We start from the raw sequence: 57,671 nt of genomic DNA on the forward strand, positions 1-57,671 counted from the left end.
GTCGGTGCTCAGGTCGCCGCGCAGATCCAGGGCGAACCCCGAGTTGTAGTCGGCTCGGCCCGGTTCGATCCGGTCCAGGACCCACAGCCGCTGCTGGGCGAAGGACAGCGCGGCCGGCGCGTCCCGGTCGAGTATCGGTACCTCGTCGGTGCGTCTCCCCCGGTCGCGCAGGCGACGCTGCACCTCCTCCCGCAACCGGGTGCGGTCCGGGGACGTGCCGTCGGCGCCTCCGTGGGCGTCGTTCATGTGATTCTCCTGCTGTGGTGGTGGCTGTGTCGGCGGCTGCACCGGCCGCCGTGCTCTAGGAGGGAGCGGGTGGGAAGAAGAGGTCGGGAGGCGGGGTGTCGGAGTTGCCGGGCGCGAGCCGCACCACCCCTCCGGGCCGTCAGTCCGCCGGCTCGCCCATGAGCGCGTCCTCGACTTCCTTGGCGTAAGCCCGGACGGTCTGGTGGTCGAACAGGGCCCGGGTGGGCACGGTGACGTCCAGGGCATCCCGGATCCCGGCGGCGACCTGGAGGCTCATCACCGAGTCGCCGCCGGCGTCGAAGAAGTTGTCGTCGCGCCCGACCCGGTCGAGCTTGAGCACCTCCGCCCACACCTCGGCCACCAGCTCCTCGGTGGGCGTTTCCGGCGGCGCGTACCGGTCCTCGGTGATCCGCGTCCAGTCCGGAGTGGGCAGCGCTCGGCGGTCCACCTTGCCGTTGTCGTTGAGCGGCAGAGACTCCACGACGGTCAGGACCGACGGGATCATGTAGGCGGGCAGGGACCGGGCGAGTTCGTCCGCGGCGGCTGCGGTGTCGACGGCGCCGGGCGCGGACTCGGTCAGGTACCCCGCCAGCACCTGCGCCCCCGAGGGCGAGGAGGTCACCGCCGCCGCGCCCCGGGCTGCTCCCCGGACACCCGCCAGCGCGGTCTCGATCTCGCCGAGCTCGATCCGGAAGCCGCGGAGTTTGATCTGACCGTCGGCGCGGCCGACGAAAGCGATCTGTCCGTCGCCCTCCCAGCGGACCAGGTCGCCGGTGCGGTACATGCGGGCGCCGGGAGGGCCGTAGGGGTCGGCGACGAACCGCTCGGCGGTCAGTCCCGGCTTGCGGCCGTAGCCGCGCGCCACGCCGTCCCCGCCGAGGTAGAGTTCGCCGACCGCGCCGACCGGGAGCGGGCGCAGGGCCGTGTCCAGCACGCGGGCGCGGGTTCCGTCCATCGGCCGACCGATCGGACAGCTCCCCGCGTGCACCCGATCCCGCCCGATCGGGGTGCAGGTCGCGAACGTCGTGGTTTCGGTCGGCCCGTAGACGTGCACCACCTCGGTGTCCCCGCACTCCTCCAGCACGCGGGCGAAGGACGACGGGTCGGCGGCCTCGCCGCCGGTCCACACCTGGTGCAGCCCGGCGAAGCAGCCCGGGTCCTGCCGGGCGAAGAGGTTGAACAGGGCGGTGGTCAGGAAGACCGCGCTCACTCCGTGGTCGCGGACGGCGCCGCGGACCGTGTCGGCGGTGATACCGCCCTCGGGGGCCACCACGACGGTGCCGCCGTTGAGCAGCGGTACCCAGACCTCGTAGGTGGCCGCGTCGAAGGCGTGCGGGGAGTGGAACAGGACCCGCCCGTGGGCCGCCCCCGTCCACCGGCCGTCCCGGGTGAGGGCCACGATGTTGCGATGGTCGACCACCACGCCCTTGGGTGTACCTGTGGACCCGGAGGTGAACATGGTGTAGGCGGCCGAGGTCGGAAGCGTCCGCGGGGCGGCGTCGCCCACCGGGCGGGCCGCGTTCCGGCCGGCGGTGACCGCGGTGATCCCGTCGGGGCCGTAACGGTGCACGGCGATCGGAGCCGCCCCGGTGAACAGGTCCAGCGCACCGGGTGCGGCGATCGCGGTGTCCACCCCGCTGTCGGCGGCCAGGGCGGCCACCCGCTCGGCGGGCACGGCGTCATGCAGCGGGACGTAGGCGGCCCCCGCTTTGAGGACTCCCAGCATGGCGGCGACGACGTGCGGCGAGCGCGGCAGTGCCAGGAACACCCGGGAGTCGGGGGTCGTTCCGTGGGCCCGCAGGTGCGCGGCGACCTCTTCGGCGCGCCGGTCCAGTTCGGCGTAGGTCCACTCTGTGTCGGGGCCGATGAGCGCAGTGGCGCCGGGGCGTAGCCGCACCTGTTCGGCGAACAGTTCGTCCACCGTGCGCTCGGGCGGGTCCAGCGCGGCGCCGTCGGTGAAGTCGGCCGTAGCGGAGGCGTCAGCGCCGCGTACCGCGCCAAGGGGGCGCTCGCCGTCGGCCGCTAGGCCGACGAGGAGCGCCGCCAGGTCGTCGAGCAGGGATTCGGCGGTGGCCTCGTTGAAGTGGTCGGGCTCGTAGCCGATGAGCAGGCGGATGCGTTCGGTGGCGTATGCGCTGAGTGCGAGCGGGTAGTTGGTGGCTTCTTCGGCGGCGACGCTGAGGACGTCGATGCCGTGGTCGCGGGCGGTTTGTGTGTCGACGGGGTAGTTCTCGAACACCACGATGCTGTCGAACAGTTGGGTGTCGCCGGAGAGGCCGGCTTCGCGTTGGATGCGGGAGAGGGGGACGTAGTCGTGTTGCCGGGCGGCGGCCTGGTGTTCTTGGAGGTGGTGGAGCCAGGTGGTGACGGGGGTGTGGGGGGTGATGGGGATGCGGACGGGGAGGGTGTTGATGAAGATGCCGATGGTGTTTTCGATGTCGGGTTGGTCGGCGGGGCGTCCGGAGGTGGTGGCGCCGAAGACGATGTCGGTGTCGCCGGAGTGGGCGGAGAGCAGTAGGGCCCAGGCGCCTTGGACGAGGGCGTTGACGGTGAGGCCGTGTTCGCGGGCGAAGCGGTGCACGGTGTCGGAGTGGTGGCGGGGCAGGTGTGTTTCCACGCGGGTTCGGGAGCGGGCGGTGCGGGTGTCCTGGGGTGGGCGGTCGTAGGGGAGTGGGGTGGGGGAGGTGATGTCGGTGAGGGTGTGGCGCCAGTGGTCGAGTCCGGTTCGGTCGTCTTGGTTGTTGATCCAGGCGAGGTGGTCGCGGAACGGGGGGCGGGTGGGGAGGGGTTTGCCGTTGTAGGCGGTGAAGACGTCGGAGAGGACCAGGGGCAGGCTCCAGCCGTCCAGGAGGAGGTGGTGGAAGGTCCAGATCAGGGTGGTGCGGGTGGGGGAGAGGCGGGCGAGTGCGATGCGCATGAGGGGGGCGCGGGTGAGGTCTATGCCGGTCTGCTGGTCGTGGGTGCCCAGGTCGGTCAGGGCCTGGTTCTGGTCGTGGGGGGGAAGGTGGCGCCAGTCGTGGTGGGTGGTGGGGAGGTGGGCGTGGTCGGGGACGGTTTGGACGGGGGTGTCGAGGCCGTCCCAGGCGGGGGTGGCGCGGAGGGCGGGGGTGGTGTCGATGACGTGTTGCCAGGCGCGGGCCAGGCGGTGGGGGTCTTCGACGTTGTCCAGGTGGAGGGTGAGTTGTTCGAGGTAGGCGGGGTCTTCGTCCAGTACGGAGTGGAAGAGCATGCCTTGTTGCATGGGGGTGAGGGGGAGGATGTCGCGGGTGTCGGGGGTGGTGAGGCGGTCGATGGTGTGCTGGTCGAGGTCGACGAGGGGGAAGTCGGAGGGGGTGGCGCCGCCGGCGTCGTCGCTGAGGCAGTGCTGGATGAGGGTGTGCAGGGCGGTGGTGTAGTCCTCGGCGAGGGCGGTCACGGTCGCCCGGTCGTGGGTGCGGTCGGAGAAGATCCAGTCGAAGGCGAGGGTGTCGTCTTCGATGCGGCCGACGATGTCGAGGAGGTGGGTGCGTTCTTCTCGGGGGTCGTGTTCGTGGCCGGTGTTGAGTTGGAGTCCGGTGTGGAGGGTGTCGGTTTCGGTGTCGAAGCGGCCGAGGTAGTTGAAGGAGATGTCGGGGTGGGGGATGTGGTCGAGGTCGGTGGTGGTGGCGAGGTGGCGTAGAGCGCCGTAGCCGAGTCCGCGTGTGGGGACGGAGCGCAGCATCTCCTTGGTGGTTTTGATGCGGGTGTCCCAGTCGCCGGTGGAGGTGAGGGCGATGGGGAACATGGTGGTGAACCAGCCGACGGTGCGGGAGAGGTCGAGGTCGTCGAAGAGGTCTTCGCGGCCGTGTCCTTCCAGGTCGATGAGGAGTTGTTCGGTGTCGGCCCATTCGGTGAGCACGGGGGCGAGGGCGGTCAGGAGGAGGTCGTTGATCTGGGTGCGGTAGGCGTGGGGCGCTTCGCGGAGCAGGGCTCGGGTGGTGTGGGGGGTCAGGCGGGTGGTGACGGTGTGTTGTGAGGAGGCGGGGCCGTTGCCGGGGTGGTCGTGGTCGCGGGGGATGCGGGCCGGGGTGTGGGCGAGGTCGGTCCAGTGGCGGGTTTCGTGGTCGAAGTGTCCGTCGTGTGTGGCCTGGGTGAGGCGGTGGGCCCAGGTGGGGAAGGGGGTGGTGCGTTTGCCGAGGTCGATGGGGTGGCCGGTGGTGGTTTGGCGGTAGGCGGTGGTGAGGTCTTCGAGGAGGATGCGCCAGGAGATGCCGTCGGTGACGAGGTGGTGGGCGACGATGAGCAGGCGGGGGGCGTTCTGGTCGGTGAACAGCACCATGCGCATCATCGGGCCTGATTGCGGGTCCAGTGAGGATTGGGTGCGGTGGGTGTGGTGGGAGAGGGCTTCTTGGGTCTGGTGTGTGTCGAGGCCGGTGAGGTCGACGGTTTCGATGGCGGGGTGGGTGTTTGCGGGGTCGGCGATGTGGAATTCGCCGGTGGCCTCCATTCGGAGGCGGAGCATGTCGTGGTGGTGCAGCAAGGCGGCGGCTGCGGCGGGCAGGGCGCTGGTGTCGGTGTCGTGTTCCAGGTCGAGCAGGACCGACATGTTGAAGTGGTGCGGTGCTATGGGGTGGGTGTGCTGGAACCAGCGCATGATGGGTGTGGGGGTGAGGGGTCCGGTGGTGGGGCCTGTGGGGGTGGGTTGGTCGGTGTGGTTGGTTTGGGCGACGGTGGCGAGTGCTGCGGGTGTGGGGTGGGCGAAGACGTGTTTGGAGGTGATGGTGATGCCGGCGTTGCGGGCGCGGGAGACGAGTTGGATGCTCAGGATCGAGTCGCCGCCCAGTGCGAAGAAGTCGTCGTGTATGCCGATGTTCTCTTCTGCGAGGACGGTGGTGAATGCTTCGGTCAGGATCCGCTCGGTCTCGGAGCGTGGGGCGATGTATCCGTTTCCGGTTTGTGTTGTCCAGTCGGGTGTCGGGAGCGCCCGGTGGTCCACTTTCCCGTTGGGGGTGAGCGGTACGGCGTCCACGGGCAGGACGGCCGCTGGGACCAGGTGCGCCGGCAGTGTCCGGGCGAGCCGGTCCCGCACCTCGACCGGATCGGCGCCGCCCGCCACGTAGCCGACCAGCGCGGCTCCGCCGGGCGCGTCGCGGCGGACCGCGACTGCCGCCTGCCGGACCCCGGGCAGTGCGACCAGTGCCGATTCGACCTCGCCCGGTTCGATCCGCAAGCCGCGGAGTTTGATCTGCTCGTCGGCGCGGCCGACGTATTCCAGTTGCCCGTCGCGGTTCCAGCGGACCAGGTCGCCGGTGCGGTACATGCGGGCGCCGGGAGGTCCGTAGGGGTCGGCGACGAAGCGTTCGGCGGTCAGGCCGGGTCGGCCCGTGTAGCCGCGGGCGAGTCCCGCCCCGCCGATGTGCAGTTCGCCGACCGCGCCGATCGGGGTGCGGCGCAGAAGGCCGTCGAGGACACGAAGCCGCGTCCCCTGGACGGGGCGTCCGATCGGCGGTGCCTGGCCTAGAGCGAGCGGATCACTGAGCGAGGCGGCGATGGTGGTCTCGGTCGGCCCGTAGGCGTTGACCATGCGACGGCCCGGTGCCCACCGGTTGACCAGTTCGGCCGGGCACGCCTCCGCGCCGACCACCAGTGTGCGCAGGTCCGGATAGCTCCCCGCCGGAACGGTGGCCAGGATGGACGGCGGAATGATGGTCAGGCCGACGCGGTAGTGCAGCAGTGTCCAGGCCAGGTCCTCGCCGACCAGCGGCCCCGGCTCGGGCACGACCAGGGCGGCGCCTGCGCCGAAGGCCATCAGGACCTCCATGACCGAGGCGTCGAAGCTGGACGAGGCGAGCTGCAGGACCCGGAAGCGGGGGTCGGTCCCGAAGCGTTCGACCATGGACGCGGCGAACGCGCCGATCCCGTGGTGAGTCACCACGGTGCCCTTGGGCGTGCCGGTGGACCCGGACGTGTAGATGACGTAGGCGGGGTCGTCCGGGCCGGGTGGTGCGGGGGCGGATGCACCCCCGGCGTCCGCGTCCGCGGGAGCGGAGCCGGCGGTCAGCTCGGCGAGGGTGGTGCGCGGCGGCCCGGCGGTTCCGTCGGCCCCGGTGGCCTCGGCCTCCTCGGTGATGAGGAGACGCACCCCGGAGTCGCGCACGATGAACTCCCGGCGCTCGACCGGGTAGTCGGGGTCGACGGGCAGGTAGGCGGCGCCGGCTTTGACGACCGCGAGCAGTGCCGTGACGAGGCCGGGGCCGCGCCGGAGCGAGACCCCGACGGTCGTGCCGCGCCCGGCACCGAGGCTGTGCAGGCGGGCGGCGACCTCTTCGGCGCGCCGGTCCAGTTCGGCGTAGGTCCACTCTGTGTCGGGGCCGATGAGCGCAGTGGCGCCGGGGCGTAGCCGCACCTGTTCGGCGAACAGTTCGACGAAGGTGAGTCTCTCCAGCGCCGGGCCGCCGTCACCCCAGGCGGCGACGCGGTCGCGCTCGTCCGCAGTCTGCGCCGGCAGGGCGCACATCGGCCTCGCGGCATCGGCGACCAGGGACTCGAGGTGGAAGACGAAGTGGGTCAGCAGCCGTTCGGCGGTCTGCTCGTCGAACAGGTCCGGATCGTACCGGAGCTGGGTGGTGAGCCGGTCGCCGTCATAGGCGACGAGGGTCAGCGGGTAGTTGGTGGCTTCTTCGGCGGCGACGCTGAGGACGTCGATGCCGTGGTCGCGGGCGGTTTGTGTGTCGACGGGGTAGTTCTCGAACACCACGATGCTGTCGAACAGTTGGGTGTCGCCGGAGAGGCCGGCTTCGCGTTGGATGCGGGAGAGGGGGACGTAGTCGTGTTGCCGGGCGGCGGCCTGGTGTTCTTGGAGGTGGTGGAGCCAGGTGGTGACGGGGGTGTGGGGGGTGATGGGGATGCGGACGGGGAGGGTGTTGATGAAGATGCCGATGGTGTTTTCGATGTCGGGTTGGTCGGCGGGGCGTCCGGAGGTGGTGGCGCCGAAGACGATGTCGGTGTCGCCGGAGTGGGCGGAGAGCAGTAGGGCCCAGGCGCCTTGGACGAGGGCGTTGACGGTGAGGCCGTGTTCGCGGGCGAAGCGGTGCACGGTGTCGGAGTGGTGGCGGGGCAGGTGTGTTTCCACGCGGGTTCGGGAGCGGGCGGTGCGGGTGTCCTGGGGTGGGCGGTCGTAGGGGAGTGGGGTGGGGGAGGTGATGTCGGTGAGGGTGTGGCGCCAGTGGTCGAGTCCGGTTCGGTCGTCTTGGTTGTTGATCCAGGCGAGGTGGTCGCGGAACGGGGGGCGGGTGGGGAGGGGTTTGCCGTTGTAGGCGGTGAAGACGTCGGAGAGGACCAGGGGCAGGCTCCAGCCGTCCAGGAGGAGGTGGTGGAAGGTCCAGATCAGGGTGGTGCGGGTGGGGGAGAGGCGGGCGAGTGCGATGCGCATGAGGGGGGCGCGGGTGAGGTCTATGCCGGTCTGCTGGTCGTGGGTGCCCAGGTCGGTCAGGGCCTGGTTCTGGTCGTGGGGGGGAAGGTGGCGCCAGTCGTGGTGGGTGGTGGGGAGGTGGGCGTGGTCGGGGACGGTTTGGACGGGGGTGTCGAGGCCGTCCCAGGCGGGGGTGGCGCGGAGGGCGGGGGTGGTGTCGATGACGTGTTGCCAGGCGCGGGCCAGGCGGTGGGGGTCTTCGACGTTGTCCAGGTGGAGGGTGAGTTGTTCGAGGTAGGCGGGGTCTTCGTCCAGTACGGAGTGGAAGAGCATGCCTTGTTGCATGGGGGTGAGGGGGAGGATGTCGCGGGTGTCGGGGGTGGTGAGGCGGTCGATGGTGTGCTGGTCGAGGTCGACGAGGGGGAAGTCGGAGGGGGTGGCGCCGCCGGCGTCGTCGCTGAGGCAGTGCTGGATGAGGGTGTGCAGGGCGGTGGTGTAGTCCTCGGCGAGGGCGGTCACGGTCGCCCGGTCGTGGGTGCGGTCGGAGAAGATCCAGTCGAAGGCGAGGGTGTCGTCTTCGATGCGGCCGACGATGTCGAGGAGGTGGGTGCGTTCTTCTCGGGGGTCGTGTTCGTGGCCGGTGTTGAGTTGGAGTCCGGTGTGGAGGGTGTCGGTTTCGGTGTCGAAGCGGCCGAGGTAGTTGAAGGAGATGTCGGGGTGGGGGATGTGGTCGAGGTCGGTGGTGGTGGCGAGGTGGCGTAGAGCGCCGTAGCCGAGTCCGCGTGTGGGGACGGAGCGCAGCATCTCCTTGGTGGTTTTGATGCGGGTGTCCCAGTCGCCGGTGGAGGTGAGGGCGATGGGGAACATGGTGGTGAACCAGCCGACGGTGCGGGAGAGGTCGAGGTCGTCGAAGAGGTCTTCGCGGCCGTGTCCTTCCAGGTCGATGAGGAGTTGTTCGGTGTCGGCCCATTCGGTGAGCACGGGGGCGAGGGCGGTCAGGAGGAGGTCGTTGATCTGGGTGCGGTAGGCGTGGGGCGCTTCGCGGAGCAGGGCTCGGGTGGTGTGGGGGGTCAGGCGGGTGGTGACGGTGTGTTGTGAGGAGGCGGGGCCGTTGCCGGGGTGGTCGTGGTCGCGGGGGATGCGGGCCGGGGTGTGGGCGAGGTCGGTCCAGTGGCGGGTTTCGTGGTCGAAGTGTCCGTCGTGTGTGGCCTGGGTGAGGCGGTGGGCCCAGGTGGGGAAGGGGGTGGTGCGTTTGCCGAGGTCGATGGGGTGGCCGGTGGTGGTTTGGCGGTAGGCGGTGGTGAGGTCTTCGAGGAGGATGCGCCAGGAGATGCCGTCGGTGACGAGGTGGTGGGCGACGATGAGCAGGCGGGGGGCGTTCTGGTCGGTGAACAGCACCATGCGCATCATCGGGCCTGATTGCGGGTCCAGTGAGGATTGGGTGCGGTGGGTGTGGTGGGAGAGGGCTTCTTGGGTCTGGTGTGTGTCGAGGCCGGTGAGGTCGACGGTTTCGATGGCGGGGTGGGTGTTTGCGGGGTCGGCGATGTGGAATTCGCCGGTGGCCTCCATTCGGAGGCGGAGCATGTCGTGGTGGTGCAGCAAGGCGGCGGCTGCGGCGGGCAGGGCGCTGGTGTCGGTGTCGTGTTCCAGGTCGAGCAGGACCGACATGTTGAAGTGGTGCGGTGCTATGGGGTGGGTGTGCTGGAACCAGCGCATGATGGGTGTGGGGGTGAGGGGTCCGGTGGTGGGGCCTGTGGGGGTGGGTTGGTCGGTGTGGTTGGTTTGGGCGACGGTGGCGAGTGCTGCGGGTGTGGGGTGGGCGAAGACGTGTTTGGAGGTGATGGTGATGCCGGCGTTGCGGGCGCGGGAGACGAGTTGGATGCTCAGGATCGAGTCGCCGCCCAGTGCGAAGAAGTCGTCGTGTATGCCGATGTTCTCTTCTGCGAGGACGGTGGTGAATGCTTCGGTCAGGATCCGCTCGGTCTCGGAGCGTGGGGCGATGTATCCGTTTCCGGTTTGTGTTGTCCAGTCGGGTGTCGGGAGCGCCCGGTGGTCCACTTTCCCGTTGGCGTTCAGCGGCATCGCATCCAACGGCACCAGAACCTGCGGCACCATGTACGCCGGGAGTTCCGCAGCCAGTGCGGCCTGTGCGCCCTCCACCTCCGCATCGGGGATCCGGCCGTCGGGGCCGACGGCGTAGCCCACCAGCCGTCGGCCGCCGGAGTCGGAGCGGTGGACGAGCACAGCGGCCTCGGCCACCTCAGGGCGGCGCAGCAGTGCCGATTCGACCTCGCCCGGTTCGATCCGGAAGCCGCGGAGTTTGATCTGCTCGTCGGCGCGGCCGACGTATTCCAGTTGCCCGTCGCGGTTCCAGCGGACCAGGTCGCCGGTGCGGTACATGCGGGCGCCGGGAGGTCCGTAGGGGTCGGCGACGAAGCGTTCGGCGGTCAGGCCGGGTCGGCCCGTGTAGCCGCGGGCGAGTCCCGCCCCGCCGATGTGCAGTTCGCCGACCGCGCCGATCGGGGTGCGGCGCAGGAGGCCGTCGAGGACACGAAGCCGCGTGCCGTCGAGCGGCCCGCCGATCGGCACCGGCTCGGGGACGGGGGCCGCCCCCTCCACCGGGAATAGGGTGGCGTACGTGGTCGTCTCGGTCGGCCCGTACACGTTGGCGACCAGGGTGTCCGGGCACGCGCGCCGGACCCGGTCGAGGGCTCCGGGGTTGGCGGCCTCGCCGCCGGTGAGCACCTCCCGGAGACCGGTGAAGCAGGCGGGATCCTGTGAGGCGTACAGGGCGAACAGCGAGGCGGTCACGAACGTCGCCGTGGCGCCGTGCCGCTCGACCGCGGCGGCGAACTCCTCGGCGTCCAGGCGCCCGGGAGGCGCGACCGCGACCGCTCCCCCGTTGAGCAGCGGCACCCAGATCTCGTAGGTGGCCGCGTCGAAGGCGTGCGAGGAGTGGAAGAGCACCCGGTCGTGCCGGCCGCCGCTCCACCTCCGGTCGCGCGCCAAGTCGACGATGTCGCCGTGCGTGACGGCCACGCCCTTGGGCATTCCCGTGGACCCGGACGTGAACATCACGTAGGCCAGGCTCTGCGGGGTGATCCGCGCCGGGTGGGCGCCGCCGGTTCCGGTCTCCGCCGCCCGGGTCTCTCCGGCCGGCACGGCTCGGTCCGGTGCCTGCTCGTCCGGGCGCAGGACCGGCAGGCCACAGTGCTTTGGGACGCGCCCGGCCGAGACGGCGTCGGCGATCGCGCACACCGCGCCGGTCTCCTCGGCCAGCCGGCCCACCCGCTCGGCCGGGTCGTCGGCATGGACCGGGACATAGGCGGCGCCCGCGCGCAGCACCGCGAGCATCGCCGTGACCAGATGCGCGCCCCGCTCCAGGACCAGCAGCACCGGCGACTCGGCGCCCGCCCCGTGTGCGCTCAGCCGGTCGGCAAGGGCGGCCGAGGCGGCATCGAGGTCGGCGTAGGTCAGATCCCCGCCCGGCCCGGAGACCGCCACCGCCTCCGGGGTCCGGGCGACCTGCCCGGCGAAAGCCTCCGGGACCGTGGCCGCAGGCGCCCGGCGGTCGCTCTCCTCCCAGGCGGTCAGAGCGCGCCGCTCGGCCTCCGGGCGGATGTCGAGCTGCGCCATCGGCAGTCCGGGGTCCGCCACCAGCAGGTCGGCGATGCGGCGGAGCCCTTCGGCGAGCCCGGCGATCCGCTCGGCGTCGTACAGGTCGGTGCTGTACTCGACGGTGAGCTGGAGCCCTCCGGCCCGCTCGGTGAACTCGAAGACCAGGTCGAACAGGGCCGACGTGCGCGGCAGGTCCACCGGGCGCGCGTCCAGACCGGGCAGGGCCAACTCCCCGGTGTGGGCGTTCTGCAGCACCATCATCGCCTGGAAGAGCGGGGTGCGGCCCGGGTCGCGGTCGACTCCGACCGCGTCCACGACCCGGTCGAAAGGCACTTCGCGGTCGAGGGAGTCCAGGACGGTGCGGCGCACGCCGTCCAGGAACTCCCCGAGGGTGGTGCCGGGGGCGGCCCGCGACCGGATCGGGACGGGGTTGACGAAGAACCCGACCACGTCGTCGACCTGGTGATGATCGCGCCCGGCCGAGGCGACGCCGAGCGTGGTGTCCCTGCTACCCGAGGAGGTGGACAGCAGCAACTGGGTGAGAGCGGTGAGGGCGGTGAACAGAGTGGTCCCGTGCCGCCGCCCGAGGTCCTTGAGAGCCCCGGTCAGTTCCGGGCCCAGGTCCAGCCGGTGCACCGCGCCGGCCGTGGTCCGTGCGGCGGGCCGAGGCCGGTCGGTGGGCACCTCCAGTGGGCGTGCCCCCTCCAGCTCCCGCCGCCAGTACTGCAGGCGGTCGCCTACTTCGGGCCCGATCCAGCGGTCCTGCTCCCACACCGCGAAGTCGGCGTAGTCCACCCGGTCTGCGCCGTATTCCGGCTCCGCCCCGGCGCGCTCGTCCCGGCCGGCCCGGTACAGTTCCGCCAGGTCCCGGGCGATGACGTCGACCGACCAGCCGTCGCAGGCGATATGGTGCGCGCTCAACACCAGAACGTAGTCGTCGTCGCCGAGCCGGATCAGCAGCGCCCGGAACACAGGACCGTTCTGGAGGTCGAAGGGCCGCTCCACCTCGGCGGTGAGCGCCGCCTCCAGCCGCTCCGTGAGCGGCCGTTCCTCGTGTTCCTCACCGCTCAGGTCGCACTCGGTCAGCAGAGCGGGGTGCTCCCACGGGCCGTGGACCAGCTGCACCGGGCCGTCGTCGGTGGCGGCGTAGGTGGTGCGCAGCGATTCGTGCCGGAGTTGCAGGCCGGTGAGGGCCTCGCGCAGCGCCGGGACGGAGAGCCGTCCGGTCAACCGGTAAGCGCTGCCGGTGTAGTACTCGGCGCTTTCGGGATCGTGCTGGTAGAGGAACCACAGCCGACGCTGGGCCGCTGACAGGGGCAGTGGCCGGTTCCGGTCGGCGCGGGGGAGCGGCTGCAGGTCCCCAGCAGTGCCGGTGCCCTCGGCGGCCAGCCGGGCCGGGGTAGGCAGGGTGAACAGAGCCCGCCGGTCCATGTGCGTGCCGAGCCGCGCCCCGATGCGGGACAGAGCGCGGACGGCGAGGATGGAGTCGCCGCCCAAGGCGAAGAAGTCGTCGTGCGCGCCCACACGGTCCAGGCCCAGGGCGGCGGCGAACTCCTCGGCGACCGCCTGCTCGGCGGCGTCCCGCGGAGCGACGTACTCCGGCGCGGGGACGGCTTCGTCTGGCGCGGGGAGCCGGTCGCGGTCGACCTTGCCGTTCGGGGTGGTGGGCACGGCCGCCAGCACCACCACCGCGGAGGGCACCATGTGTGCGGGCAGCTCCTCGGCCAGCGCCGCGCGCACCCGATCGCCGTCCAGGGCGGGCCGCCGCGGGTCTCCGGCCGCGTAGGCCACCAGCCGCCGGATTCCCGGGCGGTCCTCACGCACCATCACCGCGGCGCCGGCGACGCCGGGCAGCCGGGCGATGGCGCTCTCCACCTCCCCGGGCTCGATCCGGAACCCGCGCAGCTTCACCTGGTCGTCGCTGCGGCCGCGGAACTCCAGGGCGTGGTCGGGACGAACGCGCACCAGGTCGCCGGAGCGGTACATCCGGGCCCCGGGCGGGCCGTAGGGGTCGGCGACGAAGCGTTCGGAGGTCAGGCCCAGGCGGCCCCGGTAGCCGCGGGCCAGTCCGGAACCGGAGATGTACAGCTCCCCGACTCCCCCCGGCTGGACCGGTCGGAGCCGCTCGTCCAGTACGCGGACGGCGGTGCCGTCGACGGCTCGGCCGAGCGGCGGCACCGTGTCGCCGGACAGGGGATCGCTCATCGTCGCGCACACGGTCGTCTCGGTCGGGCCGTAGCCGTTGTACATCCGGCGCCCGCGCGACCACAGGTCCACGATCTCGCCGGGGCACGATTCGCCCGCCACCATCACCGCCCGCAGGTCTCCCAGCCCTTCCGGGGACAGCCCCGGCAGCACAGCCGGGGGCAGGGTCACGTGGCTGATCCGGTAGTCGCGCAGGGTGTTCACCAGGGCCTCGCCCAGCAGCCGGTGCCGCGGCAGGACCACCAGGGCGGCGCCGTTGAGCAAGGCCATGCAGACCTCGAATACCGAGGCGTCGAAGCTGGGCGAGGCGAACTGCAGTACCCGCGAGCCGGAGTCGGCCTGCATGCGGGCTCGCTGGGTGGCCGCCAGGTCGGCGATGCCCCGGTGGGTGACCAGGACCCCCTTGGGGCGGCCGGTGGAACCGGAGGTGTAGATGGTGTAAGCGACGTCGTCGAGCCGCGGGCGGGCGCCGGGGAGCGCGGCGGCCCCCGTGACTTCGGTGGCGGGGCGGATGTGGATGTCGTCCGGGAGCATTCCGAGGTGCCGGCCCTCGGTGAGTACCAGGTCGGCCCCGGAGTCGGCGGCTACGAAGGCCAGGCGTTCGGCCGGGTAGGCGGGGTCCAGGGGAAGGTAGGCGGCGCCGACCCGCATCACCGCGAGCATGCACACCACCAGTTCGCGGCCACGTTCGAGGCATACTCCCACCGTGTCCCCGGGGAGTACGCCCCACCCGGACAGGCCGCGCGCCCGCTCTTCGACGAGGCCGGCGAGCTCGGCGTAGGTGAGAGCCTCTCCCTCCGTCACCAGTGCGACGGCATCGGGGCGCTCTGCGGCCTGCTCGGCGAAGAGCTTCGGGAAGGTGTGGTCGGACAGGTCCTGTGGGGAGAGCACGATCTACTCCTGGGATCCGTAAGGGGACGCGAACCGGTGGGGCGGGACGCGGAGAAGGTGGGCGTGTTCGGGCAGGGCGGCGCGGGTGCAGGGGGTCAGGCGCCGGAGCGCGCCGGGAGCGGGGTGCGGCGCAGCGCCCGGCCGTTGTACTGCATCGACGCGATCGATCCGGGCTCTTGCGGGTCGCGCAGGAAGCGGCCGCTGAACGACATTCCGCCCAGGTCGTCCATAGTGACGGAGAACTGCAGGTCAGAGGTGATAATCATCGGACCGGAGAAGCCGTTGGACAGACGGAACTGGAACCCGCCGGAGTCGTCCGGGGCGACGTCGGCCATCAGGTCGCCGTTGACGTAGCGGCCGACGATCCCGTCGGTACCGGCTTCCCGGGCGGGAGCCTGCGCGCGGCCGCGGGGCGTGGGCTGTTGGTAGTGGCCCACGTCCAGGCCCAGCTCGCGCAGACCGGCCACCAAGTCCTCCCAGAATCGCAGGCCGGAGGTGCCGTTGGTGGTCAGGGCCAGGGCGGTGCCCCCCTCGGGGTCGACCCGCAGGTTACAGGTGCCGCCGTCGAGCGTGCCGTCGTGGCCGTACCAGAGGCGGTCGCTGGCCAAATGCAGGGCCCACCCTGCGCCCCAACCGTCGGCCAGGCCGTAGGGGGCGGCGGCGGAAACGGTGCGGCCCATCTCGTGCAGCACCCGCGGGTCGGCGATATCGGTGTCCAGGGCCGCGTCTTCGGGACCCATGAAGGCGCGGCCGAAGCCGACCAGGTCGGTGGCGCTTCCGGCCAGGCCGCCGGCGGGTGCCAGGGCGGGTTCGACGGTGAATTCGACCGGTTCGATCGTCCCGGATGCGGTGTCGACGGCGTGACCGCTTCCGGTCGCGGGGACGGAGCCGGGGTCGCGGGCGTCGTACACGAACGCCAGGTCCAGCCCGGCGGGCAGGGCCAGATGCGACTCCAGGGTCTCCCACCAGTCCTGCCCGGTGACGACCTCCACCAGGTAAGCGGCCAGGGAGTAGGCGCCGTTGGAGTAGGAGAACGCGGTGCCGGGAGCGGCGACCGGCGCCCGCTCCAGCAGGGAGGCGGCCTGGCGGCGCAGCGAGGTGGCGCGGACCGGTCCGTCGTCGTGGTCGGAGACCAGACCGGCGGTGTGGCTGAGAAGCTGGCGGGCGGTCGGCGCGGGGGCCGGGCGGTCGGCGGGGAGTTCCGGGAGATAGGTGTCCACGGGGATGTCCAAGTCGACGTCGCCGTCCTCGACCAGCTGCATGACCAGGGCTGCGGTGAAGATCTTGGAGACTGAGCCGTAGGCGAAGCGGGAGCGGGGGGTGACGGGGCGGCCCGTGCCGGCCCGTTCCACCCCGGCGACGAATTCGTGCAGCTCGCCGCCGTGGTACAGGGAGAACTGGGCTCCGGGAACCAGGGAATTCCGGGCGAGGTCGTCGAACAGTCGTCGAAGCTTTTTGATCATGCCGTCTCCCGTTTGGGTTTCGATGATAACCAGTTCACCTGGGGTGATTGCAGCGGGGTGTAGGCAGCCATACCCGACGACAGATGGTTCACCATACTCGCGGTTCGAGTCAACAGATTCGGGTGGCGCCCGAACATGCGGTTCGGCGGCCTATAGTCCTCTGCGCGCGTTGCCGGGCGCGTGTTCGCTCCCATATTTGCGGCGCTGTTCTTGCAAAGGATTTCGAGGTCGCTTGAACAGAGGGTTCCGACTCTTTTGCGGCGGCCACGGGTGTTGTTCTAGCTAGCTCCGATGCGAAGCAATGAGTAGTGCCATCAATGCGCTTCGCCTCGATCGAATCCGCTATGAGCTGGAACGATGTGTCGTCGATGGGTGGTGATCACCGGGTGCCGGGGGATGCGGATCATGTCGTCCCAAGCCAGCGTTCCGGTGTATTAGTGAAAAACAGATGCATCGAACGCGATCGGGTCAGGGTGTTTTCGTGCGTCTTGTGCGATCGCGTCGCATGAAATTCCCCGCCCCTTTTATCTGATTCCGAAAGAGTCGCCCCGGAAGTCCGTGGAAAGGTTTTCATGAAACTGTGGCCACATCAGGCCAGGTGGCGGTGAAGGCGGTGATCGGAAAACAAAAACTCCGCCCGGGAAGATCACCGGGCGGAGGGGCGTGCGGCACACCCGAGGAATGGGCGTGCCTCGTTCCGTTCCGTTCTGGCCGCGGGCCGGCGGCTACCTGCGGTTGCGCAGGTGGTGAACGACCAGCAGGACGATGCCCAGAACCGTCAGCAGACCGAATGCCACACTGATGAGGGGATGGAAGCCGCCGAGGGAGGTCGTCGCGTTGGCTGCCGCGCCGACGATGATCAGCAGCCACAACAGGGCCCGTACCGCATACCGGCCTTGCGTCGAGGGGGTGTCGTCGCGGCGCGGTTCGGAGCCGCTCTGGGGCTGTGCGAACCGATAGGGGTCGCTCATCTGGTGTCTCCCGGAGATCCGGAGGCAGCGGTCGGAGGGTCCTGCACGGGCGAGAGGTTCCTGCCGCGGACTCGACCGAGACTAGGCTCCGGTGCCGCCGCCGAACGATCCCGCACACTGAACAGATCGGGTAGAGCCAGCTGTACTTCTGCGTCCCGCGCCTGCTGGTGCCGTGGTCGGAACGCCGTCCGTGTGGGAGACGCCACCCGCTTCCGGGCGCGGCGGAGCGAGAATGAGCGGTGCTTCGCTCCGATCCGGGCGCCCGGGTCGACGACGGCATCCGCTGGAGCGGACGCCCGGCGGCACCGGCGGCCCGCTCCCACCCGGCGAGCGTCTCCGGCCCGTGCCTAGTAATCTGGCGCCGATTCGGCTCCGGCCGGGAGTTGGTGAGCATGCCCCCCAAGGAAGACGACGCCAAGGCCTCGAGCGAACTGGTGGTAACCGGGTTCAACAGGGTGTTCCTGAGCCTTGAGCGCCTTGCCGGCGGACTGATCACCGCCTTGATGGCGCTGCTCGCCCTCGCTGTCGTCGGCGTGGTCCTGGTCGCCTGCTTCCTCGCCGTCGGCCTGCCGTTCCTGTCCGCGGCGCTGCGCCTGGTGCGCTTGGTCGCCGACCGGGAGCGGCACCGCCTCAGCCGGTGGGGACCGACCATGCCGGCGCCCGCAGCGGCCGCCGTCCCCACCGGGATCGAGGGGGCGCTCAAGGCCGCCGTCCGCGACGTCCAGGTGTGGCGCGACCTGGTCTGGCTCGCTTGCCACGCCACCCTGGGGCTGCTGACCGGGCTGCTGGGGGTGCTGCTTCCGGTGATCGCTGTCCGGGACATCACGTTCCCGCTGTGGTGGTGGCTGCTGCCGCCGGACGCGGCCGGGGCCTCGATCGGCGTACCCATCGAGGACTGGTACACCGCCCTGGCCGTGGGTCTGCTGGGGGCCGCTTGGGGAGCGCTCACCTTCGGGCTCGAACCGGTCCTGGCGTGGCTCCAGTCGTGGCCGGGCCGCCAGCTGCTCGGGCCGCACTCGCGGACCGTCCTACACGAGCGCATCAACGAGCTCACGGCCACCCGGGCCGCCGCTCTCCAAGCGCACACCGCCGAGCTCCGCCGGATCGAGCGGTCCCTGCACGACGGGGCGCAGAGCCGACTGGTCGCCGTCATCATCCAGATGGGGTCCGCGCGGAGGGTGCTCCAGACCGACCCGGCGCGGGCGGACGCGATGCTGGACTGCACCCAGGCGGCCGCCGAGGACGCGCTAGCCGAACTGCGCGGCCTGGTGCGCGGCATCCTCCCTCCGGCGCTGGAGAACCACGACTTGGAGGGGGCCCTCAGCGCGCTCGCCTCAGGCTGCTCGGTCCCCTGCACAGCGGAGGCGGGCGACCTGGGCGTTCTCGCGTCCTCCATCGAGGCGACCGCCTACCACGCCGTCGCTGAGGCGGTCACCAACGTGACCCGGCACAGCGAGGCCGGGCGCGCCGGCATCCGGGTCACGAGAGAGGGGGACATCTTGCACATCCGCATCCACGACGACGGGCGGGGCGGCGCGGCTGAAGACACCGGAACCGGTTTGGCGGGCATCCGGCGCCGGGTGGAGGCGCACGACGGTAACCTCATCGTGGACAGCCCTGAGGGCGGGCCGACCGACATCCGGGTGGAGTTGCCGTGCAGATCGTGATCGCTGAGGACGACGCCCTGCTCCGGGAAGGGATGGCCGCGCTGCTGCGGGGCGAAGGGTTCGAGATCGTCGCTGCCGTCGGCGAGGTTGGGGAACTGCTCGACGCGGTATCCGAGCACGCCCCTGACATCGCCATCATCGATGTGCGGATGCCGCCCACCTACACCGACGAAGGCATTCAGGCGGCGGTGCGCGCCCGGTGCCTCCGACCGGGGATGCCCGTGCTCGTTCTGTCGGCCTATGTCGAGCAGACGTTCGCCACGGAACTGATGGACAACGGAGCGTCGGGTATCGGGTACATGCTCAAGGAGCGGGTCGGCCGGGTCGATCGGTTCCTGGACACCCTGCGCAGGGTCGCGCAGGGGCAGGCCGCGATTGATCCGGAGGTGGTGGCCCAGCTGTTCGCCCGCAAGCCCGCCGACGACGCCCTCTCCCTGCTCAGCCCACGCGAACGGGACGTGCTCGCCCTCATGGCCGAAGGGCTGGGCAACGGGGCTATCGCCGAGCGGATGACCGTCACGGAAGGGGCGGTGCACAAGCACATCCGCAGCGTCTTCGGCAAATTCGGCCTGGCCTCCGACGACCGCTCGGACCGGCGGGTCGCCGCGGTGCTGCACTACTTGAACGCCACGGGCCGCTGACCCCGACGCGGGCGGTGCGGGCCCGGTGCTTCGGCCTCCCTTCTCGTCCGTCGGCCTTTTGGTTGCGAGTGAACCGGGGACGCGGTGTGAGCGCCCGGCGTGCGACGGTGGCCGAACCGGCCTACGAACGGGCGCACCGATGCGTTTGTCCACCCGCCGCGGCCACGTGCGGGGCCTCGATGCGGCTGCTCCGCTGTCGATGGAGCACGCGCCCGCACCGCACTACCCGCTCTGACCGGTACTGGGTGAGAAGGCATGCTCCTCGGCGGCCATCCGGTCCCACCTGCGCCGACGCAACATCGTCGCGACGATCGCCCAGCCCGGCGACGACACCACAGGCAAACCGTTGGGGACAAAGTGCCCCAAGCTGAAACGACCCAACGGGGGCTGGAACTCCGCCCACGGAACCTGGGCCGTCCAGACCGAGTTGCCCCGACGCCCCTCCGGTACGCGGCGCCAGGCGCGGCGGATCGGGTTCGACACCCAGGAAGCCGCGCGCGACCACCTCGACCACATCAAAACGGTGCTGGGGGTGGCCGAGGGCGACGGGCAGGCCGCCATCAAGGCGGGCGACCTCATCGAACAGGCCATCAGAAAGCGCACCCACCTCCCGGGCACGGACGAAGTACGCCGCCGCATCGGCGGGGGCGCCGACACCCGCGAGACCGTGCCCACGGTGGGCGAGTGGCTCAACGAGTGGTTGGCGGGCAAGAAGAAGCTCGCCGCCTCCACCCGGTTGTCGTATCAGGGCCACATCACCAACTACCTCGCCCCGCACCTGGGCTGGGTGCGCCTCGACAAGCTCGGGACGGGCCATCTGCAGACGATGTTCGAGGCGATCGAGGAGACCAACGACCACATCCGCACCAGCCGCGCGTCAGACGATGCGCAGGTGCGGGCCTCGGTGCACGGGATGCGCACCGTGAGCGTCTCCACCGAGCACCGCATCCGGGCGACCCTGCGCAGCGCCCTCTCGGCGGCCGTGTCCCGCCCGGACCTTCCGCTGCAGGTGAATGTGGCCTCCCACATCGAGCTGGAGTCGGCCCCGGGCCCCAAGCCGGTGGTGTGGAGCGCCGAGCGGGTCGCCCGTTTCCGCAAAACCGGCGAGGTGCCGGCCCCGGTCATGGTCTGGACCCCCGAGCAGACCGGCCGCTTCCTGGAACGCGCCCGCCGCGACCGGCTCTACGCCCTCTTCCACCTCATCGCCCTGAAAGGCCCCCGCCGGGGTGAAGCCGTGGGCTTGGAGTGGGACTCGGTGCGCCTCGACGACGGCGCGATCGGCATCACGACCCAGGTGGTGCAGTTGGGGTGGGACACGGCGGTGTCCACACCCAAGAGCGCAGCCGGGCGGCGCACCATCACCCTCGACGAGGACACCGTGGACGTGCTGAAGCCGTGGCGCAAGCGCCAGCGGCAGGAGCGCCTCAAAGCAGGGGAGGCGTGGGTGGAGTCGGGGCGGGTGTTCACCCATCCCGACGGCACCGGATTGCACCCGGGGTGGGTGAGCGGGTTGTTCTGCCGTATCGCCGCCGAGGCGGGCTTGCCGCCGATCAGCCTGCACGGACTGCGCCACGGCGCCGCCTCGCTGAGCCTGGCGGCGGGGGTGGACGTGAAGGTGGTCTCCTCCGAACTCGGCCACTCCACGACCTCGTTCACTCAGGACACCTATCAGAGCGTGTTCCCCGACGTCGCCAAAGCCGCCGCCGAGGCGACGGCGAAGCTGCTGCCGTTGACGAAGGCTCGATCCGCGGACTGATCTGGGAAGGACGGTAGACCGGCCGTTGGGCGGCCCGGAATCGGGCCGCCCATCTCCTCTGGCAGTGCGCACAGCGCGATGGACAGGACGGTGCTGCACGGGTCACGTGCATCACGGGGCCGTCGCGGGAGGGGCCTGCCGGGCAAGGTCGGTGATGGAGGTTCGGGCGTGGCATCTTGATGAGGCAACGGAGCTCCTGTGGAGCTGGGGAATTGTGTCCCGGTGCTTCCACAGGAGCTCCGTTGTTATATGTCGGGGCTGTCGGGTGCATCTCCGCGATCGTCCTACTCACGTGGCCTGCATGGCCACGTCACGCCAGCAACTTTCATCACCCCCTGGCGCGATCCGGGATCTACTCGAACTGGCCCTGTCCTTCCTCGGGGAAACTATCCTATTTGGAGGTCCAAGTTCTTTTTGTCCAATAAAGTAAGCCTGAAACGACAACGATGCTGCCGACGGCGGCCATTTCAAGGATTCGTGGCCCTCTGTCGAGGAATTTTCGCACAAAGAAAGAGGTGCATGGGTAGACGAATATCATGGCGAGAATGAATGCCCATACCATGCTGTTTTTGCAGGTTTCCATGGTGCCCTCTTTGTTGGCATTTACGGTTGCCCGGCGGATCTCACGACCATGGCAATCATCCGGCACTCACACGCTCCCGGCGCACTCGCAGCCAAGAAATTTCGCGCCGCCATGAACGGGCGGGTGCGGCCCGAACCGGACCGCACCCGCCCGCGATACACGGCCAGGGCACTCGAGACCCAATCAGCCGCCCGACCAAGGTTGTCGATGGTTCAACGAACAACCGATGTCAACCAAGAAAGCTTGGCAAATACATCATCAGAGCAGCCACGACAGACAAACCCAACGCAGCGAAAAGCATGGCAGCACAGACAGCGACAGAGGTTTTAGATCTCTTGTTTTTGTCAAAGGCATTAAAAGTGAGGCCGTAGACAAACCCCGCCAAGAGAAGCGCAAGGCCAATCAATAGAATGATAGTCGCCATTGCATCGCCCATTATTGTTCGGTTTTCTGGAGTTTACTATTATCTTGTTGCATACTGCCAGATTGAATAACCCATGCACATCAGAGCCAGGGCCGCACTCAAACTTGCAGCAATCCAGCCGAGTGGATTCCAACCGTTTTCCAGGGCCAAGAATCCCAAACCAGCCAATACAGGGCTGCCAACCACACAAACTACGTTGAGTCCGCTGGGGTCGGTGTTGTTGATGGTCGCATGCGGCGTAGGAGTACAGGTTGTCTTCTTGCCGGGAGGGGTCTTGTTGGGTGAAGCGGTGGGTGCGTTGGGAGAGGTAGCGGTGGCCGAGGGCTTTGTCGCCGTTGTCGAGTTCGTAGGCGCCGGTGTAGGTGAAGGGGTTGTCTCCGGCCGCTTGGTCGCCGCTGCCGGCCGTGGCCGCCTCGGTTTGGCCGTAGGAGGTGTAGTCGTAGGCCACCTCCGGATCGCTTGACTCGGTTCCGTCCTCGGCGAGGGCGAGGGTCGAGTTCTGGGCGTCGGTGGCGGCGTTGCAGCGCCGCCTGAGGCCGGGAGTGGGTGCCCGGGGGGTTTGTGCTTCCGCCCCGGGCGCCCGCCCTTCGTTCTTGCCCGGAGGTCATGGAGGTCTTCGTTTTCTATCGTGGACCGAAAACCCTCGCTCCTTATGTTTCCATAAGGAAAAATGCAAAAGCAGAAACAATAAGAAGAGTAGTCCCCAAGGCTATCCAAGCGATCGTCTCTGCTTTATCGGGCTTATGGTTTTGGCGAGCCAGGCTACGGATTCTCCAAGCTCCGACCATAGCAAAACCCCCCAATGCAATTGCCACCATACCGGCCGTCATGGTTTCCTCTTTTTTGGAAAACTTTTCATGCAGATTGTTTCAGAATATGCCCTAACAAGCAGTTGCTACCCCATAAACCCCTACTCCCGCCCCGATGACAGCGGCGCCGAATAGAAATGCTGGCATGGCGACTGCGCCTCCCACTCCGATGGCAATTGCCAAAGGCCATGCAGCGCCCGCGTATCCGATATCCGATACGAAAAATCCAGTGACATTTACCGCACATCCAACCCACAGTCCGCTGGGGTCGGTGTTGTTGATGGGGTCGCACTCTGCGTAGGAGTAGAGGTTGTCTTCCTGCCAGGAGGGGTCCTGCTGGGTGAAGCGTTCGGTGAGGTGGGACATGTAGCGGTGGCCCATGGCCTTGTCGCCGTTGTCGAAGGTATAGGAGCCGGTGTAGGTGAAGGGGTTGGCCTGGGCCGCTTGGTCGCCGCCGCTGTTGGTGGTGGTGTCGGTGTTGCCGTAGGGGGTGTAGTCGTAGGCCACCGCGGGATCGCCGGCGTCGGTGCCGTTTTCGGCGAGGGCGAGGGTGGAGTTCTGGTGGTCGGTGGCGGCGTTGTAGCGCTGCCCCTGGTCGTCGATCATGTCGAGCATGCGGCTGTCGGGGTCACACACGTAGTGGGTGCGGCCCCCGTCGTCCTGTTCGATGCTTGTCCAGGCTGGTACCGCAGCGCATCGAGGGCCTTCCGGCCGAACCACGTGTCGAAGGCCCTCGGTGCACCCGGGGATAGTTAACTGCTTTCGCGGCCTGTTTCTCTAATCAGAACCCTATGTATATATTCTATCCGATTCGATGATCCTTCCAGTGCCCGATACCCCGGATTGGATATTCATTACAACTAAGGTTGCTCCTCCGCAATGAGAGCCACAAGCGAGACCACAAAAACGGAGACAAAAAGACATGCTGCAAGCAGTTTTTCAGCTCGTGAAACGTTGCGTCCTTTTCGGGCCAATATAAGGAACCTTATTTGCAGAAGAGCAGCAAGGGCGAGTAGCGTGGACGCCATTACTACGTACATAGCGATCGCCAAAAACCTTGGTTGGTTGGCATGGAAGTTATCCTTGTTTCTCTAGAACAGCGGGTACAGGGCACACCCGATGCTGCTGACTGCTGCGCCCGCTGCAATTGTCCAGCCAAGAGGTCCGGTCACTGCAAGCGCGTAAGCAACAAATCCCACCTTGGCCCAGTAAATGCTAAGCCCTGAGCAGATAGCCGTAGCAACACTTACAAGTCCTGATGGGTCGGTGTTGTTGACGGGGTCGCAGGCGGCGTAGGAGTAGAGGTTGTTTTCTTGCCGGGAGGGGTCTTGTTGGGTGAAGCGGTGGGTGAGTTGGGAGAGGTAGCGGTGGCCGAGGGCTTTGTCGCCGTTGTCGAGTTCGTAGGCGCCGGTGTAGGTGAAGGGGTTGGCCTCGTCGACCGCACCGCCGCCGTTAGCGGTGTCGGTCTCGGTGTCGCCGTAGGGGGTGTAGTCGTAGGCCACCGCAGGGTCCTGCGACTCCGCGCCGTCCTCGGCGAGGGCGAGGGTGGAGTTCTGGTGGTCGGTGGCGGCGTTGTAGCGCTGCCCCTGGTCGTCGAGCATGCCCAGCATCCGCCCATCGGGATCGCGCACGTAGTGGGTGCGGCCCCCGTCGTCCTGTTCGATGCTGGAGATGCCCAGGGCTGTGTTGGTCAGGGTCCGGGTGGCGGCCTCCTCGCCGGTGCCTTGGGTGATGGTGCGGCGCTGGGTGGAGTCGGCGGTGTCGTAGCCGACCTGCAGGTCCGCCTCGGCGTCGCCGGCGTCCTTCTCGGTCATCTGCCCGGTGGGGCTGTAATCGATGTCGGTGTCGCCGGAGGAGGTGAGGTTGCCCGCCTGGTCGTAGCCCAGGTCGGTGTCGCCGGCTTCGGTGACCTGGTCGGCCCGGTTCACCGCGTAGTCGGTGTCGCCGGCGGAGGTGAGGTTGTCGGCCTCGTCGTAGGTGTAGTCGGTCTGCCCGTCGCTGGTCAGCCGCCCGCGCTGGTCGTAGGTGAAGTCGCGGGTGTCGCCGTTGACGGTGCGCGACTGGAGCTTGGTGGTGGCTTCCCCGTCGTCATCGGTGTAGGAGTAGACCGCCTCGGCCAGGGTGTCGCCGCCGGCGTTGGCCATCACCGACTCGGTCAGCAGCCCGGCCTCGTTGTGCTCCAGCTGCTGGGAGCCTCCGTCGGGGAAGGTGACCGTGTCGCGGTTGCCGGCCTCGTCGTAGCCGATGGTGGTCTCACCGCCCTGGTCGTCGGTGACCGTGGTCACCCGGTGGGCGGCGTCGTAGGCGTAGTCGGTCGTGGCGCCGTGTTCACTCAGCGAGGTGAGGTTGCCGGCTTTGTCGTAGCTGTAGGCGTAGAGATCATGGTCGTCGCCGTCGTCGCGGCCGGTGGAGGCCACGTCGCCGCGCTTGTCGTAGGCGTGGGCCAGCGTGGCCCGGGGCGTGTGGGTGGCGGTGACGTCGCCGTTGGCGTTGTACTCGGTGGACTGCAAAATGGTGCCCTCGTGGGTGATCTGGGTGACCCGGTCGAGGGCGTCGTAGGTGTAGTCCAGCGTGGTGCCCGCACCGTCGGTGACGCTGGTGACCCGGGACAGGGCGTCGTAGTCGAGGGTGGTGGTGCCCAGCGGGTCGGGCTGGTCGATCTCGGTGAGGTTGCCGTCGCCGTCGTAGGAGTACTCGGTCGTGGCGCCGTTGCCGTTGGTTTGTGCGGCGAGGGTGCCGTTGTTGTTGTACTCGAAGCTGGCTTCGGGGTTCTCGGCGCCGGGGCGGGTGATTTCGGTGAGGTTGCCGCGGGCGTCGTAGTCCAGCTCCATCTCCTGCTCGGGGGCGGTGATGGAGGTGGGTTTGTGCGGGTTGGCGGAATCGGCGTAGCCCACCTGGTACTGGGCGCCGCTGGGCAACTCGGTGCCGACCATGTTGTTGAGGTCGTCGTAGTCGTAGGTGGTGGAGGCCCCGGCCGGGTCGGTGGCGGCGGCGACGTCGGCGGCGGCGGTCCAGTCGGTGGAGCGGGTGTTGCCTTCGGCGTCGGTGGCCTCTTCTTGGCGGCCCTGGGAGTCGAAGGTGTGGGTGGAGTCGTTGCCGCGCGGGTCGGTGACCGTGGTTTCTTGGTCGCCGTGGTCGTAGGTGGTGATGGCGCGCTCGTCGCCGGTGACCGGCTGGTCCAGCTCGGTCAAGCGCCCGTCGGTGTTGTGGTCGAGGTTCCAGACGTGGCCGCGGGCGTTGGTGATCTCGGCCAGGTGGTGGTTGTCGTCGTAGGCGAAGGAGACGGTCTCGCCGGCCCGGTCGGTGATGGCGGTGAGCAGCCCGTCGGCGTTGTAGGCGTATTCGGCCGCGGTGGCCCCGGTGGGGTCGGTGATCTCGGTGAGGCCGATGCGCAGGTCGTGCCAGTCGAGTTCGGTGACCCGGTCCTGGTCGTCGACCACGGAGGTGATGAGGCCGTCGGAGTCGTAGCCCAGGGTCTGGGTGTTGCCGTTGTGGTCGCTTTGGGAGTACAGCCATCCGTCGGCGGTGAAGGTCCACATCTGGTCGGTGTAGGGGCCTTCGTGGAAGGTGAGGCTGTAGCGGCCGTTGTCGAGTTCCTCCAGGTCGGCGTCCATGTCCTCGGGCGAGGAGAAGTCGCCGCCGCCCTGGTCGGTGAAGGTTTCGCAGAAGCCGGAGGGGCCGCGGAAGACGACGTCGTCGGAGTCGGTGATGAAGTCCAGGCCCACGTCGGTGCCGGTGTTGAGTTTCCACCCGTTGGTGCCGAGGTCTTGGCTGTTGTAGACGCTGGACAGGGACAGGTCGATGCCGGTGCCGGGGATGGTCAGATCGCGGTGGCGCAGGACGGTGTTGCCGTTTTCGAGGTTGACGTCCAGTTCCAGGCGGTCGCTGATCTGGTGGCGCTGCATCGGGTAGTGGTTCTGCACGCCGCGGTTGGTGCCGTCGTCGCAGTTGTCGCCCGGGTCGACGTCGGTGTCCAGGGTCGAGGCCCCGCCCTGTTGTTGGGCTTCGCGTTCGTGCGGGGGTTTCCATTCCTCTTGCGGCGGGGCTCCGCCGGAGGGGTCGCGGTCGACCGTCTCGTCGGGGGTCCAGGAGTCTCCGGCGGGCACTTCGCGGGCGCCGGTGTCGCCGGGGTCGGCGTGGGCGGGAACGGCCACCAGCAGGGGGGTGATCAGCAGGGCGGCCGCGGTGGGCACCAACGGCCGGAACAAGCCGTGGTGGGGGTTCAGCAGGGGCACGATGCTCCTGTCATCGGGGGTGGGAGGTGCACACGGCCCCGGACTCCCAGGATTCACCCAGGAACACTCAGGGTTTTCCCAGGAATGCGGGGCGGGCGGCACATTAGGTACGGGTGGACACGTTCGGCAACCACCCCGGCGCGCCCCCGAGCGGCCCGCGGGTTGACACATCCGGTCTCGGGCCCTACCGGCGGTGCGAGTGGGTGAGGGCGGGCGCGTGCCCGGCGCCGGGGTCCGGGTGATGGGATCGTGAGGTTTTCCGGCGCCCTCCGGCGGCAACACCGCGGCTTTCTCGCGCCCGCCCGCCCTGTGGGTTCCGGGATGCGGAAGGCACGGGGGCGGGTTGACCGCCCGCACTGGCCGCATCCGGCCAATCCCACGGTTCTCAGCGGGGCGTGTCCGTCTCGCCCGTGTCTCTGCTTGCGAGGTCCGTCGCGGCGGCGGACACAGGGAGGGGTCCGGTCGGCACCTGCCTCGAGCGGGGCCGTGGCCGGGGCTCGATGCCGGGTGCGGTGGCGCCGACAGCACTCATGAGCGTGCGGGGAGGTGGGTGCCGGGCTTGAAGGCCGGCAGCGGCCCCGGCACGATACCACCGGCGACAAGGCGTGGACTTCCCGATCGACCCGTCCCGTGCTTCGGCGGTCACCGCCGGCTGGAAGCGGCCACAGGCCGCATGCCCCGGGGTGTGGCCCGCTCCTCCTGGCACCGGTGGGCTCGTCCTGCCAGCTGCGGGGCTTGGTCGCACGGCTGCGATGTGCGCTGGGGCGGCCGTTTCCGCTCGAGCGGGCCTGGTGGCACCCGTTGCCGCGTGGGCCAGGCGGAGGCGCGTCGGCGCGGTGCGCGGGGCGTCCCGGTTGTGATCGCGGCCGCGCCGGGGTGTGGGGGCTGCGTGGGTCCGTGGCGGGCTGGTGCCGGGGCCGTTGGGGTTGTTCTGGGCGCCGCCTGGCGGGCGGGGGCGGTGTGTGGGGCGTGTGGCGGGTTGCCGTCGCGCCCCGGTCGGACTGGCGGTCGAGGCCAGGGTGCGGTAGGGCCTGGTCCGCTAATCCGATGGGGCGCTTCGAGCGGGGTCCCAGCTGGGGAGCCAGCACGGAGCGAGCGCGGAAGACAAACCGGACGAATCGACGGCCATCCGAGAGTCATGCAGGCCGTTGACCTGGTAAAATATGGTGCACCTGGCAGGATTCGAACCTGCGGCCGTCGGATTAGAAGTTGCCTGGTTCGATCCCGACCGCCGCCGAATAATGCCGCTACCTGCCGTTTTATCCACCGGGTCTCCGCCGCCAATGCCGCGATGTGACGCCGTATGCCGCCCGCGTTCGTGGCAGCCGAGCGACGATGGAGCACACGCGCTCGCTCCAAAGTGACAGCCGACGTGGCATTGAGGTGATCTCAGCGATTTCAGTTGAGGCGGCCATGCTCGAAACGGGTGAGTACGAGCGCTGCTTGCGCGATGCCGCCGATCTTGGTCGGGCTTGCGGTGATGTGCTTCAACAGTCGCCAGCGCTGCGTGAGCAGCGCGAACCCGCGTTCGCCCAGGCAACGTAGGCCACGTTCAGGCGGTCGACGGTTGCGTCGTCCACCGCCCGGTCTCGGCCGTCGCTGGGGGTGGTGAACGGAATGAGGACGCCGATGCCGGCTCCCCGATAGCCCGGATCGGCCGGCGTCGGCAGCCCCCCGCGCCGCCGCGGGATAAAGCGCGGGCAGCACGTGGATGCGGGCGGCGGTCACATCGTGTACGCAGCTGGGCTCGACGTCGCTGACGAAGGCGGGGAACCCGTCGGGTTCGCACAGGGCCTGAAGGTTGCCGCCGTGGTGGCCGGCTTTTCCCGAGTACCAGAGGTCGATCCGTTCGCCTTTGACGCTGAGGGTTTTTGCGGTGCAGCGGTCGGTGGCGACGACGGTGCCGTCCGGGATCAGGTGCGTGGCTCCGTCCTCGCGGGCCTGTTGCAGGGCCCGGTCGAGGTCGGGCGCCTGCTCGGCGAGCACGTCGGTGCCCTCGTCGGTGTAGCGGTAGGCGGTGGCGCGGCCGATGGCGAAGTCGGGGGCCGGGTCGCAGGGGAGGGTGCCGTCGCGGAAGTGGCGCAGAACGAGCACGGCCTGGTGGAAGCAGGTCAGGGCGCGGCTGCCGGCGCGGGTGCCGCGCCGGCGGCGCTCGCCTGCCGGCAGCTTCGACAGGAAGTGGACGGCTTCCCTGCCGACATCGAGGATGGCACGATAGGTGACCACGTGGAGCCTTTCACGGTAGTCCGGCAAGATTCGACACCTCGCCTTCTACCTGGGGCTCCACGTCTATGTCCGGGGAACGGACATTCCTACCCGACTGTCGCTTCTGCGTACTTGGTCGCTCTTCCGGAACCAAAATTCGCTGAGATCACCTCATTGTCTCGCAAGCGCGTCAGGACACTAATGGTTCACACACGCGTGTCAAATATCTTCTCCTTCAAATATGTCAAACATGACCAGCTGTTTGACACGAAGCTCTCGAATGATTGCTTCCTCGTCCCTCCGTGCTGCGTTACGATCGAGGAAACTTCGACCTTCGACGTGAGAGGTTGGAGCTTCGCTAGTCTATTTGACGGCAGTTCATCGGGACTTGATGCTTCGCGAGCAAAAATTGTGGCTGCTTGCCAAAACAGATGGCCATGAAGACAGGAGGTGCGTCCGATCCCCGAATCGGCACTCGGTCTTGGATGTTACCGGGGCCATTTGATCTTCCCGGTTTCTGACTCACCGCTGATCCGGTCGGCATCAGCGTCCACGCCCGACCGCTTCGAGTGATGGCGACCCGAGAACACCGAGCACGACCGTTCTTTGGCAGGGCCTTGACGGCGGGGAGAGGCATCCGCACAGCATGCCTCCGGCGGCCACTACCACAGGGACCGCAATCCGCCCTTTCTTGAGGCGCCAACCACGCCTGGTATGGAAAAGGCGTCACGCTCTCCATTCCAACAGTCCAGCAGACGCAACCAGTCCCGCCGGAACCGCTCCAAGAGAATTAGGTATGAAACCTCCATGACTAAGGCAGATTCCACGGATCCCACAGGCGATGCTCGGCATCCCGCGGAGCCCTGGCGGGTGAAGAGCATCGAGTCCATTCGTCTCACAAGTGCCCAGGAGCGCGGAGTGGCCCTATCGGCTGCTGGCTACAACGTGGGCATGCTGCCAGCGGATCTTGTGTACATCGACCTCTACACCGACTCGGGGACCAGCGCAATGTCGGACCGGCAGTGGGCTGCCATGATGCTCGGTGACGAGTCGTATGCGGGCTCGCGGAGCTTTTACCGCTTCGAGGCGGCGGTGCGTGACTACTACGGCTACGAGCACGTGATACCCGCTCATCAGGGGCGGGCAGCGGAGAACATGCTCTCGCGCTGCCTCATCCGACCAGGCCATCACGTCCCGGGAAACATGTACTTCACCACCACGCGCCAGCACCAGGAGCTCAACGGCGGGATCTTCCACGACATCATCATCGACGAGGCCCACGACCCGGACGCGGACTTGCCGTTCAAAGGGAATGTTGACCTCGCCAAGCTGGAGCGGCTCATCGGCAAGGTGGGAGCCGAGCAGATCCCGTACGTTTCGCTGGCCGCGACGGTGAACATGGCCGGGGGTCAGCCCATCAGTATGGCCAACCTCGCGGAGGTCCGGGAGCTCACCCGCCGCCGCGGGATCCCGGTCATGCTTGACGCGGCGAGAGCGGTGGAGAACGCCTGGTTCATCAAGCAGCGTGAGCCGGGATGGAATGGGCGCTCGGTTGCCGACATTCTACAAGCGATGTGCGCGCTGACCGACGGTGCCACGATGTCGGCGAAGAAGGACAGCTTCGCCAATATCGGCGGCTGGCTTGCTGTGCGCGATCCAGCGCTAGCGGAGCAGGCGCGCAACCTGGTCGTTGTCTATGAGGGGCTGCACACCTATGGCGGGATGGCCGGCCGTGACCTGGAGGCGACGGCGCAAGGCATTGAAGAGTCCGTACAGGAGGACAGTATACGCACCCGCGTCCAGCAGGTGGCCTACCTAGCAGGGCGGATCGCTGCGGCGGGTGTGCCGATCGTACGCCCGGTGGGCGGGCATGCCGTGTTCCTCAACGCGACGGCGTTCCTGCCGGGCATACCCCACGAGCAGTTTCCCGCGCAGACGCTGACCTGTGCGCTCTACCTCGATGCCGGGATCAGATCCACTGAGCGCGGAGCGGTGTCGGCCGGGCGTGACCCGGTGACGGGCGAGAACCGGTATCCGCCCCTCGAACTGGTCCGACTCACCATCCCGCGTCGCACTTATACGCAGAGCCATATGGATGTGGTGGCCGAGAGCATCATCCGGCTGTACGGGCAGCGAGAGAAGCTGCGTTCGGGCGTGGCATTCGCCTATGAGCCCGAGACTCTGCGCTTCTTCCAATCCCGGTTTCGGCCGCTGTCGGGCGAACCGCTGTTCGGCTAGGTCACGACGTAACCCCGCAGAACCACCCAGGTGCGTGTTAGAGGACTCGCCCCCTCCCCTCCCGTCAGGAGCTTGCCATGACGCAACCGAAGGACACCACACCGCTGCTGCCCACTCCTCTCATGCAGCTCGCCACGGGATTCTGGAGCTTCAAGACCTTTGCGGGTGCCATCGACATCGGCTTGTTCAATCTGCTGGGCGGAGGACGTGAGCTGACCATGGAAGAGGTGTCGGCCGAACTGGGGATCGCCGACCGGCCCGCCGACCTGCTTCTGGCCGGCTGCGCATCGCTGGGCCTCCTGGACAAGTCCGGCTCCCGGTACCGAAATTCGGAACTCTCGGAGGAGTTCCTGGTCGAGGGGAGGCCCTACTACTTCGGCGGGTTCGTCCGCTACCTGGACCGCCGCGAGTACCCCGCCTGGCAGTCCATTGTCCAGACCCTCCGGACAAACAGTCCCCTCACCTGGACCCCTGGCAAGCAGGAGTCGCTCTTTGACACCGAGGCTCCGGAGACTCTGCAGCTGTTCTGGGACTGCATGTACTCCATCTCCACCTTCACGGCGCGCGCGCTCGCCGCGGTCTATGACTTCACCCGGAACACGCGGCTGCTGGACGTGGGCGGCGGCGCTGGCGCCTTCCCCATCGAATTGTGCCGTCACTTCGACCACTTGAGCGCGTCGGTCTTCGAACTGTCGCACGTGTGTGACCTGGCGCGCCAGCGGATCACCGACGCCAAGATGAGCGACACTGTCGATGCGGTCGTCGGGGACTTCATCCGCGATCCCGAACTGCCCCGCGGCTACGACGCCGTCATCCTGAGCATGATTCTTCATGACTGGGACGAAAACACCGGTCGGACGCTACTGCGCAAATGCCGAGCCGCTCTTCCCTCCGGCGGTGTCGTGTTGATCTGCGAACTCTTACTCAACGACGAGCGTACCGGACCACCGGCTGCAGCCTTGATGGGGATGAACATGCTGGTGGAGACCGAGGGAGGCAAGAACTACTCGGCCGCGGAGTACCGGAACTGGTTGCTGGAAGCCGGCTTCGCCCGCGTGGAAGTCCTGCCCCTCGAGGCGGCCGGCGCCAATGGTGTGGTTGTCGGCCACGTCAGCTGACACGCGTGCATCCAAGCTGTTCCCGGATCGGGGCAGCAACCCCAAGCCGCGAACCAACCCACTTGAGAGGGCCCCATGCGCCTGCGTGAGCGCATCGCTGGATACGACCGTGCCAGGCACGGAGTCCACCTGCTCAGAACTCCCGAAGTCATCGCCGATCCCTCCGTCTACATCGACGCCATCGCCGAGCTTGGCCCCCTGTTCTTCGACGAGGTCGGGGCAATGTGGGTGTGCTCCGGCTATGCCGAGGCAGTTGAGATCCTGCGCGGCCACCGGACATTCTCTTCCGTGCGCGAGCACGACCAGGGCGCGTTTGAGGAGCTGGGCCTGCACGCCTCCGCGAGCCTGAGCACCATGGTGCACGAGCAGATGCTCTTCATGGATCCGCCACAGCACAATGCCGTCCGGTCAGCCCTGGCCGAGCAGTTCACCGGCACCCGTGTAAGGAGCCGCGAGAACGACCTGCGGCAGATGGCCACCCGCGCCCTTGAGGATTTGCCTCGCAATGGCGTCCTCGACCTGGTGGTGGACTTCGCAGCGAAGCTGCCCTGCGCGCTGGTGGCGCAGTTACTGGGCATGCCGGGAAGGGAAGCAGAACTCACCCGGTGGGCTGAAGCCTACGAGCGGCTGCTGGGCAGCCTGTCCGCGCTGCCGGCGGCCCCGGACTCGGAGGTGGACGCGGTCCTGGCCGATGCCCTTGCCGTGTTGCAGAACGAAGCGAGAAGTCGACTGCGCACGCCTGGCGACGACGTGATCAGCTCGCTGACCGCCCCCCTGGTCGGCCGGTCACCAACCGACGATGAGCTGTTTGCTGTTGCGGCGAACTGCATCGTTCTGGTGGGCGGCGGCTACCAAACCCTGACCCACCTAGTCACTTCGGCTCTGCTGGCCGTGCATGACGACCCGGTCCTGGAGAAGCGTCTGCGTGAGGCCCCCGAGCACATCCCATCAGTTGTCGCAGAGGTCATGCGGGTCAACGGGTCGAGCCAGTACGTCGCGCGCAAAGCCACCACCGATGTGACTGTCCAGGGAACTCTGATCACAGCAGGCGAGAGAGTCCTGGTCCACCTGGCCGCTGCCAACCTGGACCCCCGGACCTTCACCGCACCCCGCACTCTGGACCTGGGCCGTCACGGCCCCAAGCACCTGGGCTTCGGCAGCGGACGCCACGCCTGCCCTGGCGCAGGTTACGCCGAACGCCTCGCCGGATTCGCAATTGAAGGCTTTCTGGCCCAGTACCCGTCCTATGCACCGGAACCGGAAGCACTCTCCTGGGGCATGCACGGGAACACCCGCTGCCTTGAACACGCGCGCGTCCGTGTCGATGCCGGAGTGACACCGGAAACTCCCCTCGACATACAAACGGCCGAACCCCACGCCACCGCCGGCGACAGCGTCCCCGCCCTGCCTGAGACCACCATCCCGGCAGGCTGCTGGCATGAGGTGTTCGAGCGGCAAGCCCTGCTGACGCCTGAGGCACTGGCGGTACAGGGGCCGGACGGCGACATCAGCTACCGCGAGCTCGATCAGCGGGCCAACGCTCTGGCCCATCGACTGCGGCGCCAGGGCGCCCAACCTGGCGCCGCAGTCGGCATCGTCATGGAACGTTCCGTGGAATTCGTCCTCTCTGTGCTGGCAGTAGCGAAGACCGGAGCCGCGTTCCTGCTCGCGGACGTATCCTGCCCCCGTGAACGCCTGCGGGCCATGCTCGTCGAGGCCGAGGCACGCATCGTCGTGTCCGACGACAGCCTTCCTTCCTCAGCCTCCCCCGTCCAGGTTGTCCGTTTAGGTGCGAAAGACTTCCGCCCGGATGCCCCGCTCACTGGAGCCTCCTCCGGCGACACGGCCTACGTCGTCTTCACCAGCGGCAGCACCGGTGCCCCGAAGGCCATCGCGATCAGCCACAAGGCCACGGTCAATCTCCACCTGGCGCAGCACCAGATCTTCGCCCTCAAACCCGCCGACCGGGTCCTGCAGTTCCTGTCACCCAACTTCGACGGCTGCATCGCCGACATCACTCTCGCGCTCCTGTCGGGCGCCACTTTGATCGTCGCGCCATCCGACCAGCTCACCGTCGGCCCCCCGCTGGCCCGACTGCTCGCATCACAGCGGATCACGACCGCAATCCTCACCCCGTCGGTCTGGATGACTCTCCCGGACCAGGTCCTGCCCGAACTGCGCATCGCCGCAGCCGCGGGCGAGCGACTGCCAGCTGCATGGGCGCGCAGGTGGACCGCACCAGGGCGGCGCCTGCTCAACCTTTACGGGCCGGCCGAGACGGCCGTCCTGGCAACCTGGCACGAATGCTCCCCGAACGACGACCCCCCGCCCATTGGCCGACCAGTCGCCAACAAACAGGCCTATCTCCTGGACCACCGCCTACGCAGCGTCCCGCCCGGGCAGGAGGGGGAACTCTGCCTCGGAGGCATCGGTGTCGGAAGATACCTGAACCAGCCAGATCTCATGGAAGAACGCTTCATCCGAACCCCCCACACCACCACCGACCCGGGAAGCCTGCTCTACCGCACCGGTGACATCTGTCGGCAGCACTCGGACGGCACACTCGAATACATCGGCCGCCGCGATCGTCAGATCAAGATCCGCGGCCAACGCGTCGAACTCGACGAGGTCGAGCGCGTCCTGGAGGCCGCCCCCGGGGTCACCGCCTGCGCCGTATATGAACAAGACGGCCGTATTGAAGCCCTGACCGTTCCCGCCGGCTCCCAGCTCGACGAGGAACCGATCCGCACCTTCCTGGCCTCCCGCCTGCACAGCGCCATGCTGCCTTCTGTGTTCACTACCGTCACCGAACTCCCGCGCACCGTGAACGGCAAAGCCGACCACCCCCCAACGCCCTCCAACGCGCTCGCTGCTCGCACCTACCCCGCCGGGCCCGCGCTCCCACTCGACGAACGCGCGAGGCGTCACTCCCGCATGACCTGGGAGATCGCCCAGCACTTCTCGCAGGTCCTCAACGTCCCGCTGCGTCGGGTCCAGGCGGATTTCGACTTCTTCTCCGCAGGCGGCGACTCCATCACCATCGCCGCCTTCCAGGTACGCCTGGAATCACTGACAGGCACACCCGTGGACACCGCAACCCTGATCACGGCGCCTACTCCGGAGCAGATTGCCACCCTTCTCCTCGATACCGGGACACCGACATGACCCGCCCAGTACTGCACACGAGGAGGGGCACACGGCCCGAGGCAGTCCTGTTCGTCCACGGAACGATGGACCACAGCGCGACCTTCCAGCGAGTCGCAGCACATATGCCCGGATGGACCGTCGCCGGGTATGACCGGCGCGGATGGGTCACCTCTCGCGCCCTCGCGGACCCGCAGACCCAAATGGCCGACCATGTAACCGATCTCATCTCCGCTACCTCCAGATTTCCAAGGCCCGTCGTGGCAGGGCACAGCTACGGCGCACTCGTGGCACTCACCGCAGCAGCCCAGCATCCTCGATTCATCAGGGCGGTCGTCCTCTTCGAGCCGCCCGTTCGCTGGCTGCCTTGGTGGCCCGACACCGCCCCCTGGGAGCAATTGGTCGAAGACGCATCAGCTCAGGGACCAGCCGCCGCGGCCAGAGCCCTCCAAGAAGCCGTCGTCGGCCACCCCACCACGCGACAGTCAGAGCAGGAACTAGAAGCGGCCGGTACCGCCCTGATCCGGGAGATGTCCGACCCCGCACTCAACCTGCCCACATTCGACCCCACGACGATAACCACACCTGTTATCACCGTTTCGGGAAGCCAGTCGCTGACACATCACCGACAGACCGCGCTCCACCTTGCAAACCTGATCCCTGCCGGCCACCACGCATCCATCGACGGCGCCGACCACATCGCGCACGTCACCCATCCACAGGACCTCGCCGCGCTCATAGAACAGGCAGCTGCCATGGATGAGGGCTGAACCATGCTCAGGCCGTTGCAGACGGGAACTGCGCTAGGCCTGCTACATCACAACGACAGGAAGGGCCGCCATGCTGCCGGTCAACTTGGAGAAGGCTATGTTCGGCGTAATCTCAACGCCGGTCCTACACCTGGCTGACCGCTACGAGGTGTTCACCCACCTGGCCGCGAACGGGCCTACGGCCGCGGCTGACATCGCCGAAGAGCTCCACATAGACCTGGAAACCACGGAGCGGATGCTGCTGGTCCTGACCGCATTCGAGATCGTCCAACGCGCGCCCGGGGGCCGATATAGCCTCCCAGACGCTGTCCACCCCTTCCTTGACCCGCACAGCGACCGCTACATTGGGGGGTTCATCACCCATCTCGTCCAGGAGACGGCGGGCAGGACACCCCTCCTGGATTCCTACCTCCAACACGGCAAGCGCTCGGTGGACGGATCCGACCCCCAGTCGTTCGCCTCTCTGTACCGGGACGATCAGGCCACTGGCCGTTTCCTGAAGGCCATGTGGGACCTCAGTTTCGCCCCGTCCAAAGAACTTGCCGCCCTCGCTGGGCTGGCCGCCACCACTCACTTGATCGACGTGGGTGGTGCCAGCGGGCCGTTCGCAGTCGCCGCGCTCCAGCACGCGCCTGGGCTCCGGGCAACCGTATTCGATCTTCCCGAGGTCGAATCGCAATTCAAGGAGACCCGCTCCGTCCATGAGCTCGGTGACCGACTTACCTTCATCCCAGGCGACTTCTTCACCGATGAATTACCCGAAGGCGATTGCATCGCCTTCGGGTACATCCTCTCTGACTGGCCCGACGATGCGTGTGTACAGCTCCTGAGTAAGGCATACCGGGCGTGCCGCGACCACGGGCGTGTGCTCGTGATGGACAGGCTCTTCGATGAGTCCAGGCAAGGGCCCCTCGCAACCGCGGCGATGAATCTGACCATGCACCTGGAGACCCAGGGTCGCCACCGCACGGCAGACGAATACATCACACTCCTCAAAGAGGCAGGGTTCAGCCAATGCGAAACACGTAGGTCTGACAGTGACAAGCATCTGGTTGCCGGCTACAAGGCTGAGCCAAGGCAGCGTCATCTCTGATGCCGGGGCGGGGCACCGACAGCCAACTTGATTGCGCCTTACCTGCTGCGCCCCGGTTCTGATGTAGGCTTCGTTACTTGTCTCCGACCCGGGCGGGGTCGGCGTTGTGATCATAGCCTGCCGCCTGATGGACCGTCTCGATCTCGGCCGGAGCGCGGTGAGCGAGCTCGCCGTGGAGGCGTCGGTGCTTGTACCAATCGACATACTCCGCCACAGCGAACTCGACGTCGGTGATCGAGGCCCACCCACGGCCGCGCTCGAGAGGATTGTGAATCGATTCGCCCTTGAATAGCGAATTGAACGCCTCGGCCATCGCGTTATCGTAGGAATCACCACGGGAACCGACCGAAGCGACCGCATCGGCCTCCGCCAAACGCCGCAGGCGCGCGCGTCTTCGACGCGTAATAGGTCCTCGGAGCGATCCGCACGCCCGCGTCGTTCAGACCTGCCAGATCGGCTCGACTCCGAGCTTCTTACACTCGACGACGCGATCGCGGTAGGTGTCGATATAGTCGATGACCACCGCGACCGGAACCTCCCGCCGCCGATCGGAGGAGGCTACTTCGTTTTGCGGTCGAGCTCCGCTTGCGCGAAAAGCGCGGCGGATGTCCAGCTGCTGGGCGCTCCGGCGGATCGGCCCCGTCCTCTGGCCCTCGGCCGCAATCGCGTCCAACGCCATGCGCGTCGCCCGCTCACGAAGCTCGTCGCTGTACTTCCTCGGTGCTGCCATGATCTGCATCCTTCCTGGAATCAGAGCCTGCACAGAACCCGGGGCGCAAAGAGGTCCGTGCCCCGACCCGAGTACTCAAGGGCTCTTGAACGCGCCAGGGCGCTTAGTACTCCAGCTGTAGATCGTGATGGTCATGGTTGGGCTACTTGTCGACGTCGATAATGCGCTCTTCGCGCTCGTGCCTGGTGGCGGCGTCGCCACTCTGACCAGCGAAGCCGGTGATCGGCGTGGTGGACACGATCGGCGACCAGGGCCATGAACAACCGCTGGATCTCGTTGCAGGACAGCGGTACCGTCTCCGCAGCGTCGCTGCGGGCGGCGGTGTCCCCATCCGCCCGCAGGACGGCGAGGAAGGCGTGGGCCAGCATCGCCAGGGTCACCCAGCGGATCCAGGAGGTATACCGGCGCACCTGGTGCTCATCCAGACCGGCCAGCCCCTTGGTCTGCTGGAACGTCTCCTCGATGCGCCACCGCGTCCCGGCCACCGCCACCAGCGCGGCAAGCGGGGAGGGCTCGGCCGAATAGCACCGGTAGTAGGCCAGCTCGCCGGTGGCCCGGTTGCGGCGGATCAGCAGGGCGCGATGGCCCGGCGCGGTCTCGGTCGTGGCGACCAGCGCCCAGTCGTAGAAGCGCTGCCCCTCGGCCCCCGCACCGGCCGAGAGCCGCTGCCAAGCCCGCCGGGGCAGGCGATTGGCAAGCTCCCGTACGCGGAACCGGCCCGCCGCGGTGGGCACCGCGGTCGAGCAGGACACGGCCAGGACGTAGCCCATCCGCTGCTCTTCCAGTGCCGCGCGCAGGTGGGGGTTGGCGCCGTAGACCTCGTCACCGGTGGCCCAGCGGGCACGGTGCCCCGAGGCGAGGAACCGCTCGATCATCGTTTCGGCGAGCCGGGGCTTGGTCGCGAAGCTGTGGTCTTCGCCCAGGCCCGCGGCCCGGCAGCGGTCGGGGCCCTCGGTCCAGGAGCGCGGCACATACAGCTCCCGGTCGACTGCGGCGTGTCCCCGCTTGCCGGCGTAGACGAGGTAGACGGCGACCCGGGCGTTCTCGATCCGGCCCGCGGTGCCGGTGGGGGTACCGCCCGCGCCGAAGGCGTAGGGGAGACTGGCGCTGGACGCCCACGGTGGTCGTGCCCTTTTTGAGGTCGCCGGTCTCGTCGACCACCAGCACCGCTTCCTCGTTATCCAGGTGCTCTGCGACGTAGTCGCGCAGGTCGTCGCGGATGCCGTCGGCGTCCCAGCAGGCCCGGCTGAGCAGGTGCTGCATCGCGTCCGGTGTGGGGTCGCCGGCCCATTCCGCGATGGTCCAGCAGTTCTTGCGGGGCAGGTCGGCCGGGAGGCCGCGGACGAGCCGCCCGGCTCGCCGCCGGGGCTCCACGCGGGCGAAGCGGTCTGCGATCCGTGCCATCAGGGCATCGAAGCTCTCTCGCCAGTGGGCGGGGTCTATGCTGTGGCCTGCGGCCACCGTTTCTTCGTTTGTCCACACAACTTGCGGGGATCAACGGTGGCCGTCTGTGTGTTCGCTCCGGATCGTTCCAGCCTGATCACGATCTACAGCTGGAGTATTAGGTGTTGCGGGGTGGGAGGTTGTTGACACTGGCACGGGGGTGACATGAGGAGAGCAGGCCCCCGGCGGCGATGATGAGAAGCGCCAACGACGCATCGAGCCGCCGGGAAGGACCTGCTCTCGTGTCCCACCGTAATGCGCCCCTGTCCGTCGAGGGACGACGCCGCCTCGTCGAGCGCTGCGCGAGCCGCCCGATCGCCCATGTGGCTGCCGAGATGGGCATATCGCGGGCGTGCGCCTCCAAACGGGTCAACCGCTACCGCCGCTACGGTGCCACCGGCCTGCACGAGCGCTCCTCGGTTCCGCATCACTCCCCGCAGGCCGCCTCCGGCGAGGCCGTCGCCGCGATCGAGGCCCGGCGGCGCGAGCACAAACGGTCCGCGGGGCCCGTATCACCGCCGAGCTCGCCGAGTGCGGCATCGTGCTCGACCGGCGCACCGTCACCCGCCACCTGGCCGCCCTCGGACTCGGCAGGCGCCGCTTCATCGACCCCGACGGCGCCTCGAACCGCGCTCCGGGCCGGATCGTCGCGCACTGGCCGGGCCACATGGTCCATCTGGATGTGAAGAAGGTCGGCCGCATCCCCGACGGCGGGGGATGGCGCGTGCACGGCCGCGACTCGGAGGCGGCCCGCACCGCCCAGCGCGCCAAGAACACCGGGGCGGCGGGCGGCTACCTCTACCTTCACTCCGCCGTGGACGGGTTCTCCCGCCTGGCCTGCACCGAGGCGCTGGGTGACGAGAAGGGCACCACCGCGGCCGCCTTCCTCGCCCGGGCGAAGGTCCGCCGCCCACGGCATCACCCACATCCACCGTGTGGTCACCGACAACGGGGCCTGCTACCGCTCGCAGGTGTTCTCCCGCCTCGTCGGCCGGCGCACCAAGCATCGCCGGACCAGGCCGTTCACGCCCCGGCACAACGGCAAGGCCGAGCGTTACCAGCGGATCATGGCCGAGGAGGTCCTCTACGCTCGGCCCTACGGAAGCGAAAGCGAGCGTGCAGCGGCTCTGGCGACCTGGAACATCCACGACAACTACCATCGGCCGCACAGCGCCGCCGGCGGCCGACCTCGGGCCTCACGCCTCCATGCCGCTGTCACCAACGTCCAGGCCTCATACAATTAGGAGGCGAGTGGCTCTTTCCGGGACGTCCCTCAGGAGTGTCGCAAGGTCTTCGCAGCCGGGTCTGTCAAGGTAACGGTGTAACTATTGTTCCTGGTCAGCGGCGTGTCGCGGTCAGTCGGCCCTCGAAGGTCAGATCGAAGGCGTTCAGGGCCTTCTTCCACCGGCCGGTCCATTTGGCCCGCCCGGTGCCCTTGGGATCCAGGCTCATCAGCGCGAGGTAGATGCACTTCAGCGCCGCCGTCTCGCTGGGGAAGTGCCCGCGGGCCTTGACCGCGCGGCGGATGCGGGCGTTGATCGACTCGATCGCGTTGGTCGTGCACACGACCTTGCGGATCTCCACGTCGAAGGCCGGAAACGGTACCACCTCGGCCCAGGCGCTCTCCCACAGCTTGACGACGGCCGGATACTTCTCTCCCCACGTCGCGGCGAACTCGGTGAAGCGCTCCAGAGCCGCCTCCTCGGTCGGGGCCGTATAGACGGGCCGCAAAGTCGCGGCGATCTTCTCCCAGTCGGCGCGGGCGGCATACCGGAAGCTGTTGCGCAGCAGGTGCACGATGCAGGTCTGCAGCACGGTCCGGGGCCAGACGCTCTCCACCGCCTCGCTCATGCCTGTGACGCCGTCGGCCACGAGCATGAGGACATCGGCCGCGCCGCGGTTCTTGAGCTCGGTGAAGACGTGGGCCCGGTACTTGGCGCGCGCCCTCGCCCCCGTCGCCAGCCCACAGCCCGAGGATATCGCGCTCGCCCTCGGCGGTCACACCCAAGACCAGGTAGATGGGTTGGCCACGGACCCGTCGCGGATCTTGACGTTGATCGCGTCGACGAACAGGACCGCATAGACCGGATCCAGGGGCCGGTTCTGCCATTCGGCCATGCGTTCCATGGCCGCGTCGGTGATGGCCGAGACGGTCTGTTTGGAGACCTCGGCGCCGTAGACCTCGCCCAGGTGGGCGCAGATCTCGCCGTGGGCCAGCCCCTTGGCCGACAGGGACAGCACGACGGCTGCTGACGCCGTTCAGACGCCGCTGGCGCTTCTTGACGATCTGCGGGTCGAAGGAGGCCTCGCGGTCGCGCGGCACGTCCGGTTCGACGGGGCCGGCCTCGGTGGTGACGGTTTTGGTGCGGGCGCCGTTGCGGGCGTTGCCGCCTGCGCCGTCCCGGGCCCGTTCGTGCTTGGCATAGCCCAGGTGCTCGTCCATCTCGGCTTCGAGCACGTTTTCCAGGGTGGTCTTGGTCAGCCGCGACAGCAGCCCGTTCTCTCCGACCATGTCCACGCCCTCGGCTTTGGCCTTGGCCATCAGCTCGGCGACCAGTTCCTCGTCCGACCTGTCAGTGTCCCTCGCGACCTGCTTCTTGTCACTCATGGAGTACTCCTACTCCCGTGGAGTTACACCGTTCTGTTTACAGTCCCTCGCAGCCGGCCACGAACGTCTCTACCACCTCCGTAAGGACGCGGAGGCGCACTGCGGCGTCGGAAGCTCGGGGCACTGGCCCCTTCTATGTCGATTGCTGGTAGCGAGGAGTGTGCGCACACCACCGGTGCCATCCGCCGAGCAGCAGCGCGAGGTCGTTGAGGTAGCGGCGTAGCGGTGGTCGGGCTACGTCGTAGAGTTCATCTCGCTGCTCGGTCTCGGTGAAGGCGTGAAGCAACGTCCGATAGAGACGGCGGGTGGAGTCTAGGCCGCCATCGAGAGTGGTGTGGTCGTGGTGCGCGTAGACGGTCGGATAATTCAGGGCGGCGCTGGAGGCAGCCGTCTCCTTTGGGCAGGAGGCGATGTCGTTACAGATGCCGATGAGGCGCACAGCGAGCTGGTTGAGTGCTTGGACGCCCGGATCGGACCAGATGTCACCGGGCAGGCTGGATCCGCGTGTGATAGTGATCAGGATCAAGGGCCACTCACTGATGGTGAGCTGGCGCAGGACGTCGTATTCCTGCGGTGTGGGGTAGGTGCCGGCGGCGAGGAGGGACGCTTCGCAGGCGGCACCCATGCTGTATGTGCGCCAGGCATTCCGAAGCCGGGATTGCTCTTCGGTGTCAGTGATGTCGACGAGACGCAGCCAGAGCTGCTGCAGTGCCCGGCACGATTCGTCATTGTGCACCGAGTTGCCCTCCAAGACCGCCTCCCAGCGCAGCAGCTGCCGTACAGCCGACTCGGCATCACCGCTGAGGGCCGGAGCCTCGATGCGGCTTCCGTCGAACTCGAACAGGTACAGCAAGACGCAGCCGGCCAGAGCCACCTTCGCGGCGTCGCCGTCGGGGTAGAGACCGGCGGCCAGGCGTCCGAAGCCGGCGTCTTGAGCGGACGCGAACTCGGGGAGCGCGGTCTGTCCGGTGGCCCAAGCGCGGACCTGCTGTTCGATCGCCGCTGCCTGTGCGTGCTCCGCGACGGGCAGGTCGGCCGGGCCGGACGCGATGAGTGGGCACGGTAGGCGGACGTTGCGGGTAACGACGGGGGATGGGTCCGGCCGGTTCTCGGCGTTCAAGGAATTCCTCCAGCGCTAACGGGCGAGCGGCACTGTGACCGGTCTGGAACGGCCCTGCCGCTGCTGGGCGTCGACGGGTTCGGTATCTACCGCCCCTCAGACCTGGTTCTGGCAGGCACGGTCATGGGCAGTTGGTTCGGGCGGAGGACGGCTGCGGGAACGCGGGGGTGATGGTGCGTACAGCGACCTCTGTGAAGAGTCCGGTAACGCAGCGGTCGATCTCGGAGATGAGGGCGGTGTCCAGGTCCGCACCGAACAGCGCCTTGAACGCCATGGCTGCGGAAAGGACAGGCAGTTCCTTGTCCATGGCGATGAGCCGACCATCGTGCCATGCGCCCGTCATGGCCTGTCCTGCTCGCCCAGGACGGTGCTGTATCCGTGCAGGCGGTCGTGGCGGAAAGCAGGGGAGATCAGGGCGCCGCTGCCGGCGGTGGACCGCCCCTTCTGAGGTGGCAAGTCCTTCCCCCACTACAGGACGGGCCTCGTCGTACATTCGGCCCTTGGAGTGCGAGGCGGCGTCGGTAGTGAGGACGCGGTGGAGCAGCGCCGGTGAGTTGACCAGGTATACCGGCTTCCGCCCGATGTAGAGGACGACGATGTCACCATGAGTCCGCAGCGAGTGCAGGGTGCTGGCAGGGTCAGGCAGCAGGTGCGGCACGTGGCCGAGTAGGGGGACCCGACCGGGAAGGACTCGTGGTGGCGAGGGGGAATCGGATGTCGCGGTCATGGGAGAGTCCCCATAATGAAGTCCGACGGCACGGTCGCGGTCATGAGGGCAGGAGCCACACGCGCCGCTGCCGGAGTAGGTCCGCCTCCGGCGCCGACGGCCCGAACTCCGCGTCGACCTCCAGCACCGCACGCAGTTCAACAGGGGGAACCTGTCGACTCGCCCCTCTCTGCGGTTCCCTGAAATCGATCCGTAATTACAGGCGGCCATGATCAAGCTCCAGGTCAAGACCTCGGGCGGGTGGCGAAGTCTGGACGGCGCCCGCCACTTGCGCCGGATCCGCTCCTTCATCTCCACCGCCGGGAAACAGGGGTACGCCGCGATGGCCAAGCTCACCGACTTGTTCGCCGGGAATGTCTGGCTCCGCTCAACCACCTGAACAGTTGTGCGGCTTCTGCCTGCGATTCCGAGAGGGAAGTGTTGTGGCGGCCGAGAAGCCTGAGATCACGCGAGGAGGGCGGCTATGCGGCTGATGTAGCCGTCGCGTCCGATGAACCCGCCGGCGCGGCCGGGTGGTACGGCGAGTCCGTCGATGAGCACGCCGAGGTTCCCGGCGACGTCTTCTGCCGCGTTCGTGCGGGCAGTGCGGAGGACGTCGGCGTCGCCGGGACGTAGCGATCCCTGGTTGAGGTGCCAGGCGGCGGAGTCGAGGACGAGGTCGAGCCCGTGAAGGCGTCGAGCCGATTCGAGCGCGCTTCGCCACGGACCGTTCATGGCGGCGATGAGGTGGTCGAACTCCTCGAGAGTGCGTCGTGCGAGGTGGACGCGGGCAACCTCCTCGATCTCGGCGAGGTAGGGGGTGGGATCGCCGGGGTCGACGCGGTGGCTGAGCTGGTCGGCGAGGACGCGCTCATGCAGGGAAACGAGGCGCAGTGTCGAGCGCGCGTCGCCCGTTCCAGGACCGTCGGGTGCGGGGACGGGCGAGGTGCCGGTTCCGTCGAGGAGCTGTTTCCCGGCCTCAAGCAGCAGGAGCCGGGTGTCGCCTCCGGCCGCGTGAAAGGATTTGGCCATGTCCTCGTAGGCGGTGATGCGATTGGTGTGCAGTACGCCTTGGAAGCCGCACAGCCGCCGGCACGTGGCGGTGACGGACTCCACGGTGGTGGCCGCGGCGGCTTTGGCGAGGGTGCGGTCGCGGTTGGCGGCGAGCCAGGGCGCGTAGGCGGTGCCGCTCTCCGTCCGGCGCGGCTCGGCGGCGCTGGTGCCGATGCGTTCGTCGGTGAAGTCGCGACGCACCTTCTCGACGTAGGAACCTGTGGCGTAGACGCGCGCGACCGCCGAGGCGAGATCGCTGCTGTGGGTGGTGAACCTGAGCGCAGGGGTTCCCGGATCGCCGATGATCCGCTGCGCGTTGTAGCGGAAGGCGATGGCGACCGCGGCGCGGGCGGCCGAGGCGAGGGCGACGGTGGCGAAGACGACGGCGGCATTGACTCCTCCCAGGGACCGGGCGAGCCGCTGCGTCGGCGTCAGGGGGTCGGTGACGCCGCTGCCGGTGATGACGGCGGTGTCGCGAAGCCAGTAGCCGAACGGGATCTCGGCGTCCCGGAAGCGGATCACCGAGTAGTCGAGTGGCACCGGCGCTGCGCCGGGCAGGATCGTCACATCGGCTCGGGGGTGCGGGAAGCGGAACGCGAACGCGTGGATTCCGTGGTCGGAGTCGTCGACGACGAGGCGGGCGTTGACGACCGCGGTGCGTCCGAGGCCGGTCCAGCCGACGTTGGGCATGATCTTCAGCGCAGCATCCTCGGGCGTGTGGAGCGTGAAGGTACCGCGCTCGCGGTCGTAGCGGGCCTCGGTACGGATGGTGGTCTGGGAGCCGCCGCGTCCGAGTTCGGTGGCGACGATCGCGCCGGGGGCCTCCATGGTGTCGAGGTCGGCGGTAAGGGCGTCCAGGTCGTCGTCGGTGTGCCCGCACTCGACCAGAGCGGTCGTGGCGACGCCGTAGTGCACCATGGCGGCGTGCATCATGGCGGGATCGACGATTCCGGCCCATTCCATGCCGGCCAGTAGGCGCGTAGGGGAGACGTGCAAGTCCCGTGCCGGGCCCAGGGCCCGGCCGAAGGCGTGGAGGCGGCGGTAGACGGCGCTGACGCCGGTGAGGTTCCAGGCGAACTCCGGGAGGTCGAGGAGTTCGTCGAGTTCGGCCCACACGGGCATGCGGTCGTGGAAGAGCGGATGCGAGGGCATTTCACCACCTTGCTGGACCGGTTGCGGCGAAGGTCGGGTAGGTGTTGCGGAGGGCGCCGGCGCTTCCCGGGCGGGTGGCGGGGAGTGCTCGTCCACCAGTTCGGTGTACCAGTAGCTCTGCAGATTCCACGTGCGCTTGGGGAGGCGCGGTGGCGTCGCGGCCTGGTCAGGCGGAGCGGCGAGGACGGCGTGGGCGTTGGTTCCGGAGAGCCCGAAGGAGGAGACGGCCGCCCGGCGACGACCGTCCACGGGCCAGGGTTCGCAGGCGGTCGGTATGCGAAGCGCCGAAGCGTCCCAGTCGATGGCGGGCGCGAGGGCCGTGAGGTGCAAGGAAGCGGGCACCTGCCCGTGTTGGAGGGCGAGGACGGCCTTGAGGAACCCCGCGAGCCCGGCGACGGGCTCGAGGTGGCCGATGTTGGTCTTGACGGATCCGACGAGACACGGGCGCGGGTCGGCGCCGTACACCTCGTGGAGGGCGGCGAGTTCGATGTCGTCGCCGGTTCTGGTACCGGGACCGTGGGCTTCGACGTAGGCGATCTCGCCGGGGCGGCGTCCTGCATCGGCGAGGGCTTTGCGCATCATGCGCACCTGGCCGGGGCCGCTGGTGGCGACGATATTGCGGCCGGAGCGGCCGTTGGCGTTGACCGCGCTGCCTTCGACGACGGCGTGAATCGGATCGCCGTTGTCCAGGGCGTCGGAGAGGCGCCGCAGGAGGACGGCGGCGACGCCTTCGCCGCGGGGGTAACCGTCGGCATCGACGCTGGCGAATGCGGAACGCCCGTGTGGCGAAAGGGCTTTCGCGAGGCCGTGGGAAGGGCCGCCGTGGGGATTGAGGATCAGGTGCGTTCCAGCGGCGACCGCGGTGTCGACTTCGCCGCTTCGGAGCGCCCGGCAGGCGGTGTGGACGGCGGTCAACGACGCCGAGCACGAGGTGTCGAGCGTGAGGCTCGGTCCTTGAAGATCGAAGAAGTGCGACACCCGTCCGGACAGGAAGCTCTTGAGTCCTCCGCCGGACAGCGTGTACAAGTTCGGCGTCACGTCGACGGTCGAAAGGTCCCAGTAGTCGGAATGGGATTCGCCGACCCAGATCCCGCTGCGCGGCCCCGCGAGGTCGGCGGCCGAGAGTCCGGCATCGTCGATGGACTCCTGGACGGTCATGAGGAGTAAGCGCAGGCGCGGATCCGAGCGGTGGGCCTCACGAGGGCCGAACCCGAAGTACCGGGCGTCGAACCGATCCACGCCGTCGACGAATCCGCCCGCGTTCATGATCTGCTGCTCTTCGTCGTCGCGGATGCGGTCGGCCGGGACGGGACCGACGGCGCTGCGGCCGGTACGGAGCAGTTCCCAGAAGGAGGCGGGGTCGGCGGCTCCGGGGAATCGACAGGCCATACCGATCACGGCGACAGGATCGGTGCGGTGCGTGTCGGCGGTGTCGCGTTCGACGATGCGGATCGATTCGTCGGGTTGTTCGGTGACGAGGAAATGTCCGGCGTCGACGAGATCGACGGAGATGTCAGCGTGGGTCGTCTCGCTCCATGCCGTCAGGCTGCCAGGGTCGAACAGCGGATCCCGCCTGCCGCAGACGGCCGTGACGGGACACGCCAGCGTGTGCGGTGCGGGTCGATAGCGCCCCACGGCCTCGGCGTCGGCGCGGATGGCCTCGACGTTGGCGCGGACCGCGTCGCGGGCGGATGCGGGGGCCCCACCCAGCCGGATGGCCTCATCGACCATGCCGTCGTCGGAAAGTTGGTGCTGGGAGGAGAACCGGCTCGGAGGCAGGTGGGGAGGCGGCGCGGAGAGAACGAACAACCGTTCGGGGCCGGTGCCGTGCCGCTCGCTGAGCAAGGCGGCGACGGCGTGCGCGAGCCACGCTCCCATCGAGTGGCCGAGGAAGAGGTAGGGCCCGGTTAGCAGGGGGATGACGTCGGAGGCGATGCCTTCGGCGAGTGTGTGCAGGGATGTGACGAGCGGCTCGTGCCGTCGCGGACCTCTTCCGGGCAGTAGCACCGGGAGCACGTCGGTACCGGGAACACGCCAGTCCCCGAAGAGGGACGGGGGAGCGCCCGAGTAGGGGAAGCAGAGCAGGTGCCGGTCGGCGGAAGAGTCGGGGGTGTGTGCGAGCCACGGAGTCGACGCCACGGCCCAATCCTTTCCGGGCGGGGGCTAGAACTGGCTGAATCCGCCGTCGACGCTGATCGCCGTCCCCGAGATCGCGGCGCTCTGCGGGGAGGCGAGTAGGGCGACGAGGGCGGCGACCTCGGCGGGGTCGACGATGCGACCGAGGTCGCCGGTGTAGTGCTGGGCGGCGGCGGTGAAGTCGGTGCCGGCGGTTTCGAGCGCGCCTTGCAGCTCGCGGGGGATCATCTCGGTGTCGGTCATGCCGGGGCAGACGGCGTTGACGCTGACGCCGCGGGCGGTGACCTCCTTGGCGAGGGTTTTGGTGAATCCGATGAGTGCGTGTTTGGAGGCGGTGTAGCCGGGAAGCCCGGCGACTCCGGACTTGCCCGCGATGGAGGACATGTTGACGATCCGCCCGTAGCCGCGAGGCAGCATGTGCCTCAAGGCGGAGCGGCACGCCCAGAACGTCGAGTTGACGTTGAGGGTGAAGGCGCGGTCCAGGGTGGCGTCGTCGAGTTCGGTGACGGGACGTCCGTCGTCGGTAACGCCGCCGGCGTTGTTGACGAGCACGTCGATGCGGCGGTGCTCGTCCACGGTCTGCTCGATGAGACCGGCGATCTGCGCGGGGTCGGTGGCGTCGCACTCGATGTAGCGGACACGGCTTCCGCCCAGGTCGGCGACCGCCTTCCGGCCGCGTTCAGACGACCGGCCGGAGATGACGACGGTGGCACCGCTGGCGAGAAGCTTTTCCGCGCAGGCGAGCCCGATGCCTGCTGTACCACCCGTGATGATTGCGACGTTTCCCATCGAAGCGGCTCCTTGTGAAGCTTTAGCTGACGGTGAAGGCGAGGACGGCGTTGTGGCCGCCGAATCCGAAACTGCTGGAGACAGCGTTTGCGAAAGTGTGTGGCCGGGCGTCGCCGATGACGAGGTCGAGGTCCTCGGCCCTCTCGCACGGTGTGCCGAGATTCGCCACGGGCGGCACGGTTCGGGTGTGCAGCGCGAGAGCGGTATAGGCGGCCTCGATCGCTCCGGCCGCCCCCATGGTGTGGCCGGTGACGCCCTTCGTTGAGGTCACCACAGCGGTCGGTGCCGTGGCGGCCACGACTCCGGCTTCGACCGCGTCGCCCGTGGGGGTGGAGGTAGCGTGGGCGTTGACGTGGGCGATGTCCCGGGGCAAGAGCCCGGCGTCGTGGCACGATCGGCTGATCGCCTCCTTGGCGCCGCGACCGTCGGGGGCGGGCGAAGTGATGTGGTAGGCATCGGACGTGGTTCCGTACCCGGCCAACGTGGCGTAGCTGCTGATGCCGCGGGCGGTGGCGTCGGACTCGCGTTCCAGCACGAGGACTCCCGCCCCCTCGCCGATGACGAACCCGTCGTGTTCGGCGTCGAAGGGCCGCGAAGCCTGGGCGGGCGGGAACCGGTTCCCCCGCGACAAGGCCCGCAGCTTGTCGAATCCCGCTACCTGCAGCGGCGTCACGCTGGCGTCGGTGCCGCCGGCGACGGCGACGTCGGCGGCACCTGAGCGCAGCAGCCCCAGTGCGGTGCCGATCGCCGTCGCGCCCGAGGCGCAGGCGGTGGAGACGACCATGGCCGGGCCGGTGGTGCCCAGTTCGATCGACAGGATGCCCGCAACCATGTTCGCCAGGGCGTTGGGCAGGAACCGGGCGTTCACGGCGTCCGGGCCCTCGGCCATGAGGCGTGCGTGGTTGTCTTCGAGCGTCTGTACCCCGCCGAACGCGGTCCCCATGACGACGGCCACGCGGACCTTTGGCATCGCAGTCGGCGTGAGGCGGGCGTCGTCGAGGGCTTCTTGCGCGGCGACGAGAGCGAACTGCGTGCTGCGGTCGTATCGGCGGGAACGGCGCCGGCCGGTGAGGCGGCCGGCGTCGAATTCGTCGGGCACGGTACTGGCGAATCCGACAGGTGCGTGCGCGAGGGAGCCGCGGGGGCCGGCGGTCGGAGCCCCGGAACAGACGGCCGTCCAATTGGAGGCGCGTCCGACGCCGGCGGGAGTGACGAGCCCGATGCCGGTGACCGTGACCGGAGGGCTATCCGTCACGGTGCTCAGCTCCCGCCTTCCCGGAGACGACGGCGACGACCTGCTCTACAGTGCTCTGTGCGGTCAGTTCGTCTTCCCCGATCCTGATGCCGAACTTGTGCTGGAGGATGTCGCCGAGTTCGACGGCGGCGACGGAATCGACCCCGATATCCTCAAGGGTGCTTCCCGATTCCACCTCGTCGACTGGGATATCGAATTCCTCGCTCAACACGCCGGATACCTCTGCGGATATATCAAGCAATCTGGTTCCTTTTTCGAATTTGCGATCCCGTAGTGTGCGCGCGCCGAGCATCGATGTCCTTAGGCGCGTCGTCGGTGTGCGAACGAATGCGACAATCCGCTTCTTTTCGTTCGCCTCTGGAAGCGACTCCATTCCAGCGTGCACAGTCCGCAGGGCGGAAGGGGGAGCGCAGGCGAACGTGTCAATGATCGGGGGCAGGCTCAACAGGTTCAGTGTGTTCGCGGCGTTTCATCGCTTAAACATTCGGAAGATCCGGTGTGCGGGGCGCGTTCCCGCCTCCGGCGCCGGTGGCTGCCAAAGCCTCGGGACCGCGCCCCTCTCGGATCGAGGGCGCTGCCATCGCCCCGGATGCGCGGCTTCACACGGTGTACTGAAGGTGCGGTCTTCCCGCTGGCCGTCCGGCGCCGCGAGCCGCGGTCATGAACGACACGAGGGCCTCTTCCGTGCCCAAGCGCCGTTTCCAGCCCGCCGTCGAGGCGGCGACCATTGGTGCCTTATGGGTTCCCTTTTCGTGAAATAAATGGCCAAGCCATGCGATGTGGGACCGCGTTTTTACTCAAGATTGCCCTATTTTGGTTCGATTGATGAAACATGCGTTGTTCGAGGGGAAATTCAAGAGACTCTTTGGAAAAACATGCGGATGCGGTTTCGCCGGTTTCCGATCGGCGATAACCATATCGCTGGGGGTGATCCTCCGGAAACCGCTTGAGTTCCATACGATACGTGAGGGCCGCTGTGGGAAGAACACGGATATTGGTGTGGCTCGCCGCATCCGGTGTGCGTCAGGGCGAAATCGTCGTATTGCACTGCTTCCGCGATCCGCACCGGGGCTGGGTTCCCAGCCCGGCTGCGCCGCTGGTCGCGGCCCATGCGAGCGGCCGAGGACGCGAGGTGCGCACAGGTGACCTCGACATGGCCTCTGAGGCCCAAACGGGGAGCGCGACTGTCTGCGCTGCCAGCTATATCGATCCCCGAACCGGTCTTCCTGCCGGCGTGGCGATAGGGGCCCGCGCCGACGATGCCGGGGCGATGGCGATCGCGCGCGACGTCACGGAGTCCTGGATGGCCGTCATGCGGTCACGGCGCCTGCTCCTGTGCAACGGGCGTTGTGGGTCCGGGTGCCCCCGAATCGACTCGTCCGACGTCGTCTTCGTAGTCGGGGACGCTCCTGCAGAGGAGGCCTGCGGCAGTGCCGTTCGACCCGAGCACCCGCGTGCGGCGGCGACACACTTCGTCGACGAACGCATGGCCGTCGCACCGGAATGGCTCGCTGGACGTAGGGATGTCGGAGCGGTTCTGGGGGAGAACGTCCGCGCCACGCTCGTCCGCACGCTGATCAGTGCCCTCGACGGGTTGGGGCCGGTAGTCGTCGACCCGTGTGTGCCCCGGGATGGCGGGGTGGGCATCCAGGAGCCGTCATCGGTCGATGCCAAAGGCAATCCGCGTCATCGCGTTCCGGTATCGGGCCGCCAAAGTGCGGTGGCCCGCGCCAGTAGTCCGCGTCCGACATCATGAGCGGTGTGGGGCCGGACGCGGGCCCGCAGGACGGCGAGTGCCGATCGAGCCCGTCCGCTGCGGATCGAGGGATAGATGTCGAGGAAGCGGTGCCAGTTCGACGCCGCTTGTTCGAGTTGTCCCTGATCCAGATGGTGCTCGGCAAGGCGCGCGCAGACGAGCGCTGTCGAGCGTCGCTCGCACGCCGGGCGCCACTGCACTGCGTTCGTGAAATCGAGCGTGGCGCCGGACCTGTCCCCGAATAGGCTGCGGACGACGGCGCGCTGATGGGCGAACGCCGCCCAGTGGTAGGTGACAGTTCCGGGGCGGCTTGTTGCCGACTCCATATACCGCTCGGCCGAGTTGAGGCAGGAGAGCGCCGTGTCCCGGTTGTCCCTTCCGGCGTGGGCGACAGCGAGCTGGCCGTGCAGGAAAGCGCTCGACGCGTCGTCGATGCCGCGCGGAGCCGTATCGACGGCCGCGTCGGCAAGATCGAGGGCCTGGTGACGATGTCCGAGATGCCACGCCTGTACGCTCATCGCACGCAGCGTCACGGCGTAGCCCCACGCGTCGGCACCTTCAGCAGCGAGCAGAAGCGAAGTCCGGTAGAACCGTTGCGAAATCCCGTGCTCTTCCAGGTCGAAATAGGCGAAGCCGCACAGGTAGCAGAGCCTTGCAGAGGTACGAAGCAGCCGGCGTCGTGTGTCTGTGCTGACCGGAGAGCGCAACCAGGGGGAAACGGTGCGGTGAAGGTACTCGCCGAGGAACGGTGCGACCCGTGACGCGCCGTGTATCGCCTCGATACGGGAGAAAATCTCCAGCATCTCCTCGCTGGTCTCGAGCTCGTCTTCTCGCACAGGTCTCGAATGCGGGGTTTGGCGGTGCGCCGGCGGAGGTTCGGTTGCGGGTCGCCACGCCGGAACGTTCAGGTCGTGCAGGTTGAAGACGTATCGATGATCCGATCCGTTCTCGACGGAGGAGCCGAGCCTCTCGACCTGGGTCACCGTATCGCCAGCTCCCGGTCCCGGATCTGCGGAGCCGTCGCTGGCGAATCCCGCGTCCGCTGCGGTGACCGTCCGGGCCAGACTCCGTGACAGGACCTCCGCCACGAGGTCGGGCACCGGCCACCGAGGGCGGGTCCCCGACCGCCACTGACTCACCGAGGCGCGCCCGTACCTCAGGCGCAACCCTGTTTCAGCACCTATCGCGTTTACCCTCTTCGCCAGCTCCTCGCCGCTCAGTCGCGCTTCCTGCTGTAGCCGTATCAGACTCTGATTCGATACGGGTTCGTCCACCATGACCGACCGTCCGTAGGGGCGCTGCGGAAGCTCCGCCAACCGGCCCGGGCGCCGTAACACGCCGTTCCTTCGATGCCTGCGATATCGAATTCTACGGATTTTGCGGTGCTTGCTCGCTATGTATGGAGCCACTCATGTCTGCGTGAGAAGTGACATGTTCGTGGCGCATATGTGAGCAAGCGCGAATCTGAATCGGTGACGGCCGTGCCCGGACGCCGCACCAGGGCGGACAGTCCGTTCCAGGACACGTCATCGATGTACGCATCGGCGCGGTGGGGGGAGAGAGATGAAGAGAGAGGAGGGCGACACGCGGCGGCGCCACCGAGGGAGCCAAGCGGGTGGGCGTAGCCCATGAGTGTGTGCGGCCCTTGCGCGGAGGACAGCTGCCTGGGCGGCGGACGGCCGGGTGGGCCGCCGATACGCGCTGACCAACCCGGACCGCACCGGGGCCCGTTCCACCTGCCCGGGATCGGCATGCACCAGGCGCCCAGGCGCGGTCTGCCGCGTCACCACTGCGCCGGCCCGCACAAGCTCCCGCCCCCGCCCCCGCCCCCTTGGTTCCTCGGGGCTGTGTGACCGGTATCCATGCCGGCGATAGCAGAGAATGCAGTCGCCTTGTACCACATCGCTTCCTCGGCCGATACACGGCAGGAGGAGCCCGGAGCCGCCCTCGTGGGGTGCCGCCCCCTTCTGCCCGGCCCGCCCCGCTGAAACGCCGGGGACGCGACGAAACTGTTTAATTCAATACAAGTTATCGACACCTCTTTTAAAAGCTTCCCTTTCGTTTTTCGGGTACTTGGGGTGGACTGAACCGAAGAGATCCTTTATCTCCTATGATTGCTGAAGATTCCGAAATCGTTGTCTATGGAACTTTGTTGTCCGTGTGGATGGGCTGTATATTCGCTGATCCCATTGTCCGTTCGGTGGACCGACGAGAAAGTAGAGAATGCTTGGATGTGTGATCGCGGGATCCACGTAGGCGAAAGCATGTCGGCGACAGGTGCCGCCGCTTCAGGATCGGCACGGGCACGTGGCCGCTGTGCACCCCACGAAGGATCCGAATACCTGGTTTCCGCTGAGACCGCCGAGCAGCTGCGCCAGGTGATGGTCCACGGCGTGAACCGGCTAAGCGAGTGGCTATCCCGCACCAGCCGTCCCGGGACCGGCACTGCCCCCGGCGAACTGCGACCGCTCGTCGAGGGCGTCGACCTCGACACTCCGCTGGGCAGCACGGCGGCTGCACTGGCCGAACTCGACCATCTTTATCTCGCCGACGCCGTCCGGTACGACGATCCCCGATACGCCGCCAACCTGAGCTGCCCGGTCGTAATCCCGGCCGTCCTCGCGGAAACCGTACTGTCGGCCCTCAACACGTCCGTTGACAACTGGGACGACAGTGTCGGAGCCACGCTCGTCGAGCAGCGCCTCATCCGCTGGACAGCGGAACTGATCGGATTCGGTGCCGGCGCGGACGGAGTGTTCACCTCCGGCGGCACCCAATCCAATCTCCACGCACTGCTGCTGGCGCGAGAAATCGCCGCCGATTCCGCTCGCAACTGCGATCCCGGGATTCGAACGGTACATGTACTGCCCCGGCTGCGGGTTCTGACCTCCGAGCACTCCCACTTCAGCGTCGCCCGGGCCGCCGAGCTGATGGGCCTCGGCAGCGAGGCCGTTGTCGCTGTTCCCACAGACAACCAGCGGCGGATGTGCCCACGCGCGCTCTCCCGCGCTTTCGAGGACTACCACACCGCGGACACGACGGTCATGGCCGTCGTGGCGACCGCGGGAACAACCGACTACGGCAGTATCGACCCGATTACCGAAATCGCCGCGCAGTGCCGGGAGCGCGGCGTTTGGCTCCATGTGGACGCCGCGTACGGCGGCGGGCTACTGGTATCTCCGCGCCGACGCAATCTGCTGGCAGGGATCGAGATGGCAGATACGGTCACCGTCGACTTCCACAAGACCTACTTCCAACCGGTAAGTTCCAGTGCTCTGGTAGTGCGCGACGGTGCCGTTCTCGGCAGGCTCACTCATCACGCCGTTTTCCTCAACCCGGCCGACGATCCCAATCCCAATCTGGCCGACAAGTCCCTGCAAACGACTCGCCGCTTCGACGCCCTCAAGCTCTGGCTTACTCTTCGCGTACTCGGCCCCCGTATGATCGGGGCGATGGTCGATGCGGTGATCGACCTCGCCGACGAAGTATGGGGCCTGCTCGACGCCGACCCCCGATTCCGGGTGCTGGTGCGGCCCAGCCTGTCCACTCTGGTCTTCCGTTACGAACCGACCAAGCACGGGCCCCCTGAGGTGATGGACGCCGCCAACCGGCACGCCCGGCATGCGCTGCGCGTCTCCAACGCGGGGGTGGTGGCCGCAACGTCGGTCGCCGAAAGGACCTACCTCAAGTTCACTCTGCTCAATCCTCGGGCCACCGTCGGTGATTTTGCCGGGCTGATCGAGGACCTCGCCGGCCACGCGCACGCCTACACACTGGGCACGGCCGACTCAGCCGACAACGATTAGGTGGGAGGTCAGAGCGGAGAGAATCGACGCGGCCTGCCCCGCCCGCAGTGCTGACCGCATGGGAGGCCTGAGTCTCCCCAGGGCTGATTCAAAGTCGTCTGGTGAGAGCGATGAAGCAGGTCACGGCATCATGACGATCACGGCGATCGGCCGACATACAACAACGGAGCTCCTGTAGAAGCGCGGGGACACAACTCTCCGGCTCCACAGGAACTCCGTTGCCCCACCAGTCTGCCACCGCCCCAGCCCGCCATCGGCGACCTCTCCCAACGCCTCACCGCCGTGGACGACCCGCGCGACGAACGCGGCCTCCGCCACGAAATCGGCACCGTTCTGGCCACCGCGCTGTGCGCGCTGCTGTGCGGATCCCGCTCGCTGCGCGCGATCGGCCAGTGGGCCGCCAACACGCCGCACCACACCCGCGCCCGCCCGGGCTGCCGCGTCACCGACCCGGAACTGGGCGTGCGCACCGCGCCCAGCACCTCCACCATCCGCCGGGTCCTTCCGGCCTGTGCCCCGGCGAGCGTGGCCGCCCTGTCCCGCCCCGAGGCGGCCGACACTCTGGCCATCGACGGCAAGACACTGCGCGGCGCGGCCACCGCCGATCAGGCGGCCGCCCACGTCCTGGCGGCCCTGGATGCCGGCGGCCGCATCGCCGCCCAGGTCCCCGTGGCAGGCAAGACCAGCGAGATCACCGCCGTACAGGACCTGCTGGGACCGCTCGACATCGGCGGGGCCTCGGTCACCGCCGACGCGCTGCACACCCAGAGGACCACCGCCCGCTACCTCGCCGAGCAGCGCGGGGCCGACTACGTCCTCACGGTCAAGCGCAACCAGCCCACGCTGTTCGACAAGGTCAGAAGGTTGCCGTGGGCACAGGCCCCCACGGGCGACACCGACCGCCACCGCGCACACGGCCGGGCCGAGACCCGCACCGTCAAAGCGCTGAGCATCGAGGGCCTCGGATTCCCCCACGCGGTTCAAGCGGTGCGCATCCGCCGCCACGTCATGGACCTGCGCACCGGCAAGGTGTCATGGACCTGCGCTTATGCGGTCACCAGCCTTGAGGCCGAGCAGGCCGGGGCCGCCCGGCTGGGCGCTCTGGTGCGCGGCCATCGGGCGATCGAGGCGCTGCATCATGTCCGCGACACCACCTTCGCCGAGGACGCCTGCAAAGTCCGCAGCGCCCACGGGCCGGCCAACCTCGCCGCGCTGCGCAGCCTGGCCGCGCTGCTGCTCTCCGCGCTGGCACGCCCGACCATCCCCGATGCGATCCGGTGGGTCTCCTACGCGTGCTTCACCCGCCCGCTCGATCTCATCGGGATCGCCTGACCAGCGAGACTGAGACGATCAACGACTTTGAATCACCCCTGGAGTCTCCCCGGGCGGTGCGGACCCCTGGAGGAAACGTGACGCCGTGTACCCGAGCACGCCCGGCGTTGGGACCGAACCTACACCCCACGACCTCCTGCGCGGCCTGCTCGCCCCACTGGCGCGCAAGAACTGCTGGCCCCTATCCGAACACGCCGGCCACCCCGCCCCTACCGCTTCCAGCACCTACTCTCCCGCGCCCACATGGACCAATCCGGACTGGTCGCCGACCTGTGCGCCTACGCCCGCACCCACCTGGGCGACCACGACGCGGTCCTGATCCTGGACGAGACCGGCGAC

30 protein-coding genes and 6 pseudogenes (2 of these 36 running past the window's edge) are annotated in these 57,671 nt (G+C 68.2%); 13 read left to right on the forward strand and 23 right to left on the reverse strand.

The genetic code is table 11. The features are described 5' to 3' along the window. The 4 genes from HNR25_RS18345 to HNR25_RS18360 form a co-directional block, all read right to left on the reverse strand. Window positions 1–246 carry the beginning of a non-ribosomal peptide synthetase gene (locus tag HNR25_RS18345; RefSeq protein ID WP_184637097.1) on the reverse strand. The gene continues 7,704 nt to the left of window position 1, outside the view, so only the first 246 of its 7,950 coding nucleotides appear in the window; its start codon is at window positions 244–246; its stop codon lies beyond the left edge, outside the window. 139 nt (window positions 247–385) lie between these two features. After that, window positions 386–14,329, reverse strand: a complete 13,944-nt coding sequence (locus tag HNR25_RS18350; RefSeq protein ID WP_184637099.1) for a non-ribosomal peptide synthetase — start codon at window positions 14,327–14,329, stop codon at window positions 386–388. Window positions 14,330–14,424: 95 nt separating this feature from the next. Then, window positions 14,425–15,792: a serine hydrolase domain-containing protein gene (locus HNR25_RS18355; protein ID WP_184637101.1), complete on the reverse strand. Its 1,368-nt coding sequence runs from the start codon at window positions 15,790–15,792 to the stop codon at window positions 14,425–14,427. A gap of 725 nt (window positions 15,793–16,517) precedes the next feature. Beyond that, the gene (locus HNR25_RS18360; RefSeq protein WP_184639743.1) at window positions 16,518–16,763 is read right to left on the reverse strand and encodes a hypothetical protein; all 246 of its coding nucleotides are present in this window, start codon (window positions 16,761–16,763) and stop codon (window positions 16,518–16,520) included. A 392-nt stretch (window positions 16,764–17,155) separates the two neighbouring features. Here HNR25_RS18360 and HNR25_RS18365 point away from each other — a divergent pair, with 392 nt between their 5' ends. The 3 genes from HNR25_RS18365 to HNR25_RS18375 all read left to right on the forward strand — a co-directional run bounded on the left by HNR25_RS18365 (window position 17,156) and on the right by HNR25_RS18375 (window position 20,827). After that, entirely contained in the window at window positions 17,156–18,430 is a 1,275-nt protein-coding gene (locus HNR25_RS18365) for a sensor histidine kinase (RefSeq protein WP_184637103.1), read from the forward strand. Then, the gene (locus HNR25_RS18370; RefSeq protein ID WP_184637105.1) at window positions 18,418–19,071 is read left to right on the forward strand and encodes a response regulator transcription factor; all 654 of its coding nucleotides are present in this window, start codon (window positions 18,418–18,420) and stop codon (window positions 19,069–19,071) included. Before HNR25_RS18365 ends, HNR25_RS18370 begins: the two co-directional genes overlap by 13 nt. Window positions 19,072–19,417: 346 nt before the next feature. Further along, a complete protein-coding gene (locus tag HNR25_RS18375; protein ID WP_246463744.1) occupies window positions 19,418–20,827 on the forward strand; it encodes a tyrosine-type recombinase/integrase in 1,410 nt (469 codons plus the stop codon). Between the two features lie 391 nt (window positions 20,828–21,218). Here the strand turns inward: HNR25_RS18375 and HNR25_RS18380 are convergent, their stop codons facing one another. The 6 genes from HNR25_RS18380 to HNR25_RS18405 form a co-directional block, all read right to left on the reverse strand. Next, window positions 21,219–21,476, reverse strand: coding sequence for a hypothetical protein (locus tag HNR25_RS18380; protein ID WP_184637107.1), 258 nt, complete (start codon window positions 21,474–21,476; stop codon window positions 21,219–21,221). Window positions 21,477–21,639: 163 nt separating this feature from the next. Next, the gene (locus tag HNR25_RS18385; RefSeq protein ID WP_184639745.1) at window positions 21,640–21,846 is read right to left on the reverse strand and encodes a hypothetical protein; all 207 of its coding nucleotides are present in this window, start codon (window positions 21,844–21,846) and stop codon (window positions 21,640–21,642) included. Continuing rightward, window positions 21,764–22,282, reverse strand: a complete 519-nt coding sequence (locus HNR25_RS27110; protein ID WP_184637109.1) for an RHS repeat-associated core domain-containing protein — start codon at window positions 22,280–22,282, stop codon at window positions 21,764–21,766. The genes HNR25_RS18385 and HNR25_RS27110 overlap by 83 nt, the downstream gene beginning before the upstream one ends. Before the next feature lie 433 nt (window positions 22,283–22,715). Next, entirely contained in the window at window positions 22,716–23,249 is a 534-nt protein-coding gene (locus HNR25_RS18395) for an RHS repeat-associated core domain-containing protein (protein WP_184637111.1), read from the reverse strand. 485 nt (window positions 23,250–23,734) lie between these two features. After that, window positions 23,735–26,878 (reverse strand): RHS repeat-associated core domain-containing protein, encoded by a 3,144-nt coding sequence (locus tag HNR25_RS26615; RefSeq protein ID WP_184637113.1) that lies wholly within the window; start codon window positions 26,876–26,878, stop codon window positions 23,735–23,737. Window positions 26,879–28,276: 1,398 nt separating this feature from the next. After that, window positions 28,277–29,131 (reverse strand): transposase family protein, encoded by an 855-nt coding sequence (locus HNR25_RS18405; protein WP_184637115.1) that lies wholly within the window; start codon window positions 29,129–29,131, stop codon window positions 28,277–28,279. Window positions 29,132–29,890: 759 nt separating this feature from the next. Here HNR25_RS18405 and HNR25_RS18410 point away from each other — a divergent pair. The 5 genes from HNR25_RS18410 to HNR25_RS18430 all read left to right on the forward strand — a co-directional run bounded on the left by HNR25_RS18410 (window position 29,891) and on the right by HNR25_RS18430 (window position 37,446). Then, window positions 29,891–31,321: a tryptophanase gene (locus HNR25_RS18410; protein ID WP_184637117.1), complete on the forward strand. Its 1,431-nt coding sequence runs from the start codon at window positions 29,891–29,893 to the stop codon at window positions 31,319–31,321. Between the two features lie 77 nt (window positions 31,322–31,398). Beyond that, entirely contained in the window at window positions 31,399–32,439 is a 1,041-nt protein-coding gene (locus HNR25_RS18415; protein WP_221457698.1) for a methyltransferase, read from the forward strand. 75 nt (window positions 32,440–32,514) lie between these two features. After that, a complete protein-coding gene (locus HNR25_RS18420; protein ID WP_184637119.1) occupies window positions 32,515–35,604 on the forward strand; it encodes an amino acid adenylation domain-containing protein in 3,090 nt (1,029 codons plus the stop codon). Beyond that, window positions 35,601–36,353 carry an alpha/beta fold hydrolase gene (locus HNR25_RS18425; RefSeq protein ID WP_281387593.1) on the forward strand — a complete coding sequence of 251 codons (753 nt, stop codon included), beginning with the start codon at window positions 35,601–35,603 and terminating at the stop codon, window positions 36,351–36,353. The genes HNR25_RS18420 and HNR25_RS18425 overlap by 4 nt, the downstream gene beginning before the upstream one ends. A 70-nt stretch (window positions 36,354–36,423) precedes the next feature. After that, window positions 36,424–37,446, forward strand: coding sequence for a methyltransferase (locus HNR25_RS18430; RefSeq protein ID WP_184637123.1), 1,023 nt, complete (start codon window positions 36,424–36,426; stop codon window positions 37,444–37,446). Between the two features lie 73 nt (window positions 37,447–37,519). Here the strand turns inward: HNR25_RS18430 and HNR25_RS26090 are convergent, their stop codons facing one another. The 3 genes and pseudogenes from HNR25_RS26090 to HNR25_RS18445 all read right to left on the reverse strand — a co-directional run bounded on the left by HNR25_RS26090 (window position 37,520) and on the right by HNR25_RS18445 (window position 39,580). Beyond that, window positions 37,520–37,819, reverse strand: a complete 300-nt coding sequence (locus tag HNR25_RS26090; protein WP_376767517.1) for an integrase core domain-containing protein — start codon at window positions 37,817–37,819, stop codon at window positions 37,520–37,522. 66 nt (window positions 37,820–37,885) lie between these two features. Next, on the reverse strand, window positions 37,886–38,185 hold the full coding sequence (locus HNR25_RS18440; protein ID WP_184637127.1) for a hypothetical protein: 300 nt from the start codon (window positions 38,183–38,185) through the stop codon (window positions 37,886–37,888). Between the two features lie 122 nt (window positions 38,186–38,307). Then, window positions 38,308–39,580: pseudogene (locus HNR25_RS18445) on the reverse strand (IS701 family transposase). A gap of 281 nt (window positions 39,581–39,861) precedes the next feature. Between HNR25_RS18445 and HNR25_RS18450 the strand changes: the two are divergent. Continuing rightward, window positions 39,862–40,863: pseudogene (locus HNR25_RS18450) on the forward strand (IS481 family transposase). Window positions 40,864–40,957: 94 nt separating this feature from the next. Here HNR25_RS18450 and HNR25_RS18455 read toward each other — a convergent pair. From HNR25_RS18455 to HNR25_RS27115, 5 genes and pseudogenes are all read right to left on the reverse strand, one after another. Further along, window positions 40,958–41,860 (reverse strand): annotated as a pseudogene (locus tag HNR25_RS18455) (IS256 family transposase). A 73-nt stretch (window positions 41,861–41,933) separates the two neighbouring features. Further along, a pseudogene (locus HNR25_RS26620) lies at window positions 41,934–42,227 on the reverse strand (transposase); the annotation flags it as partial. A gap of 133 nt (window positions 42,228–42,360) precedes the next feature. Further along, window positions 42,361–43,347: a terpene synthase family protein gene (locus tag HNR25_RS18460; protein ID WP_184637129.1), complete on the reverse strand. Its 987-nt coding sequence runs from the start codon at window positions 43,345–43,347 to the stop codon at window positions 42,361–42,363. A 121-nt stretch (window positions 43,348–43,468) separates the two neighbouring features. Further along, entirely contained in the window at window positions 43,469–43,690 is a 222-nt protein-coding gene (locus HNR25_RS26095) for a hypothetical protein (protein WP_246463747.1), read from the reverse strand. Window positions 43,691–43,774: 84 nt separating this feature from the next. Continuing rightward, a pseudogene (locus HNR25_RS27115) lies at window positions 43,775–44,365 on the reverse strand (hypothetical protein); the annotation flags it as partial. Here HNR25_RS27115 and HNR25_RS18470 point away from each other — a divergent pair. Next, complete coding sequence (locus HNR25_RS18470) at window positions 44,283–44,453, forward strand: hypothetical protein (RefSeq protein ID WP_184637133.1); 171 nt, start codon at window positions 44,283–44,285, stop codon at window positions 44,451–44,453. The pseudogene HNR25_RS27115 and the gene HNR25_RS18470 overlap by 83 nt on opposite strands. 65 nt (window positions 44,454–44,518) lie before the next feature. Here the strand turns inward: HNR25_RS18470 and HNR25_RS18475 are convergent, their stop codons facing one another. The 5 genes from HNR25_RS18475 to HNR25_RS18495 all read right to left on the reverse strand — a co-directional run bounded on the left by HNR25_RS18475 (window position 44,519) and on the right by HNR25_RS18495 (window position 53,471). Beyond that, the gene (locus HNR25_RS18475; protein ID WP_184637135.1) at window positions 44,519–48,397 is read right to left on the reverse strand and encodes a beta-ketoacyl synthase N-terminal-like domain-containing protein; all 3,879 of its coding nucleotides are present in this window, start codon (window positions 48,395–48,397) and stop codon (window positions 44,519–44,521) included. 24 nt (window positions 48,398–48,421) lie between these two features. Next, window positions 48,422–49,183 (reverse strand): SDR family NAD(P)-dependent oxidoreductase, encoded by a 762-nt coding sequence (locus HNR25_RS18480; protein WP_184637137.1) that lies wholly within the window; start codon window positions 49,181–49,183, stop codon window positions 48,422–48,424. A 22-nt stretch (window positions 49,184–49,205) separates the two neighbouring features. Further along, window positions 49,206–50,438 carry a beta-ketoacyl-[acyl-carrier-protein] synthase family protein gene (locus tag HNR25_RS18485; RefSeq protein ID WP_184637139.1) on the reverse strand — a complete coding sequence of 411 codons (1,233 nt, stop codon included), beginning with the start codon at window positions 50,436–50,438 and terminating at the stop codon, window positions 49,206–49,208. Then, window positions 50,428–50,679 carry an acyl carrier protein gene (locus HNR25_RS18490; RefSeq protein WP_184637141.1) on the reverse strand — a complete coding sequence of 84 codons (252 nt, stop codon included), beginning with the start codon at window positions 50,677–50,679 and terminating at the stop codon, window positions 50,428–50,430. The genes HNR25_RS18485 and HNR25_RS18490 overlap by 11 nt, the downstream gene beginning before the upstream one ends. Before the next feature lie 1,445 nt (window positions 50,680–52,124). Then, complete coding sequence (locus HNR25_RS18495) at window positions 52,125–53,471, reverse strand: NsdA family TPR-like regulatory protein (protein WP_486387897.1); 1,347 nt, start codon at window positions 53,469–53,471, stop codon at window positions 52,125–52,127. A gap of 987 nt (window positions 53,472–54,458) precedes the next feature. Here HNR25_RS18495 and HNR25_RS18500 point away from each other — a divergent pair. From HNR25_RS18500 to HNR25_RS18510, 3 genes and pseudogenes are all read left to right on the forward strand, one after another. Next, window positions 54,459–56,000 carry a pyridoxal phosphate-dependent decarboxylase family protein gene (locus HNR25_RS18500; protein ID WP_184637145.1) on the forward strand — a complete coding sequence of 514 codons (1,542 nt, stop codon included), beginning with the start codon at window positions 54,459–54,461 and terminating at the stop codon, window positions 55,998–56,000. A 252-nt stretch (window positions 56,001–56,252) separates the two neighbouring features. Beyond that, on the forward strand, window positions 56,253–57,332 hold the full coding sequence (locus HNR25_RS18505) for an ISAs1 family transposase (RefSeq protein WP_184639526.1): 1,080 nt from the start codon (window positions 56,253–56,255) through the stop codon (window positions 57,330–57,332). Between the two features lie 85 nt (window positions 57,333–57,417). Next, window positions 57,418–57,671: pseudogene (locus tag HNR25_RS18510) on the forward strand (IS701 family transposase) (it continues 916 nt past the right edge of the window).

Source organism: Streptomonospora salina (assembly GCF_014204715.1).
In the GTDB taxonomy this organism is placed as follows: Bacteria; Actinomycetota; Actinomycetes; order Streptosporangiales; family Streptosporangiaceae; genus Streptomonospora; species Streptomonospora salina.

What these genes read in the sequence shown, in the direction of transcription:
- HNR25_RS18355 (WP_184637101.1), bottom strand. Translation starts at nt 15,792, where the DNA reads ATGATCAAAAAGCTTCGACGACTGTTCGACGACCTCGCCCGGAATTCC.
- HNR25_RS18360 (WP_184639743.1), bottom strand. Translation starts at nt 16,763, where the DNA reads ATGAGCGACCCCTATCGGTTCGCACAGCCCCAGAGCGGCTCCGAACCG.
- HNR25_RS18365 (WP_184637103.1), top strand. Translation starts at nt 17,156, where the DNA reads ATGCCCCCCAAGGAAGACGACGCCAAGGCCTCGAGCGAACTGGTGGTA.
- HNR25_RS18385 (WP_184639745.1), bottom strand. Translation starts at nt 21,846, where the DNA reads ATGGGCGATGCAATGGCGACTATCATTCTATTGATTGGCCTTGCGCTT.
- HNR25_RS18395 (WP_184637111.1), bottom strand. Translation starts at nt 23,249, where the DNA reads ATGATCGACGACCAGGGGCAGCGCTACAACGCCGCCACCGACCACCAG.
- HNR25_RS18410 (WP_184637117.1), top strand. Translation starts at nt 29,891, where the DNA reads ATGACTAAGGCAGATTCCACGGATCCCACAGGCGATGCTCGGCATCCC.
- HNR25_RS18415 (WP_221457698.1), top strand. Translation starts at nt 31,399, where the DNA reads ATGACGCAACCGAAGGACACCACACCGCTGCTGCCCACTCCTCTCATG.
- HNR25_RS18420 (WP_184637119.1), top strand. Translation starts at nt 32,515, where the DNA reads ATGCGCCTGCGTGAGCGCATCGCTGGATACGACCGTGCCAGGCACGGA.
- HNR25_RS18425 (WP_281387593.1), top strand. Translation starts at nt 35,601, where the DNA reads ATGACCCGCCCAGTACTGCACACGAGGAGGGGCACACGGCCCGAGGCA.
- HNR25_RS18430 (WP_184637123.1), top strand. Translation starts at nt 36,424, where the DNA reads ATGCTGCCGGTCAACTTGGAGAAGGCTATGTTCGGCGTAATCTCAACG.
- HNR25_RS18440 (WP_184637127.1), bottom strand. Translation starts at nt 38,185, where the DNA reads ATGCAGATCATGGCAGCACCGAGGAAGTACAGCGACGAGCTTCGTGAG.
- HNR25_RS26095 (WP_246463747.1), bottom strand. Translation starts at nt 43,690, where the DNA reads ATGACGGGCGCATGGCACGATGGTCGGCTCATCGCCATGGACAAGGAA.
- HNR25_RS18470 (WP_184637133.1), top strand. Translation starts at nt 44,283, where the DNA reads ATGATCAAGCTCCAGGTCAAGACCTCGGGCGGGTGGCGAAGTCTGGAC.
- HNR25_RS18480 (WP_184637137.1), bottom strand. Translation starts at nt 49,183, where the DNA reads ATGGGAAACGTCGCAATCATCACGGGTGGTACAGCAGGCATCGGGCTC.
- HNR25_RS18495 (WP_486387897.1), bottom strand. Translation starts at nt 53,471, where the DNA reads ATGGTGGACGAACCCGTATCGAATCAGAGTCTGATACGGCTACAGCAG.
- HNR25_RS18500 (WP_184637145.1), top strand. Translation starts at nt 54,459, where the DNA reads ATGTCGGCGACAGGTGCCGCCGCTTCAGGATCGGCACGGGCACGTGGC.